62 protein-coding genes, 1 pseudogene and 1 riboswitch (2 of these 64 cut by a window edge) are annotated in these 57,671 nt (G+C 39.4%); of the genes and pseudogenes, 52 read left to right on the top strand and 11 right to left on the bottom strand.

The genetic code is table 11. The features are described from left to right. Positions 1–420: the 5' portion of a Crp/Fnr family transcriptional regulator gene (locus tag BN2425_RS09950; RefSeq protein WP_052352818.1), read on the bottom strand. The gene continues 276 nt to the left of window position 1, outside the view; 420 of the gene's 696 nt are visible here — the first part of the coding sequence; the start codon lies at positions 418–420; its stop codon lies beyond the left edge, outside the window. Positions 421–688: 268 nt separating this feature from the next. On the opposite strand from BN2425_RS09950, the gene BN2425_RS09945 reads away from it, so the two are divergent. The 17 genes from BN2425_RS09945 (at position 689) to BN2425_RS09865 (ending at position 17,055) form a co-directional block, all read left to right on the top strand. After that, positions 689–1,906 (top strand): MFS transporter, encoded by a 1,218-nt coding sequence (locus tag BN2425_RS09945; RefSeq protein ID WP_042458412.1) that lies wholly within the window; start codon positions 689–691, stop codon positions 1,904–1,906. Between the two features lie 222 nt (positions 1,907–2,128). Beyond that, entirely contained in the window at positions 2,129–4,258 is a 2,130-nt protein-coding gene (locus BN2425_RS09940) for a peptidoglycan D,D-transpeptidase FtsI family protein (protein WP_195891920.1), read from the top strand. A 233-nt stretch (positions 4,259–4,491) separates the two neighbouring features. Beyond that, a complete protein-coding gene (locus BN2425_RS09935; RefSeq protein WP_042458409.1) occupies positions 4,492–5,412 on the top strand; it encodes a phosphate ABC transporter substrate-binding protein in 921 nt (306 codons plus the stop codon). 86 nt (positions 5,413–5,498) lie between these two features. Continuing rightward, complete coding sequence (gene pstC / locus BN2425_RS09930) at positions 5,499–6,422, top strand: phosphate ABC transporter permease subunit PstC (protein WP_042458406.1); 924 nt, start codon at positions 5,499–5,501, stop codon at positions 6,420–6,422. Continuing rightward, positions 6,419–7,306: a phosphate ABC transporter permease PstA gene (pstA, locus tag BN2425_RS09925; protein ID WP_042458403.1), complete on the top strand. Its 888-nt coding sequence runs from the start codon at positions 6,419–6,421 to the stop codon at positions 7,304–7,306. Before pstC ends, pstA begins: the two co-directional genes overlap by 4 nt. 51 nt (positions 7,307–7,357) lie before the next feature. Then, complete coding sequence (gene pstB, locus BN2425_RS09920) at positions 7,358–8,143, top strand: phosphate ABC transporter ATP-binding protein PstB (protein WP_042458448.1); 786 nt, start codon at positions 7,358–7,360, stop codon at positions 8,141–8,143. 13 nt (positions 8,144–8,156) lie between these two features. Further along, positions 8,157–8,930, top strand: coding sequence for a phosphate ABC transporter ATP-binding protein PstB (pstB, locus tag BN2425_RS09915; protein ID WP_042458401.1), 774 nt, complete (start codon positions 8,157–8,159; stop codon positions 8,928–8,930). A gap of 5 nt (positions 8,931–8,935) precedes the next feature. Further along, positions 8,936–9,595, top strand: coding sequence for a phosphate signaling complex protein PhoU (phoU, locus tag BN2425_RS09910; protein WP_042458445.1), 660 nt, complete (start codon positions 8,936–8,938; stop codon positions 9,593–9,595). A gap of 326 nt (positions 9,596–9,921) precedes the next feature. Beyond that, positions 9,922–10,470 (top strand): DUF4912 domain-containing protein, encoded by a 549-nt coding sequence (locus tag BN2425_RS09905; RefSeq protein ID WP_235714600.1) that lies wholly within the window; start codon positions 9,922–9,924, stop codon positions 10,468–10,470. Next, positions 10,463–11,665, top strand: a complete 1,203-nt coding sequence (locus BN2425_RS09900) for a glycosyltransferase family 4 protein (RefSeq protein WP_235714598.1) — start codon at positions 10,463–10,465, stop codon at positions 11,663–11,665. The genes BN2425_RS09905 and BN2425_RS09900 overlap by 8 nt, the downstream gene beginning before the upstream one ends. A 26-nt stretch (positions 11,666–11,691) precedes the next feature. Continuing rightward, positions 11,692–12,324 (top strand): hypothetical protein, encoded by a 633-nt coding sequence (locus tag BN2425_RS09895; RefSeq protein ID WP_042458397.1) that lies wholly within the window; start codon positions 11,692–11,694, stop codon positions 12,322–12,324. A 58-nt stretch (positions 12,325–12,382) separates the two neighbouring features. Further along, entirely contained in the window at positions 12,383–12,532 is a 150-nt protein-coding gene (gene rpmG, locus BN2425_RS09890) for a 50S ribosomal protein L33 (protein WP_042355049.1), read from the top strand. Between the two features lie 47 nt (positions 12,533–12,579). Next, a complete protein-coding gene (locus BN2425_RS09885; protein ID WP_042458395.1) occupies positions 12,580–13,146 on the top strand; it encodes a 5-formyltetrahydrofolate cyclo-ligase in 567 nt (188 codons plus the stop codon). Then, a complete protein-coding gene (locus tag BN2425_RS09880; RefSeq protein ID WP_042458392.1) occupies positions 13,143–13,922 on the top strand; it encodes a DUF92 domain-containing protein in 780 nt (259 codons plus the stop codon). Before BN2425_RS09885 ends, BN2425_RS09880 begins: the two co-directional genes overlap by 4 nt. An 83-nt stretch (positions 13,923–14,005) precedes the next feature. Then, positions 14,006–14,947, top strand: a complete 942-nt coding sequence (locus tag BN2425_RS09875) for an L-lactate dehydrogenase (RefSeq protein ID WP_042458390.1) — start codon at positions 14,006–14,008, stop codon at positions 14,945–14,947. A 120-nt stretch (positions 14,948–15,067) separates the two neighbouring features. Next, a complete protein-coding gene (locus tag BN2425_RS09870) occupies positions 15,068–15,262 on the top strand; it encodes a hypothetical protein (RefSeq protein ID WP_042458387.1) in 195 nt (64 codons plus the stop codon). A gap of 230 nt (positions 15,263–15,492) precedes the next feature. After that, entirely contained in the window at positions 15,493–17,055 is a 1,563-nt protein-coding gene (locus tag BN2425_RS09865) for a rhomboid family intramembrane serine protease (protein WP_042458384.1), read from the top strand. Here BN2425_RS09865 and BN2425_RS09860 read toward each other — a convergent pair. Beyond that, positions 17,018–17,878 carry a hypothetical protein gene (locus BN2425_RS09860; RefSeq protein WP_042458440.1) on the bottom strand — a complete coding sequence of 287 codons (861 nt, stop codon included), beginning with the start codon at positions 17,876–17,878 and terminating at the stop codon, positions 17,018–17,020. The two genes, BN2425_RS09865 and BN2425_RS09860, sit on opposite strands and share 38 nt — an antisense overlap. Positions 17,879–18,083: 205 nt before the next feature. Here BN2425_RS09860 and BN2425_RS09855 point away from each other — a divergent pair, with 205 nt between their 5' ends. The 4 genes from BN2425_RS09855 to BN2425_RS09840 all read left to right on the top strand — a co-directional run bounded on the left by BN2425_RS09855 (position 18,084) and on the right by BN2425_RS09840 (position 21,005). After that, positions 18,084–18,296 (top strand): YqgQ family protein, encoded by a 213-nt coding sequence (locus BN2425_RS09855; protein ID WP_042458437.1) that lies wholly within the window; start codon positions 18,084–18,086, stop codon positions 18,294–18,296. A gap of 10 nt (positions 18,297–18,306) precedes the next feature. Then, positions 18,307–19,287 (top strand): ROK family glucokinase, encoded by a 981-nt coding sequence (locus BN2425_RS09850; protein ID WP_042458382.1) that lies wholly within the window; start codon positions 18,307–18,309, stop codon positions 19,285–19,287. Between the two features lie 176 nt (positions 19,288–19,463). Continuing rightward, positions 19,464–20,606 carry a YqgU-like beta propeller domain-containing protein gene (locus BN2425_RS09845; RefSeq protein ID WP_042458379.1) on the top strand — a complete coding sequence of 381 codons (1,143 nt, stop codon included), beginning with the start codon at positions 19,464–19,466 and terminating at the stop codon, positions 20,604–20,606. Between the two features lie 81 nt (positions 20,607–20,687). Further along, the gene (locus tag BN2425_RS09840) at positions 20,688–21,005 is read left to right on the top strand and encodes an MTH1187 family thiamine-binding protein (RefSeq protein WP_042458376.1); all 318 of its coding nucleotides are present in this window, start codon (positions 20,688–20,690) and stop codon (positions 21,003–21,005) included. 38 nt (positions 21,006–21,043) lie between these two features. Here the strand turns inward: BN2425_RS09840 and BN2425_RS09835 are convergent, their stop codons facing one another. Further along, entirely contained in the window at positions 21,044–21,220 is a 177-nt protein-coding gene (locus BN2425_RS09835) for a DUF2759 domain-containing protein (protein WP_042458374.1), read from the bottom strand. 233 nt (positions 21,221–21,453) lie between these two features. On the opposite strand from BN2425_RS09835, the gene BN2425_RS09830 reads away from it, so the two are divergent. Together BN2425_RS09830 and BN2425_RS09825 are read left to right on the top strand one after the other, a co-directional pair. After that, the gene (locus tag BN2425_RS09830) at positions 21,454–22,089 is read left to right on the top strand and encodes an MBL fold metallo-hydrolase (protein ID WP_042458372.1); all 636 of its coding nucleotides are present in this window, start codon (positions 21,454–21,456) and stop codon (positions 22,087–22,089) included. A 146-nt stretch (positions 22,090–22,235) separates the two neighbouring features. Continuing rightward, a complete protein-coding gene (locus BN2425_RS09825; protein ID WP_042458370.1) occupies positions 22,236–23,327 on the top strand; it encodes a class I SAM-dependent methyltransferase in 1,092 nt (363 codons plus the stop codon). 58 nt (positions 23,328–23,385) lie between these two features. Here BN2425_RS09825 and BN2425_RS09820 read toward each other — a convergent pair whose 3' ends face one another. Continuing rightward, positions 23,386–23,628, bottom strand: coding sequence for a DUF2626 domain-containing protein (locus BN2425_RS09820; protein ID WP_042458366.1), 243 nt, complete (start codon positions 23,626–23,628; stop codon positions 23,386–23,388). A gap of 85 nt (positions 23,629–23,713) precedes the next feature. Beyond that, a complete protein-coding gene (locus tag BN2425_RS09815) occupies positions 23,714–24,409 on the bottom strand; it encodes a helix-turn-helix transcriptional regulator (protein WP_042458363.1) in 696 nt (231 codons plus the stop codon). Between the two features lie 220 nt (positions 24,410–24,629). Here BN2425_RS09815 and comGA point away from each other — a divergent pair, with 220 nt between their 5' ends. From comGA to BN2425_RS09775, 8 genes are read left to right on the top strand one after another with little or no spacing between them, the layout of a single operon-like run. Beyond that, positions 24,630–25,715: a competence type IV pilus ATPase ComGA gene (gene comGA, locus BN2425_RS09810; protein ID WP_042458360.1), complete on the top strand. Its 1,086-nt coding sequence runs from the start codon at positions 24,630–24,632 to the stop codon at positions 25,713–25,715. Continuing rightward, on the top strand, positions 25,702–26,733 hold the full coding sequence (comGB, locus tag BN2425_RS09805; RefSeq protein WP_042458358.1) for a competence type IV pilus assembly protein ComGB: 1,032 nt from the start codon (positions 25,702–25,704) through the stop codon (positions 26,731–26,733). Before comGA ends, comGB begins: the two co-directional genes overlap by 14 nt. An 18-nt stretch (positions 26,734–26,751) precedes the next feature. Continuing rightward, complete coding sequence (comGC, locus tag BN2425_RS09800; protein WP_042458355.1) at positions 26,752–27,111, top strand: competence type IV pilus major pilin ComGC; 360 nt, start codon at positions 26,752–26,754, stop codon at positions 27,109–27,111. Then, positions 27,108–27,548: a competence type IV pilus minor pilin ComGD gene (gene comGD, locus BN2425_RS09795; protein ID WP_042458352.1), complete on the top strand. Its 441-nt coding sequence runs from the start codon at positions 27,108–27,110 to the stop codon at positions 27,546–27,548. The genes comGC and comGD overlap by 4 nt, the downstream gene beginning before the upstream one ends. After that, entirely contained in the window at positions 27,532–27,870 is a 339-nt protein-coding gene (locus BN2425_RS09790) for a hypothetical protein (RefSeq protein ID WP_042458349.1), read from the top strand. Before comGD ends, BN2425_RS09790 begins: the two co-directional genes overlap by 17 nt. Continuing rightward, positions 27,818–28,294 (top strand): competence type IV pilus minor pilin ComGF, encoded by a 477-nt coding sequence (comGF, locus tag BN2425_RS09785; RefSeq protein ID WP_235714597.1) that lies wholly within the window; start codon positions 27,818–27,820, stop codon positions 28,292–28,294. Before BN2425_RS09790 ends, comGF begins: the two co-directional genes overlap by 53 nt. Beyond that, positions 28,291–28,671 (top strand): competence type IV pilus minor pilin ComGG, encoded by a 381-nt coding sequence (gene comGG, locus BN2425_RS09780; RefSeq protein WP_042458345.1) that lies wholly within the window; start codon positions 28,291–28,293, stop codon positions 28,669–28,671. Before comGF ends, comGG begins: the two co-directional genes overlap by 4 nt. Positions 28,672–28,730: 59 nt before the next feature. Next, entirely contained in the window at positions 28,731–28,919 is a 189-nt protein-coding gene (locus tag BN2425_RS09775) for a YqzE family protein (RefSeq protein WP_042458343.1), read from the top strand. Positions 28,920–28,967: 48 nt separating this feature from the next. On the opposite strand, the gene BN2425_RS09770 is transcribed toward BN2425_RS09775, so the two are convergent. After that, positions 28,968–29,759, bottom strand: coding sequence for a YqhG family protein (locus BN2425_RS09770; RefSeq protein ID WP_042458340.1), 792 nt, complete (start codon positions 29,757–29,759; stop codon positions 28,968–28,970). Then, entirely contained in the window at positions 29,737–31,428 is a 1,692-nt protein-coding gene (locus BN2425_RS09765; RefSeq protein ID WP_042458338.1) for a DEAD/DEAH box helicase, read from the bottom strand. The genes BN2425_RS09770 and BN2425_RS09765 overlap by 23 nt, the downstream gene beginning before the upstream one ends. A gap of 148 nt (positions 31,429–31,576) precedes the next feature. Beyond that, positions 31,577–31,667, top strand: a riboswitch (glycine riboswitch). A gap of 206 nt (positions 31,668–31,873) precedes the next feature. Between BN2425_RS09765 and gcvT the strand changes: the two genes are divergently transcribed. The 3 genes from gcvT to gcvPB are packed head-to-tail and all read left to right on the top strand — an operon-like array spanning position 31,874 to position 35,800. Beyond that, positions 31,874–32,980 carry a glycine cleavage system aminomethyltransferase GcvT gene (gene gcvT, locus BN2425_RS09760; RefSeq protein WP_042458335.1) on the top strand — a complete coding sequence of 369 codons (1,107 nt, stop codon included), beginning with the start codon at positions 31,874–31,876 and terminating at the stop codon, positions 32,978–32,980. Between the two features lie 17 nt (positions 32,981–32,997). After that, positions 32,998–34,344: an aminomethyl-transferring glycine dehydrogenase subunit GcvPA gene (gene gcvPA / locus BN2425_RS09755; protein WP_042458332.1), complete on the top strand. Its 1,347-nt coding sequence runs from the start codon at positions 32,998–33,000 to the stop codon at positions 34,342–34,344. Further along, entirely contained in the window at positions 34,337–35,800 is a 1,464-nt protein-coding gene (gcvPB, locus tag BN2425_RS09750) for an aminomethyl-transferring glycine dehydrogenase subunit GcvPB (protein WP_042458330.1), read from the top strand. Before gcvPA ends, gcvPB begins: the two co-directional genes overlap by 8 nt. A gap of 80 nt (positions 35,801–35,880) precedes the next feature. On the opposite strand, the gene BN2425_RS09745 is transcribed toward gcvPB, so the two are convergent. After that, positions 35,881–36,225: a rhodanese-like domain-containing protein gene (locus BN2425_RS09745; RefSeq protein ID WP_406603189.1), complete on the bottom strand. Its 345-nt coding sequence runs from the start codon at positions 36,223–36,225 to the stop codon at positions 35,881–35,883. Positions 36,226–36,444: 219 nt separating this feature from the next. Here BN2425_RS09745 and BN2425_RS09740 point away from each other — a divergent pair, with 219 nt between their 5' ends. The 4 genes from BN2425_RS09740 (at position 36,445) to BN2425_RS09725 (ending at position 42,286) form a co-directional block, all read left to right on the top strand. Then, complete coding sequence (locus tag BN2425_RS09740; protein ID WP_042458327.1) at positions 36,445–37,281, top strand: lipoate--protein ligase family protein; 837 nt, start codon at positions 36,445–36,447, stop codon at positions 37,279–37,281. A gap of 326 nt (positions 37,282–37,607) precedes the next feature. After that, entirely contained in the window at positions 37,608–40,166 is a 2,559-nt protein-coding gene (locus BN2425_RS09735; protein ID WP_042458325.1) for a vitamin B12-dependent ribonucleotide reductase, read from the top strand. Positions 40,167–40,301: 135 nt separating this feature from the next. Further along, positions 40,302–41,327 (top strand): spore photoproduct lyase, encoded by a 1,026-nt coding sequence (splB, locus tag BN2425_RS09730; RefSeq protein WP_042458323.1) that lies wholly within the window; start codon positions 40,302–40,304, stop codon positions 41,325–41,327. A gap of 224 nt (positions 41,328–41,551) precedes the next feature. Beyond that, complete coding sequence (locus tag BN2425_RS09725) at positions 41,552–42,286, top strand: urease accessory protein UreH domain-containing protein (protein ID WP_042458321.1); 735 nt, start codon at positions 41,552–41,554, stop codon at positions 42,284–42,286. Between the two features lie 125 nt (positions 42,287–42,411). Here the strand turns inward: BN2425_RS09725 and BN2425_RS09720 are convergent, their stop codons facing one another. Then, positions 42,412–42,654: a hypothetical protein gene (locus BN2425_RS09720; RefSeq protein ID WP_042458319.1), complete on the bottom strand. Its 243-nt coding sequence runs from the start codon at positions 42,652–42,654 to the stop codon at positions 42,412–42,414. A 222-nt stretch (positions 42,655–42,876) separates the two neighbouring features. Between BN2425_RS09720 and copZ the strand changes: the two genes are divergently transcribed. The 4 genes from copZ (at position 42,877) to BN2425_RS09700 (ending at position 47,757) form a co-directional block, all read left to right on the top strand. Then, positions 42,877–43,083 carry a copper chaperone CopZ gene (copZ, locus tag BN2425_RS09715; RefSeq protein ID WP_042458316.1) on the top strand — a complete coding sequence of 69 codons (207 nt, stop codon included), beginning with the start codon at positions 42,877–42,879 and terminating at the stop codon, positions 43,081–43,083. Between the two features lie 81 nt (positions 43,084–43,164). After that, positions 43,165–45,573, top strand: a complete 2,409-nt coding sequence (locus BN2425_RS09710) for a heavy metal translocating P-type ATPase (protein WP_042458314.1) — start codon at positions 43,165–43,167, stop codon at positions 45,571–45,573. Positions 45,574–45,693: 120 nt separating this feature from the next. Continuing rightward, positions 45,694–46,380 carry a response regulator transcription factor gene (locus BN2425_RS09705; protein WP_042458312.1) on the top strand — a complete coding sequence of 229 codons (687 nt, stop codon included), beginning with the start codon at positions 45,694–45,696 and terminating at the stop codon, positions 46,378–46,380. Next, a complete protein-coding gene (locus BN2425_RS09700) occupies positions 46,381–47,757 on the top strand; it encodes a sensor histidine kinase (protein WP_042458309.1) in 1,377 nt (458 codons plus the stop codon). A gap of 142 nt (positions 47,758–47,899) precedes the next feature. On the opposite strand, the gene BN2425_RS09695 is transcribed toward BN2425_RS09700, so the two are convergent. Beyond that, a complete protein-coding gene (locus BN2425_RS09695; protein WP_042458307.1) occupies positions 47,900–49,687 on the bottom strand; it encodes an urease accessory protein UreH domain-containing protein in 1,788 nt (595 codons plus the stop codon). 221 nt (positions 49,688–49,908) lie between these two features. On the opposite strand from BN2425_RS09695, the gene BN2425_RS09690 reads away from it, so the two are divergent. Continuing rightward, on the top strand, positions 49,909–50,793 hold the full coding sequence (locus BN2425_RS09690; RefSeq protein WP_042458304.1) for a patatin-like phospholipase family protein: 885 nt from the start codon (positions 49,909–49,911) through the stop codon (positions 50,791–50,793). A 32-nt stretch (positions 50,794–50,825) separates the two neighbouring features. On the opposite strand, the gene BN2425_RS09685 is transcribed toward BN2425_RS09690, so the two are convergent. Continuing rightward, entirely contained in the window at positions 50,826–51,206 is a 381-nt protein-coding gene (locus BN2425_RS09685) for an SA1362 family protein (RefSeq protein WP_052352815.1), read from the bottom strand. Between the two features lie 383 nt (positions 51,207–51,589). Here BN2425_RS09685 and BN2425_RS09680 point away from each other — a divergent pair, with 383 nt between their 5' ends. The 9 genes and pseudogenes from BN2425_RS09680 to BN2425_RS09635 all read left to right on the top strand — a co-directional run. After that, positions 51,590–52,099 carry a YqhR family membrane protein gene (locus BN2425_RS09680; protein WP_042458302.1) on the top strand — a complete coding sequence of 170 codons (510 nt, stop codon included), beginning with the start codon at positions 51,590–51,592 and terminating at the stop codon, positions 52,097–52,099. A gap of 63 nt (positions 52,100–52,162) precedes the next feature. Further along, a complete protein-coding gene (locus BN2425_RS09675) occupies positions 52,163–53,224 on the top strand; it encodes a M24 family metallopeptidase (protein ID WP_042458299.1) in 1,062 nt (353 codons plus the stop codon). A gap of 23 nt (positions 53,225–53,247) precedes the next feature. Further along, positions 53,248–53,805, top strand: coding sequence for an elongation factor P (gene efp, locus BN2425_RS09670; protein ID WP_042458297.1), 558 nt, complete (start codon positions 53,248–53,250; stop codon positions 53,803–53,805). 276 nt (positions 53,806–54,081) lie between these two features. Next, positions 54,082–54,578: pseudogene (locus BN2425_RS23515) on the top strand (DUF6803 family protein). A gap of 187 nt (positions 54,579–54,765) precedes the next feature. Beyond that, positions 54,766–55,212, top strand: a complete 447-nt coding sequence (locus BN2425_RS23425) for a PCYCGC motif-containing (lipo)protein (protein ID WP_319922071.1) — start codon at positions 54,766–54,768, stop codon at positions 55,210–55,212. Positions 55,213–55,222: 10 nt separating this feature from the next. Further along, a complete protein-coding gene (locus BN2425_RS09650; RefSeq protein WP_042458292.1) occupies positions 55,223–55,897 on the top strand; it encodes a c-type cytochrome in 675 nt (224 codons plus the stop codon). A gap of 220 nt (positions 55,898–56,117) precedes the next feature. Next, positions 56,118–57,173 (top strand): hypothetical protein, encoded by a 1,056-nt coding sequence (locus BN2425_RS09645; RefSeq protein WP_042458289.1) that lies wholly within the window; start codon positions 56,118–56,120, stop codon positions 57,171–57,173. A 15-nt stretch (positions 57,174–57,188) separates the two neighbouring features. Continuing rightward, positions 57,189–57,641, top strand: coding sequence for a cytochrome c maturation protein CcmE (locus BN2425_RS09640; protein WP_042458286.1), 453 nt, complete (start codon positions 57,189–57,191; stop codon positions 57,639–57,641). A gap of 25 nt (positions 57,642–57,666) precedes the next feature. Continuing rightward, positions 57,667–57,671 carry the beginning of a heme lyase CcmF/NrfE family subunit gene (locus tag BN2425_RS09635; RefSeq protein WP_042458284.1) on the top strand. It continues 1,978 nt past the right edge of the window, so only the first 5 of its 1,983 coding nucleotides appear in the window; its start codon is at positions 57,667–57,669; the stop codon falls past the right edge of the window.

The following is a 57,671-nucleotide window of genomic DNA, read 5'->3' as shown; positions in this document are numbered from 1 at the left end:
TCCATTCATAATCAGGTCCTGACACTTCATTTGAGCTTTTAAATACGTTGTTGACTGCCAGAAGACAAATGCGCTCATGGCTCCATTGTCTATTTCAATAAACCTCTCGAAGTCTTCCCGTCTAATAGCGATTAGTTCACAATCGGTCAGCGCTTTTGCGAAAAACTGATAGTGCGGATTAGCTTTGAATATTTGATATTCCACGATTAATTCATTGTTGGTTAAGATTTTTAATATAAATTCCTTGCCCCTTAAATGGACTCTACCAAGGGCAATGCTTCCGTTGAGCAAAAGATAGATGTATTTCGCTTGGTCTTTTTCTTGAAAAAGAGTTGTCCCCGCTTTAATGCTTTGTATAGGTTCAGTTTTTTGAAAAAATTCATGTAATATATGATAGATAGAAATGCTGCCAATCTGCATGTTTGACACTTCCTTTTTACTCTTCTAGCTTGATTTAATGGAAAAATAACTGTCCTGTCAATATGGTGTTTACATAAACTGGAATCCGTTACGGCGATATATGACAAAAATCGTTGACAGGAATAGGATTTTCATGTTCGTGACAATTTTTCGAAACTTTCAACTTGGAATCTTGGGTACTGACAACAGTCGCTTTTTTACGTAACAAAAGATGAATAAGAACCTGCCTCCTGTAAAAGACTACTCATTAAGACAAAGGGGAGTTTTTATGGGAATGAAATTAAAGATTCTAGGTGACGTTGAATTAACAAAGGATTTGACACTATTACTGGTTATTGGTGGGTTATACTCGTTAAGTGCTGCCTTATCAAATACGTTTGTTAACATTTATTTGTGGAAACAAACAGGCGAGTACTCTGATATCGCTCTTTATAATTTGGCTATTGTCGTTCTTCAACCTTTGACCTTTATTTTAGCTGGACGCTGGGCTAAGAAAATCGACCGGGTCATCGTTCTTCGTATTGGGGTGATTTTTTTAACCCTCTTCTACGTTGCTGTATTAATGGTAGGAACCAGTGCTTCTAAATATTTACTGCTCTTAGGAAGTTTACTTGGAGTAGGCTATGGTTTTTATTGGCTCGCATATAATGTGTTAACTTTTGAAATTACGGAACCGGAAACAAGGGATTTTTTTAACGGGTTTTTAGGAATTTTATCGTCCTTAGGTGGGATGATTGGTCCAATTGCTGCCGGCTTTATTATTACGAGATTTACCAAGTTTACCGGCTATACGATTGTGTTCGGTCTATCTCTTGCTTTATTTGCATTGGCGGTATTTTTAAGTTTTTCCTTAAAGCCACGTCCGGCAAAGGGACAATATTGTTTTAAGCGGATTGTGGAAGAGCGTAAACATAATGAAAATTGGCGTCTCGTAACGAATGCCCACTTTTTCCAGGGCCTAAGGGAGGGGACGTTTTTATTTGTCATATCTGTTTTTGTTTATATTTCAACAGGGAGTGAAATGGCACTAGGAACATACGGTCTGTTGAATTCAGGTATTTCGTTTGTGGCTTACTACTTTGCCTCACGACTGATTAAAAAAAGCTACCGAAAAAAAGCCATCCTGATCGGAGGAATCCTTCTCTACGTGGCAGTATTATTCATCGTTTGGGATGTAAACTATGCCAAGTTGTTAATATATGCTGGCTTAATAGCCGTTGCATATCCTTTACTTTTGGTCCCATATATTTCAACAACCTATGATGTGATCGGAACAGGTTGGAAAGCTGCGGAAATGCGAATTGAGTATATTGTCGTACGAGAAATTTTCTTAAATATAGGAAGGATTGTTTCTATACTTGCCTTTATAGCATCCATTACATTGTTTAGTGCAGAAAGGAGCCTGCCGATTTTGCTGCTCTTCTTAGGTGCAGGCCATACGATCATTTACATGTATATGAAAAAAGTACAGCTGCCCGCGACATAAGACGATGAGCTTCTTAGGAGCTCATCGTTTTTTTTGTGTTGGCTTGCTATACAGTACCCAGGTCTTTTACGCATTTCAAAAAATGGTAAGTGTTCCTCGTAGAAAAATACAGCTTATTCATATACAATAAATACTGTTATTTACTCGCCCTGAAAGTGGAGGTGGACTTAGAACTTGAATAAAAAGAGTAAAAAGAAATCTAAGGTTCCGTTTCGTTTAAATATGTTGTTTTTTGCTGTATTCATGTTATTTTCTATCCTTGTTCTCCGACTTGGAGAATTACAAATTGTATTTGGTGATGATTTTAAACGGGAGATTGAACGAACCGAGGACGTTACGGTCAGCAATCCAGTACCAAGAGGAAAAATGCTCGATCGAAGTGGTAAAGTCATTGTTGATAATACTCCGTTAAATGCCATAACTTATACGAAGCAATCTGACACAACCACAAAGGATATGCTGGAGACAGCTGAAAAATTGGCAAAATTAATTGATTTAGATTCTTCAAAAGTCCCTGAACGGGATAAAAAGGATTTTTGGATATTAATTCATCCGGAAAAAGCAAAGGATAAAATTACGGCAAAAGAATGGAACTTGCTTGACCAAAAAAAGTTGGATAATGAGAAAATTTATAAACTTCAGCTTGATAGAATAACAAATGAGGATTTAAATAGTCTTACTCCACAAGAATTAGAGACTTGTGCCATCTGGCGTGAAATGAATAGTGGGTATTCCCTGACGCCGCAAATTGTTAAAAATAAAGATGTTACTCCTGAAGAATTTGCGGCAGTCAGCGAAAATCTAGAAAATCTGCCGGGCGTTGATACCACTACGGATTGGGACAGGAATTATGTATTCGGTGATACGCTGAAGTCAATCTTAGGTGAGGTTTCTTCATCTGAATCGGGTTTGCCTAAGGAGCAACTGGAAACTTATTTGGCAAAAGGCTACAGCCGAAATGACCGTGTTGGGAAAAGTTATCTCGAATTAAAGTACGAAGATGTCTTACGGGGTGAAAAGGCAAAAGTTAAAAATGTCACTGACAAAACCGGAAAAGTGTTATCAACAGATGTTATTTCAGAAGGTCAACGTGGGAAAGACTTAGTTTTAACGATTGATATGGACCTTCAGGCCCAAGTGGACAAGATTATTGAAGAAGAAATGTGGAAGGCCAAACAAAATCCGAATACAGGCCTAATGGACCGTGCTTTTGTTGTTCTAATGAATCCAAAAACCGGTGAAATATTAGCGATGTCCGGAAAACAGCTTGTGAAAAATAAAGAAACTGGCAAAATGGAAATGCGAGATTATGCACAGGGAAATATTACGTCCTCTTACAACGTTGGTTCCGCTGTTAAAGGTGCAACGATCTTAACCGGGTATAAAACGGGGGCCATTAAACCGGGGGATACCCAACTGGATGAACCATTGGTTATTAAGAATACACAGACCAAAAAGTCTTGGAAAACCTTTGGCCGTATTAATGATTTAAGAGCTCTTCAAGTTTCATCCAACGTGTATATGTGGAAAACTGTAATTGCCATGGCACATGGCCAGTACGTGCCAAATCGGCCGCTGGTGTTAGATTCGGATTATGGATTTGATACCATGAGAAAAAGCTTTAGTCAATTTGGCCTTGGTTCGCGGACAGGAATTGATTTACCAAATGAAACAACTGGTTTTCCTGGTCCTGAGAAAAAGCCTGGTTTACTTCTTGACTTTGCCATTGGTCAGTATGATACGTATACACCGATTCAGCTTGCACAATATATAGCAACGATTGCCAATGGTGGTTATCGAATTGAGCCGCATCTTGTTAAAGAAATTCGGGATCCAAGTGAAAATACGAATGAGTTAGGGCCGATCGTTCAAGAAATCCAGCCAAAAGTTTTAAATCGGCTTGATATGAAGGACGACTGGATTAAACGGGTTCAAGAAGGATTTCGGATGGTCTTTCAAGTTGGCGATGGTACAGGAGTCGGCTATTGGAAAAGCGCCGCCTATAATCCTGCAGGAAAGACTGGAACCGCAGAGGCTTTCTATGACGGTTCTGATAAGACGAAACGAGGTACACCAGTATGGAACTTAAGTTTAGTCAGCTTTGCTCCATACGATAATCCAGAGGTCTCCATGGCTGTTGTGGTTCCATGGGCCTATCAGGGAAGCGGACCAAGCATTAACCACACTATTGGACGCAGAGTGATGGATGCCTATTTTGACTTAAAGAAAGCACGCGCAGCTGCTGAACCCACTGCGGAGCAAAATGCAGGAGGAAATTTGTTAGATACCACATCTACAAGTACCCCTGTAGAAACCACTCCTACAGCTGAAACTACAGAGCAGACCGAGTAATAATAGACACTTGTCTCTTAATGAGACAGGTGTTTTTTTTATATTTTAATCCTTAGGTTATACTGTTTTATTTGAAAATTGAACATAACCAAATATCTCTTATTTACAAATTCTAAATATAACTTTACAAACCCTTTACAATTCATTAAAACTCGATTAACAGTAGTGCTTTATTCTTAATCTTGTAAGAAAGATAACGATAACCTATTAAACTAGCAGGGGGAATTTAAATTATGAAGAGTTTGAAAAAGTTAGGGTTATTATCCATAATAACAGCGTTCATGTTATTTGCAGCTGCTTGTGGAAGCAATAGTACAAAGGAAGACGCCAATGGTTCTAATGCCGATGAAGGCACAAAATCAGAAGAACTGTCAGGGTCTTTGGTTATATCAGGATCTTCTGCTATGCAGCCATTAGTTGCGGCAGCAGCTGAAGAATTTATGGCAGAAAATCCGAAGGTGGATGTCCAGGTAAATGCCGGCGGTTCTGGGACAGGCTTATCACAGGTTTCTGAAGGTTCCGTGCAAATTGGTAACTCTGACGTTTTTGCTGAAGAAAAAGAAGGCATTCCAGCAAATGAACTTGTTGATCATAAAGTAGCAGTAGTCGGTATGACTGCAGCCGTAAACCCCAAAGTCGGAATTGATGATATTAGTAAAGAAGATTTAATTAAAGTATTTACTGGAAAAATCACAAACTGGAAAGAACTTGGCGGAAAGGATCAAAAAATCGTACTTGTGAACCGTCCTGATTCTTCTGGAACTCGTGCTGTATTTAATAAATTCGCACTAGATGGTGCAACACCTGCTGAAGGCATTACGGAGGATTCTTCTAACACTGTTAAAAAGATTATCAATGAAACAGAAGGTGCAATTGGCTACCTAGCATTCTCCTACTTCACTGATGATTCTGTAACACCACTAGCAATTGATGGGGTAAAACCGACTGAAGAAAATGTACAATCAGGCAAGTTCCCAATCTGGGCCTATCAGCACTCATATACGAAAGGTGAAGCAGAAGGATTGGCAAAAGCATTCTTAGATTATTTAATGTCAGATGATATCCAAAATAACCTATTAAAAGAACAAGGTTACCTGCCTGTCACAAAAATGAAAGTGGAACGTGACGCTGAAGGAAATCAAAAAGAACTCTAATAAAACATCTTAGTGACAACAAAAAAGGGGGTAAATGCTGTGCGCGTTTACCCTATTACGACGTATTCAGAGGAGTTTAATTGATTATGGAAAAAATTCTTCCTGCAAAAGATAGACTGTTAAAATCAAAGACCAGCAGATTAGATGGGGAATCCCGAGGGAAATTGATTGTTATACTGTGTGCGGTCATTATGATTTCTGCAACCATTGCAATCACTATTTTTCTCGGAACAAAGGGTCTGCAGTCTTTTACCAAAAATGGAGTCAGTATACTCGAATTTTTAACCAGCACCAAATGGAATCCGACAGATAAGGCAAACCCAGGATATGGTGTTCTCCCGTTTATTTTTGGATCGTTTGCGGTAACATTTTTATCTGCCCTTGTGGCAGCGCCTTTAGGGATAGGCGGTGCCATCTTTATGACAGAAATTGCTCCTTCTTGGGGTAGAAAAGTATTGCAGCCAGTGGTAGAACTTTTAGTTGGTATCCCATCAGTTGTTTATGGATTTATTGGATTGTCTGTTTTAGTTCCGTTTATTAGAGAAAATGTCGGTGGTTTAGGCTTTAGTTTGCTCACTGGAACCATTGTCCTTGCTATCATGATATTGCCAACTATTACGACTATTGCGACGGATGCGATTAGTTCTCTTCCTAGCCATTTACGTGAAGGGTCCTATGCCTTGGGTGCAACTAGGTGGCAGACGATAAGAAAGGTATTAATCCCGGCAGCAATGCCATCGTTACTAACTGCAATTATACTTGGGATGGCACGGGCATTTGGTGAGGCGTTAGCGGTTCAAATGGTCATTGGTAACGTAAGGAATTTACCAACAAGTATATTAGATGCATCGGCAACACTAACAACTATTATTACACTAAATATGGGCCATACCACGTATGGCAGCGTGGAAAATAATACTCTTTGGTCAATGGGACTCATTTTATTAATCATGTCCTTCGCGTTCATTCTCCTCATTCGTTATCTATCATCAAGGAGGAAATTACGATGAATAGTAAAACAGCAGATCGTCTCGCGACAGGAGTCTTTATCCTAATAGCCACTATTATAGTCGCGATTCTTGCCGGATTATTTTTCTACATTTTTATAAATGGATTTAAAAATATATCTTTAGAGTTTTTGACGTCACCGTCTAGTAACGTACGGGCAGGCGGTGGTATCCGTGACCAATTATTTAATTCTGTTTATATTTTGTTTATTACCATGTTGATTACTGTTCCACTAGGAATAGGCGGTGGAATTTATATGGCTGAATATGCAAGGCCTGGTAAAGTGACAGACCTGATCAGGACTTGCATTGAGGTGTTGTCATCTCTTCCTTCCATTGTGATTGGTATGTTTGGCTTATTGGTATTTGTAAATACAACCGGTTGGGGCTATACAATTTTCGGAGGAGCTTTGGCCTTAACGATCTTTAACCTGCCAACAATGGTGCGGACTACAGAGGACGCAATACGTGCAGTACCACGTGACTTGAAAGAGGCTAGTCTTGCCTTAGGTATTACCCATTGGCATACCATTAAAACCGTTATTCTGCCTTCTGCGTTCCCATCCATCTTAACAGGAGCCATTCTTGCCGCTGGGCGCGTATTTGGTGAAGCCGCAGCACTCTTATTTACAGCAGGTCTATCAACACCAAGACTGGATTATACAAATTGGAATCCTTTTTCAGAACAATCACCTTTGAATATTTTCCGCCCTGCAGAGACGCTGGCGGTTCATATATGGTCTGTGAATACCCAGGGATTGATTCCTGATGTTGAAGAAGTGTCAAGTGGCGCTGCTGCCGTTCTTGTTATTTCAGTCTTGATTTTTAATTTAGCAGCCCGTTGGATTGGAAGTATGATTCACAAGCGGGTAACTGCATCTAAATAAAAAGGTGGGAGTAAAATGGTAACAGCCTTAAAGGAGAGAAAGACTGTGGACATGACAGTTCCATTAAACCGGCAAATTCAGTCGGAAAATATTTTAACTGTAAAGAACTTAGAGATTTTTTATGGAGAAAAGCGGGCTGTAAATGGAATTTCCATGGATATTGAAAAAAATTCCGTAACAGCATTAATTGGTCCGTCAGGCTGCGGGAAGTCCACCTTTTTACGAAGCATTAATCGGATGAATGACTTAATCCCTGGTGCAAGGGCAGAAGGAGAAATCCTTTATGAAGAACTAAATATTTTGTCTGAAGATATTAATGTGGTTGCGTTAAGAAAAGAAATAGGGATGGTGTTCCAAAAGCCCAATCCGTTCCCTAAATCCATATATGGGAATATTGCTCCCGCACTAAAATTTGCAGGCATAAATAAAAAGAGCAAACTCGATGATATTGTTGAAGAAAGTTTACGAAAAGCGGCACTATGGGATGAAGTGAAGGACAGACTTCATAAATCAGCGCTTTCCCTTTCAGGAGGACAGCAGCAACGGCTTTGCATTGCCAGAACGATTGCTATGAAACCAACCGTCATTCTTCTAGATGAGCCATCCTCAGCTCTTGATCCAATTTCAAATGCAAAGGTTGAGGACTTAATTGTAGATTTAAAAAAGGATTATTCGATTATTATTGTTACCCATAACATGCAGCAAGCATCACGGATTTCTGATAAAACAGCTTTCTTTTTGAGCGGTGATTTGATTGAATATGACAAAACTGAAAAAATCTTCACCAATCCGTCTGTTCAAAAGACAGAGGAATATATCTCGGGCCGGTTCGGATAAGGGGGAAAAACACATGGCGATTCAAACACTAACAAGAGATATCTTCGATGTAAAAGACCTTAATCTATGGTATGGTGACCACCATGCCTTAAAAGACATCCATTTTCCAATACAAAAGAAAGAAGTAACGGCCATGATTGGACCGTCCGGATGTGGAAAGTCAACATTTTTAAAGACCTTAAACCTGATGAATAAAATGATTCCAAATGTAAAAATAACTGGTGAAGTAAATTTTGACGGGCAAAACATTTTAAACCCCAAAACCGATTTGGTGGAATTGCGCAAACATGTCGGCATGGTCTTCCAAAAGGGAAATCCATTTCCACAGTCGATTTACGATAATGTAGCCTACGGACCAAGAATTCATGGCATCAAGAAGAAAAAACATCTCGACGAAATTGTCACAAAATCCTTAATGGATGTAGCACTATGGGATGAAGTAAAGGATCGGCTAAACGCCCCTGCACTTGGGCTGTCGGGCGGACAACAGCAGCGCCTTTGCATAGCAAGAGCCCTTGCAACGAAACCGGATGTGCTGCTAATGGATGAACCCACCTCTGCACTGGATCCGATTTCAACGTTAAAAATTGAGGAGCTAATCTTCGAGTTAAAAGAAAAATATACGATTGTGATTGTGACTCACAATATGCAACAAGCAGCAAGGGTCTCTGATAAAACAGCTTTCTTCTTAATGGGGGAAATGATTGAATTCGATGAAACAACAAAAATTTTCTCTATGCCCAAGGACTCAAGGACGGAAGACTATATTACAGGAAGATTCGGGTGATGTTCATGAATATGAGATCGAATTTTGACCAAAATTTAAAAGAATTAAAGTCACTGCAGCTGAAAATGGCGGACGAAGCGCAAGTCTCTATTAAAAATGCCATGCTGGCACTGTTAAACCAAGATATTCAACTAGCTGAAAAAGTGATTAATGGTGATAATGTAATCGATGACCTTGAATATGAAATTCATGACAAAGCCTTAATGCTAATTGCTCGGCAGTCTCCAGTTGCCAAAGATTTACGCAGGCTCCATGTCGCGTTAAGGGTATCTTCCGAGGTTGAACGGTTAGGGGATATTGCCGTTAACATTGCAAAATCTGCCCTTCATATTGGAAATGAGAAACATGTGAAAGAGCTGATTGATATCCCGCATATGATGGAAATGGCATTAGAGATGGTAAGTGAGGCCATTACTTCGTTTTATTCAGAAGATATTGAGCTCGCTGAGAAATGCGCTGAAAAGGATGACAAGGTGGACCAGATGTTCGGAAGCCTCGTTAAGGAACTTCTGACCTACATTCCACAGAATCCGGATTTCACCAATCAAATTATTCAGTTAGCCTTTGTATGCCGTTTTATTGAAAGAATAGCCGACCATTCCACCAATATTGCTGAGAATGTCATTTATCTTGAAACCGGAAAACGTTACAATCTTAATGCATAGACTACCTAAAACGTCTTAGAACTGGACCATTGTTAAGACTTCAGAATAAACTCCTATAACATAAAGTTAGGATGAGCCACAAAAGTGCTCATCTTTTTTGTCGAAAATCATACCCACTACCTTCAACATCTGTCGATGAAGCAAGACAATTCACTTCGATTATAAAAATTTCCTCAGTTAATCCCTATCTATACAAGGAAAAGCAAAAAGCGACAAATTGCGTTTATTGTCTGACTTCGTTTCTGGTGTTACCATTAACTTAACTACTGAGAATATTTTTTTTCTTTATTCATATATTGATTGGTTAGGATTGAAGAAAAGTGAAGATGAAAGAAAGCGAAGAATTAACACAACGTAACAAGGAAAAGGAGTCCACTGATTATTTGCCGTCAACAGTCTCTCATCCTCCTCAAAACAAAGTGAAAATAAAGCCTATTTCGCCTCGGAAAATTGGAGTTTTTTGGGACACATCTGATTTGCCCCAAAAAATAATCCAGTTGTATTTTGGCTTACAGTTTGATGAATTGGTTTCTGTTATCAGAATATATGATGTTACCGATATTGTGTTTAGTGGGAAAAATGCCCATAGTTTTTACGAATTGTCCATTCCTTATCAAAAGGGTTACTGGTTTGTTAAGGGGCTTAATGGGGGCCGCAACTATCTAGCAGAAATAGGTGTGTACTTAAATGAGACGGAGTTTTTTCCGTTTTATCGCTCTGAATGTATTCACGTTTCTGTTGATGAATGCCCATTTGCCGACCATACCACTGATGAATGGCGAAACGTCAAACAGGCTCAACACATAGCCCCAAATTGGCATGATTATGTCAGCACCTATAGTTTTTATAGCAGCAGGGAGGACACTCATGACTAAATCAGGGTTAAAAATACTTATGCTCAGCTGGGAATATCCACCATGTGTTGTGGGTGGCTTATCCAGACATGTTTACAGTTTATCAGTTCATCTTGCAAAAGCAGGTCATGAAGTTCATGTGGTCACTGCAGGGAATGAGGGGTTACCTACTTTTGAAGTCATAAACGGTGTGCATGTACACCGAGTTATACCTGTCAATGAACAAGATGAAAGTTTTCTTGCATGGATTGCAGGTCTTAACTTAGCAATGGCCTTTGAGGGAGAACAACTAGCCAAGATGGTCGAATTTGACCTGATTCATGCCCATGATTGGTTAGTCGGTGCATCAGCCCTATTGTTAAAAGAGTTATTAAGCATTCCACTTCTGTCCACCATACATGCCACTGAACATGGCAGAAATAATGGCATACACACGGAAATCCAGAGATTTATTCATGAAAGAGAAAGGCAACTAATTCTTGAATCTGACCATGTAATTGTCTGCAGTGATTATATGAGAGAATCGTTAAGCTCCATCTTTTTTGTGGAGCAGAACAAGATTTCAGTACTCCCTAATGGCATTGATTCAGCTTCTGTGCAGGTTAAAGTGGGGGAGATTTTTCCAAAATTAAAGCAACGTAAATATATTTTTTCAATTGGCAGAATGGTGAGAGAAAAAGGGTTTGATACAATTATTGAGGCAGCTAGTATCGCTAAACAAAGGAACCTGAATTATTATTTCATCGTTGCAGGTAAAGGACCGATGCTTGCCAATTATCAGAAGCAGATCGAGAAGATGGGATTAACTGAATATGTAAACTTCATAGGATTTGTTACCGACGAACAAAGAAGTGTCCTCATCTCGGGCTGTGAAATGGCTGTTTTTCCTAGTCTTTATGAGCCTTTTGGTATTGTTGCCCTTGAAACAATGGTTTTCGGAAAGCCGACGATCGTCTCGAATACTGGCGGTTTGCAAGGTATAGTGCAGCATTTGCAAACAGGATTGCTAATGAATCTTGGTAGTGCCCAAAGCCTGCTAGATCAAGTAACTTATTTGAAAGAGAATCCCAAGAAGTCCAAAGAAATTGGAACGAAAGGGAAAAATATAGCGTTGAGCTTGTATGGCTGGAAGCGAATTGCTTCTGAATCAGCTAATCTAATGATGGATCTTGTCTTAGATAGACAAATACACGAGAATGAGGGAATTTTACGATAAAATTTAAATAAATTGGGGTAGTGAAAATGAAACTAATGAAACCGCAACAACTGACTGAAACTTCCAAACGCCCATATTCTGCGGAACGCCTTCAATTTGTCCCCGGAGTATGGGTGAATGGAAAATACTATTGGCTATACAACAGTACAGAAAAAATTATTTATGACGAAGGGCTCATCATCAAAGTTAATCAAGAACATATTCACTCAAAAATTCGTTTTTCAAAAATAATGGTTAGTAACCATAGCAATCGAGAAAAAGAGATTAAAATCATGGCTATGCATTATTTACCAAATATTGACCCAGACCATTTAGTTTTTGTATCGCCTACTGATCATCATATTTTTCATCATAATGGTGAAGATGTATTTTTAGTTAACGGAAAAACGGTAGAAATGGGTATAAGCCAATATACGAACATGCCTATTTGGAATGCTTTTACAGATCAAATTTGGAACTCACTTGAAACTGGAACGCTAAAGTATCAGCCGATGGCTAAAGGACCCGCAGTCAGTATTTTCGCGATGAATCTCAAATTAGATAAGCATGCTACCAGTAAAGTCACCACTTGGGCGATTTCTGGTACAAGCAGAAATGAAGTAGTTTCAATGGAACAGGCTCTTTTAAAAAACAGACTAGCATTTCCCGGTGAAAAATGATATTATAGAAAAGTCGTATGGACTTTACTAGCTTAATCGTTTGGAGGGAAAAATTAACATGCGTGTAAATATTACGTTAGCTTGCACTGAGTGCGGAGACCGTAACTATATTTCTACAAAAAACAAGCGAAACAACCCAGATCGTCTTGAGCTAAAAAAATATTGCCCAAGAGAAAAACGTACAACTGTACACCGTGAAACAAAATAAGCAGCAGGGCTTCCTGCTGTTTTTTTTGTTTATATAGGAGGGGAATTATGGCTAATAAAAACTCCATTCGGGCTGAAATGAAACAAACTCTCACTAAGCTCAGTAAACCAATGTACGAGGATTATTCATATAAGATTGCCTGCCGGCTATTTCAAGAACAGATTTGGAAAGAAGCGCAAGTTATTGGCATTACGATATCGAAACCTCCTGAAGTCGATACCTTTCAGATTATCCGTAAAGCATGGGAATTAGGTAAACAAGTGGCGGTGCCAAAATGCCATCCGAAAACCAAGCAATTAATTTTTCGGAATTTAACGGCGTTTTCTCAGCTGGAATCGGTATTTTTCGAATTACTTGAGCCTATCGAGGCAATAACTAAAGAGGTTCCTGCAAATCGTATGGATTTAGTATTGGTTCCCGGCTTAGCTTATTCAATCGATGGATACCGAATAGGTTTTGGGGGCGGGTATTATGATCGTTTTTTAAGCAGCTATTCAGGCTGTACCGTATCATTGGCGTTTACTGAACAAATCATGGCTGCTATTCCCACCGAAGAACATGATATTCCAGTCGAGCGCATTATTACACCGGAAAAGGTTTTGAAAGTAAGATGAGCCAATTATCGTTTCTAATCACTGTTATTATCGCAGGAGGGTTGGCTGGTTATTATCTAAGGTTTTTAGATAAGTCAGGTGCCTTTGCTTCTATCGTCGTTGGAATTTGTATTTTGTTGGGATTGGGGCTAAACGGCTTGTTATTGCTGGGAATCTTTTTTGTTACCTCTAGTTATTGGTCAGGATATAAAAAAGCAGCCAAACTTAATATGGAGGAAAAGCTGGCAAAGGGGTCAACCAGGGATTGGCGTCAGGTAGCAGTGAACGGAGGTGCTGCCAGTCTCTTTAGTCTTATTTACTATTTTCATCCTAACAGTATTTGGGTGGTCGGTTTTGCGACAAGTCTTGCTAGTGCCAATTCTGATACATGGGCATCGGAAATCGGCAGTTTGAGCAATAAAGACCCCATTTTTATAAGAACGATGAAACCCGTTGAAAAAGGGACATCTGGTGCTGTTAGTTCATTAGGAAGTCTTTCTGCGCTTGCGGGCTCTTTATTAATTGCTTTCATGAGCTATTGGTTATTTAAATTAGACATTTTGGTCAGTCTTACTATTTTTGTATTTGGATACATAGGGAACGTCATTGATACATTGATTGGTGCATTTTTTCAACAAACCTATCATTGTCAAGTATGCGGTATAACGACCGAGAAAAAGGTGCACTGCACTCATCCAACGGCTAAAATAAAAGGCATAACATTTATTGACAACGATATGGTTAATTTTTTATCGGGATTGCTGGCTTCAATTGCTGCAATGGGAATCTTTTTATAATAATGGAACTTAGTTTGTTCCAACCTAACAAAGGGACGATACATTATTCTATTTCTTATTAGAACTCTAGGGGAGGATGTCAAATGTTAAATCGGGTAAATCGGGTAGCGCTTATCGGAACAGGATTTGTTGGCTCTAGCTATGCTTTTGCTATGCTGAATCAAGGGATTTCAGAAGAACTCGTCTTGATTGACGTTAATAAGGAAAAAGCGGAAGGAGATGCCATGGATTTAAATCATGGACTTCCTTTCGCTCCTTCCCACACTAAAATCTTTTATGGCAGTTATCAAGATTGTGGAAGTGCGGATATTGTGGTTATTACGGCGGGGGCCAATCAAAAACCTGGGGAAACCCGATTAGATCTTGTGGAGAAAAACACTAAAATCTTCAAGAATATTATCGATGAAATCTTAGCGAGTGGATTTGATGGGATCTTCCTGGTTGCAACAAACCCAGTAGATATCTTAACATATGCCGTTCGAAAATTTTCAGGTTTCCCGAAAGAGCGAGTCATTGGCTCAGGCACCATTTTAGATACTGCCCGATTCCGCTTTTTGCTAGGGGATTATTTTAATGTGGATACAAGGAATGTTCATGCCTATATTATTGGAGAACATGGCGATACGGAGCTCCCAGTATGGAGTCATGCCGATATTGCAGGTATGGCAATTGAAAAATGGAAGAAAACTCACGAGACCAGCCAGGAAGATTTAGACCAAATTTTTGAGAATGTCCGTGATGCGGCTTATCATATCATCGAACGCAAGGGTGCTACCTATTATGGAATTGCTATGGGTCTGGTAAGACTAACAAAAGCCATTTTGCAAAATGAAAACTCCGTACTGACCGTTTCAGCCTATTTGGATGGAGAATATGGGCAGAATGATATATATATCGGCGTACCAGCGATTGTCAACCGCAATGGCGTAAGAGAAATTGTTGAACTGGAGTTAAATGAAGCTGAAAAACAAAAATTTGAGCATTCTGTCAACGTATTAAAGAAAACGATGGAATCTGTTTTTTAATAATCCATCTAATAAGCGGCTGTCTCTTATAGGACTGTATAATCCTTGTTTTGAGATAGCTGTTATTTTTTTGGATAAATCGAATAAGAAATTCAAAGTATATAGGTAGGAGGGATTAACATGTCACGTATACTTTCAACGATATTGATGACCGCTTCTATTGTGTTTATTGTGTATAGGTATCGATATCGAATAATCAATGTTTTGCTTGGCTTAAGCTGGATTCGCAGGGTGGCTGTTGGTTCGATGATGCGTCTGCCTGGAGTCAAACAAAAATTAATGGGTTCAGTATTTGGAGGACCATCTGAATGGTAAAACACCACAGATGGTTTTTTTTTGTGCTATTATTTTCCTTGAAATGCGTCTTCTGGGTAGTTAAACATTTTATCCAAAATTGTTTCATTCATAGTTTTTGTTTATTTTCGTTTATAATGGAAGAATACAGTTAATCATTGAACAGTCAATTGCAGTAGGTTCAATAGATACTGGCTAATTGATTCAAAGAATAGAATTATAACAAGCTGTCTTTAGAAAGTAGGGGAGAAATGAAGAATAAAGAGAGTTATGTCTTCTGGGAAATGGCTCATAAACTCATTTCTGAACATGGTTACCGAATCATTCAATTATTTGAAAACCAAAAGGAACTTTGGCTAGAAAAACTCGAAAACAAGAACGCTCCAGTAGTAAGAATGTTACTCGAGAACATAGACTGGGGAAATGTGATGCAGCGAGATATAGAGTTTACCGCAGCCAATGGGGAAAGTGTCCGCAAGCAGCTTGGCCGTCATAAACTTGATGTTGTCAATATTTATATCAGTGAGTTTCCTCCAGTTGATGATTATGAGTTTCGTTTGAAGTATCCGTTTGTTTTTGCGGATAAAAATAAAACAACGGTCCATTCCTATTTAATCGCCGCGGGTGTAATCGAAACCAATTTGGAGAAATTGTCAAATCAGCTAGGAAAAGACATTTCAATATCTATTCAAGATGAATATACAGAACAAGATGTTTATTTAGAGAAAAAGGCGGCTTTGGATTATGCTATAAATCGTGTAAAACGGGAGCGTGGCCTTTTACAGAACAGTAAGCCGTTGTTTACTTATTTGTTCATCTTTCTCCAAGTGGCCATGTTTTTATGGCTGCAATGGAATGGTGGCAGTACCAACTCTTCGACACTGATTAAATATGGTGCAAAAGTGAATCAGTTAATTTATGAAGGAGACTATTGGCGGTTTATTACACCTGTTTTTCTTCATATTGGTCTGTTGCATTTAGTAATGAATACCCTTGCGCTGTATTACCTAGGAACAGTGGTTGAACGAATTTATGGCCGGGTCAGATTTTTGTTCATTTATTTGTTTGCTGGATTTACAGGAGTCATTTCTAGTTTTATTTTTAGTCCTAACCTTTCAGCAGGAGCCAGCGGTGCCATATTTGGCTGCTTCGGTGCGTTGCTGTATTTTGGTGCCACTAATCGAAAGTTGTTTTTCAAAACCATGGGATTAAATGTGATTATCGTTCTTATTATTAATTTGGTGTTTGGATTCACAGCATCCGGGATTGACAACGCCGGCCATTTAGGTGGTTTAGCCGGTGGTTTCTTAGCAGCAGGTATTGTCCATTTACCCAAAAAACGAAATGGACTACGTCAGGTTGCCTGTCTAATTCTTACTGCAATAGTTGTTTGGGGATCCTTATCGTATGGGTTTAGTGCAACAGCGCAAACTCAGGATGAGGATACGGTTATTGTCCTGGCTCAAGACTATATTAAACAAGACCAATACCAAAAAGCTCATGATGTTCTTAGAAAATATGAAAGCACGGCAGAAGATAGTTCGGAGCGAACTTATTTTCTTTTATCGTACGTTGAAATAAAACAAGGCAATCTTGCTAGTGCGAAATCACACCTTAAAAGAGCAATTGAACTTGATCCTAATTTCCATGAAGCATATTTTAATCTTGCACTGATTAACCTCGAACAAAAAGAACTGGGTCAGGCCAAAATCAATGCACAAAAAGCGGCTGACTTAAAGCCAAAACAACAGGAGTATTCTGATTTAGTCAATGAAATCAATGAGCAGCTCCAATCATCTGGCGCAGGAGAATAGGGCTTCCATCCTTAGTCTCTGTTAGAACTAATAAGTGTGTATGATTTTTGGCTAAAAGAATTAGCGGGATGGTGCTGCCTTCAGGAGGGACGGTTGTACTGTCCTGTTTTTTGATGCCAAGTAAATAGTTCTTATAAATTCCTTCCCATAATTGTCCTGTTATTTTGTCTGAGGCTGCTTTGGATAATCCGGGAAGAACTTTCTTTGCCCGAGTATCAAAAAGGGGAAGCGGGTAGGCTTGGTATTCACTTATAGGGATAGAGAAATGCCGTATCCCCCTATTCCAGCTGTAATAAAGCATCCGCTCTGTCTGTTCATCCAATCTTTGTTTCCAGATCCGTTCTTGGTCTGTTCTCGGTGAACTAAAGGATAAAACAGTACCTGGTGGCTGAGCAATGACATATAATTCTGCTTCCGACATCGCCTGTGAGCTGAATATTTCGTTTCCCTGATGGAGTTCCGCATGATGGAAGGTAACCGCTTGAAGCCAGCCAGTCTGACTTGGAAGTAGTTTTTCTTGCGAAAGAGAGGCTGTATTTTGCCGCCACTCCCCCAGTTTGCCAATTAGTCTGCCATTCAAAAACAGCAACCCGGCATCTTGGCGTAAGTAGGCTTTACGATCCAAAGTAGAGTTGATTTTCCAAGATATTGACTTTTTATTCGCAAGTGAAAGAGTCGTATTAGTCGACTTAAAGGTGACACTTGGCTCAATTGGAAAGTACGTTATACTCTCCTGGACTTTAGGATTACTAATCATATTTACTAGGATTAAGGCCACTGTGAGAATAGCGCTGAGACCGAAAATATTAAACCATTTTTTCAAGTAAACATTCATCCCTTCTGCAAGTTTTCCGAAAAGCAAGATTGTCCTATTATTGTTATATGGGATTAAAAGGCGTGAAATGCCAAAAAAACAATGAATCACAAAATACATTCATTAAGTGAGATAAGATAATCTTGAGGACTAGTTTACCTTAGGGTATACTTTGGTGTAGATTATGCTCCCATTAAAAGGTCAAGGTGAAACAATGAAAACGATTTATGAAATTCAACAATTTTTAAAAAGTTATGGATCAATTATCTATATTGGTGATAGAGTGGCGGATCTTCAATTAATGGAAGCTGAATTGAAGGATATGTATCAATCACAGCTTATTGAAACGAAGGATTATGAAACAGCTTTGTTAATTTTGCGGCATGAAATCCAATTAGAGAAAGAAAAAAAGTCTAAACAAAGTTAGGTGAAAGAGTATGATGAATCAATGGATTGCAGCAGTCGACTTGGGGGGGACCACCTCTAAAATTGCTTTTATCTCTAAAGAGGGATCAATTGTCCATAAATGGGAAATACCAACAGACAATTCGGATGAAGGTGCAAATATCACTGCTAATATTGCAGCATCAATTGATGAAAAGCTTAAACAGCTTGGGGTTTCCAAAGAAGTATTACTTGGAATTGGTATGGGGGCCCCTGGTCCTGTGGATTATGAAACAGGGGTTATTTTAAATGCCGTAAATTTAGGGTGGAAGGATAACTTTCCGTTAAAAGATAGTTTGGAGGCAGCCACATCACTTCCAGCTGCAGTCGAAAATGATGCCAATTGTGCTGCTCTAGGTGAAATGTGGATGGGTGCAGGAAAGGGTGCCAAGGACCTTGTTTGTGTCACGCTTGGAACTGGTGTCGGAGGTGGAGTAATCGTGAATGGCCGTATTGTCCAAGGTGTGAACGGAGCTGCAGGAGAAATAGGTCACAGTACAGCTGTTCCGTTTGGAGGAGCTCCATGCAATTGCGGGAAAACTGGATGTCTTGAAACGGTTGCATCTGCGACAGGAATAGTTCGATTGGCCATCGAGGAAATAAAAAAGGACGAACTTCAAGGGGAATTAGCAAAACTTTTTTCTGTGCAGCAAAAAATTACTGCAAAAGATGTCTTTGATTATGCAAAGACTGGGGATCCGATTGGACAAAAGGTTTTGAATGAAGTATCTTTTCATTTAGGATTAATTTTAGCTAATCTGGCTAACACACTTAATCCGGAAATAATTGTTCTTGGCGGGGGAGTATCAAAAGCAGGCAGCATTTTATTAGACTCTGTTAACAGTTACTTTGCGAAGTTTGCTTTCCCAGCCGTGAAAAACTCTACTAAATTAGCCTTGGCAACTTTGGGAAATGATGCCGGAGTTCTTGGGGCTGGCTGGTTGATCAAAAGTAAATTACCACTTAATGATTAATGCCTGCTTAAAATGCAGGTTTTTTTTTGCAAAATCGAATTATAATGGGTGGAAACTCGATTTAATCTACTTACTGTTAAGAGCTTTACACATGAAATGGTAGATAATAATATTAAAAATAGTTGAAACATTATAAAGAAGGAAACGTACTAACATATGATAGAGGAGGGGGTAAGATGCATCAAAAACAAATACTGTATTGCTCAATAAAGCATTCCGTGGTTTTACTTGCCCTGTTGTTAACCCTTCTCTTAGGGGCTTGTATAAATCAGGATTTATCCCATTCTGACAGTACAATAAAAGAAAAAACGGCTCATACATCATCTGTTTTGCCAGCAGAACAATGGAAGTTGCCCATATCCATTCCAGAAGGTGAGTTTTATAAAATAATTGGTTGGGCCAGCGACAATGAAGTCATTTATATAACCAATCAGGAACAAACTTCCGCTCTTTATCGATACAATCTTTTATCTGGGACAAGTGAATTACTATATAACAGTAATTCACCTATTATTACCGGTCTATTCAGCCCTGCAAAGCAGTACATATTAATCCACTCCTCCCCGTCTTCCTACGAAGGAATCGTAACCATTATTGACATAAATGGAAACCAAAAGATGAGCCAATCCATTCCATCTCATGAGTTGAATTTCGAGTGGAACCCTTTCAATGAAGCTGAGATTCTTGTTTCTAAATTTAATGAGGATTGGACATTTCAAACATTTATATTGAATATAAAAGATAAGGTTATTACTGAACTATCTCTGCCTCAGCCATTTATCAAATGGCACGACGAGGGAACAGTGATGTATCTCAATTGGGATAATGAAGAGCCAGGGTTATTTGCACCGTTAATGAACAGAAGCCTTAAAGACGGGTCGGAAACAATGTTGATTGAATCGGTTATTCATTACAACTTATTTAAAAACCAACTCATGACAATCACCGTAGACAGCAAAGAACCGGCAAAATCCGAGTACTCCTTTTATAATCAACAGCTGCAGAAAACCTTGACATTTTCCATACCACAGCTTGCTATGTACTCTGATTGGCTGATTCCGTATTATGATTACAATGAAAGAAAGAAACAGTTCATAACCATGCAACCAGTATCAAGTGGTGATGCGGATTCCTATACGGAGGGGTTCAATTTAGTCAGTTACAATGTTAATAACGGAAATCAAGTTCTCATTTTCAAAGGATTAGAAAATGCCCCCGTTCTATTTTCTCCTTCTGGAGAAAAGCTCCTATACGGCCATCATTTTGAAAAGGTGGTTGATGTGAAGACGAAAAAAATTTATAGTTTATTTGAAGAATGACTTTCAGTGGTCATTCTTTTTCTTTTGTCCATGACTATGTTAAAATCACACTGGAGTTTAAGTAAAGATGAGGTGTAACCAATGGCGATTGTAGATGTAACTGTGATTCCAATTGGAACGGAGTCTCCTAGCGTAAGCAAATATGTAGCAAGTGTCCAAATGGTTTTACAAAATTATGAAAAAGATGGGAAAATTCGTTTTCAGTTAACTCCGATGAATACGGTAATTGAAGGAGAGCTTCCCGTTCTGTTTGAAGTGATTCAAGCGATGCATGAAGTTCCATTTTCTGAAGGTATTCAACGAGTATCCACAACGATACGAATTGACGACCGCAGAGACGTAAATCGAACAATGGAATACAAGGTAGAGAAGGTTCAGAGCCTCTTAAAAGAAAAGTAAAAGTAACAAAATAAAAAAGACTGTCAGCTGACAGTCTTTTAATGTGTTCCAGTAGGATATCCTGAATTGATAAGGGTCATGACCGTAAACCAGCCGAATACAGCAAACGATGCAACACCCCAAAATGCACCTAAGAAATTTTTACTTTTCAGTGACTTTAATGCCCCAAGTGCAGCAAGTATTGTTACTAAAGCGAAAATAATGACTAATCCCATGATAATCCCCCTTTTTCCGTTTAAAACAAGCCATGCTTGACTTTTAATAGTATGTACCAATAATTTTTACATTCGTTCTTATTTTATATTTTTTTCCTTAATTTGTCGAGGCAAAATAAAAAATCTCTCACAAACTTATCAATTCGATTATATTTTATTGCCGCCAATTCTTTCTTAGAGGGGTTATTTAGTGTAATATTATTTTAGCGAATTCCGGAATGGAGGTATACATGATGAAATGGCAGCAAATCCCCTTGGGGAGTATCCAAACAAACTGTTATATTGTTGAAAATACGGAGCGGGCCTGCCTCATTTTCGACCCAGGCGGTGAAGCAAAAAAGCTGATCAATCATATAAATAGCAGAGGGTTAAAGCCGCTGGCGATTTTATTAACCCACGCCCATTTTGACCATATTGGCGCAGTGGATGATGTAAGAAAGAAATACAATATCCCTGTTTATGTGCATAAGCAAGAGGAAAAATGGCTGGGAGACCCAAAAATGAATGGTTCCCAATTTTTCTCTCTGATCGAACCAGTCAGGGCCAATCCTGCAGATGAAATCATCAAACAAGAGGGCACCATGAAAATTCATGATTTTGTGTTTCAGGTGTACCATACTCCAGGTCATTCTCCAGGAAGTATTTCCTATTATTTTGAGGAAGAAGGATTTGTCATTTCTGGGGATGCTTTATTTCAAGGAAGTATCGGACGAACAGATTTGCCTGGTGGAAATCAAACACAGCTAATAAAAAGTATTCATGATAAACTCTTGACGCTGCCAGAAGACACCTATGTTTTATCTGGGCATGGACCAGTAACCACCATTGTGGACGAAATGGACAGCAATCCTTTCTTAAATGGATTTTGACAAATAGAAAGACCCTTCTCAATATGAGAAGGGTCTTTCTGGGGGATGTTCTATTCATATAATGGGAGGGATATTGTTAAGCTACTATTTTTACAATATTATAAAGTTTTCACTATGTCAATAGTGTTAATGAAAAAGGAGTTCCAATGATTACCTATTTGCAAAAATTAATTTCGGATTCCCCTAATAAGATGATTTCATATGCAGATTTTATCTCTGAAGTTCTTTATCATCCTTTTTATGGTTATTACATGAAGGAAAACCAGAAAATTGGCCGCCAAGGGGATTTTATCACTACCAGCAATGTCTCCGATTTATACGGACAAATAATGGCCAAATGGCTGTGGTCCGTTTTCCATAAATTAGATATGATGCCTGCGATCTGTGAAATTGGTGCTGGAAATGGACGGTTTGCCCATGCTTTTCTTCAGGAATGGTCCCAATTGTCTAACGCTCCAATACGTTATTTAATTGTCGAAACAAGTCCTTATCATCGGAAACTACAAAGACAATTGTTAGAGGGGTTCCCATCGATAACCCAAATAGACAGCCTAATCGAGGTAGAGCGCTTTGAAGGGATTATCTTTAGTAATGAGCTTTTTGATGCGCTGCCTGTTCATGTAATTGAGAAGGAGAACGGCAAATTAGTTGAAATAATGGTCGGCTATGAAAAGGATCGACTTATAGAGTATAAGGTCCCGCTCACAAATGCTGCTATCTATACATTTTTACAGCAAACTAAGCTGGAATTATCAGAACACCAAAGGATTGAAATACCCTTAGCTATGGATACTATTCTCCAACAGATTTCCGCTATATTGACCAAGGGATTGGTGATTTCGGCTGATTATGGCTATACCAATGAAGAGTGGATGGATCCAAGAAGGAAGAAGGGCAGTCTACGTGGTTATAGCCAGCACAAGATGGTTGACAACGTATTAGAACATCCAGGGGATATCGACATTACTACACATGTTCATTTCGATTACTTGATTGAAAAAGGAAATCAATTGAATTTAAGGTACGTCTCCAAGCTGCGACAGGATGAATTTTTGATAAAAGCTGGCATTTTAAAGGAATTGGAAGAATCTTACGATCCCAATCCGTTTTCTACGGCAGCTAAGCGTAACCGGTCAATTCGCAGTCTTATTCTACCCGGAGGGATTAGTTCTTACTTTCATATGATTATCCAGCAAAAAGGTATTCAATTTGATGAGGCTGCATTATTTAGGGACTAACCTGTAAGGGTAAAAAAGGAAAAAAAAACGCCGGATGAAATTCCGGCGTTTTTCCGTACTACTTGTTGACACCAAGCTGCATCATGAACGTAGTCCAATATGTAAAGCCTGCGAAAAAAATGGTTAAATATGCTCCGAATACATACATATACATGCGTTCAGATAGCTTTAAGTAGCTTAGAAGTACAAAGAAACCAGTTTGGGCTAGAAATAGCATCGCGGTTTTGTTCATATCACCTAAATAAAACATAACCGTAAAAATACCTGTCCAAAAACCCAATACCCTGAACATCCGATCCATATGTATCCCTCCTTTACCCCTCGATAAATACCATCAATATATTATTATAAGGAAAGGAGGCAAGAATGTAAACATTCGTTTCAACTTAATTCGCTACTACTACCTGGTAGGAGCAAGTATCACAGCCAGAAATCATATTTTCCTGCTCAATAAGTTGAACTGTATCAAATAAGGTTTCAAACATCCCTTTTAGGAATTCATGATGCATACTGCACACAGCTTCCGTTTCTTCCGCCACTTCTTTAAATGGGCAGTTGAAAATCTGAAAATAGATTTTTGTCCTGTCGCTGCTTACTTCTAGTTCTGGGTAGAAGCCTGCAAGTGTAGCTGCACTTTTTAGGATGGATAACTTTTCCTCAAAGGTTAATTCTTCGCCAAGCGGTTTTTTGGCGATTTCCTGTTCCATTACTTCTGTACCAAACTGTTTCCCTGTCATAAAGAGTGCCTTTTTACCTAATTCTCCTAATGAAATCATGGTTTTAATCGCTACTTTTGATAAAAGCATATAATCGCGGTATGGGAAATGAAGTTGGATTAAATCGTCAGATAAGCGGTACAGTCTGCTAGGTCTACCGCCTTTCCCAGTTTTTTTTGTTTCAGATATCAGCATGTTAACATCTTCGAGTTTTGACAAATGCAATCTGGCTACATTTGGGTGAATATTAAAATTTTCGGCTACTTCTTGTACAGTTACTTCTTTGTGACGTTTCGTGATGTATTGGTAGATGTAGTAACGCGTTGGATCAGACAAAACGTTTGTTATCTTTAGTGTTTGTTCCATCTCGGTTCACCTCGGACCCCCATAATTTACTCCATTATAATACAGGGATAATCTTGTGGGAACGGAGTTAACAAGGTAAACACTATATGTTTAGAAAATGTTCACAATTCTAGACGATTTATTGTAACAATTAAAGAAAATGTCTGTAAAAAAAATTTTTTTAAAAATTATGCAGGAGGGAGATGGAATATGTCGAATTATAGAGAAAGAATCATAAAAGGTGGTGTTTCCCATTGTTAGTGACATTGAAATTTTAGCAGACAGGATTATTTCTGATGCTGCCCGTAATCAAGCAACCGATATCCACATTATTCCCCGTAAAAATGATACGCTCATTCAATTCCGTTTAACCAACAAACTGATTCCCCGATTAACTTTACCGAAAGAAGAATGCGACCGGCTCATATCCCATTTTAAATTTAAGGCAAATATGGATATTGGAGAAAGAAGACGCCCACAAAGCGGTGCCGTATTTTGTGAAGTCAATGGAGAGTTCATGGGTCTTCGGCTGTCCACGCTTCCTTCAAACAACAGAGAAAGCCTTGTACTTCGGCTTCTGCCCCAACAAAATCAAATTCCTTTCCACCAGCTCTCATTATTTCCATCTATGACTAGAAAATTATTGGCACTCCTTAAGCACGCTCACGGATTAATTATCTTTACTGGTCCGACGGGCAGCGGTAAAACAACCACGCTTTATTCCCTAATCAATGAAACAGCCCACCTATTTCAGCGCAATGTCATTACTCTTGAGGATCCGATTGAGAAGAACTACGACTCGGTGCTGCAAGTCCAAGTGAATGAAAAAGCAGGTGTCACTTACGCGGCAGGACTAAAAGCAATCTTGCGACACGACCCTGACATTATTATGGTGGGGGAAATAAGGGACGCAGAGACAGCGAAAATCGCTGTAAGAGCTGCGTTAACGGGGCATTTAGTGCTGAGTACCATGCATACTAGAGATGCAAAAGGGGCAGTATTCCGTCTCCATGAGTTTGGTGTTAACTGGTTAGAAGTCGAGCAAACGATAATTGCTGTAACCGCACAAAGATTGGTGGAATTAACCTGTCCGTTTTGTGAGGGTGATTGTTCACCTTATTGCTATTCCTATGGAAGATGGAAACGAGCCAGTGTTTTTGAATTATTATCGGGGAAGAATTTATCTGCTGTCATGAGAGCAGCAAAAGGCGAGAGAATGGAAACAAGATATCGTACTCTTAAGGATGTGATTAAAAAGGGGATCGCTCTCGGGTATGTTCAGGAATCCGAATACAATCGTCTGGTGTATGATGATGACCAAACATAAGTGGACAGTTGATGAGCAAGCAAATTTTCTAAGACGAGTTGGTGAATTACTTGCACGTGGATACCCGATTGCAGAAGCAATCGAATCCATATCTTTACATTTGCCGAAACACCGAAAGGAGGTGTTAAATAATTGTTTAAATGAATTGAAAAAGGGGGTTCCTTTTCATGATGTATTAGACCACCTTGGATTTCACAATGATTTAATTGGGTATGTGTATTATGCCGAGCAGCATGGCAGCTTTGCCGAAGCACTGCTTGAGGGCAGCAGTTTAGTGCAGTTAAAGGATAGAGACGTAAAAAAACTGTTGAAAATGTTGCAATACCCTGTCTTTCTCCTTGCATTGACAGGCCTATTATTTGGTTTTGTAGAGAAAACCCTGCTGCCACGTTTCACCAGTTTGTTTGCTTCACTTGGTTTAGAAGATAATTTTTTTACAAAGGTCGTGTATGCAATTGATCTCTATTTCCCCATTGTCATAAAGCTATTTATTGGGAGCATGTTAATAGCTTTCTGTTATTACTATTTCATTTTTCGGAAGTACTCCATTTTAAAGCAGAGATCCCTCCTTGTCAGCCTTCCTATTGTTGGAAGAATCCTCAAATTACTGTTTACCCACTACTTTGCTATCCAGTTAAGTTTTCTTTTGCAAGGGGGAATTTCTGTATCGGAAGCGCTATCCTTGTTTGAACAAAACCGAAAACAGGCCTTTTTTAGCCAGCTTGGAAGTACCATTATAACAAAACTGGTGACAGGAGAAACCTTGGCAACGATATTGAGTTCCTTCTCTTTCTTTGAAAAGGAATTTCCTGTCATTGTCAAGCATGGGCAAGAAAATGGAAAGCTGGAACAAGAATTATTATTTTTTAGCAAACACTGTATGACGGAAATGGAGGAAAGTGTTGATAAAATCTTAAAGATTGTCCAGCCGATTCTATACCTTTTTATTGGCTTTTTGGTTATATCTATGTATTTGGCAATTTTATTACCAATGTTTCATCTACTTGATAGCATTTAAATATAGGAGGTTTGTGAAATGTTCATACAAAAACTGAAAAGTGAGCAAGGTTTTACCCTTATTGAAATGATGATTGTTATGTTGGTTATATCTGTTATTTTAATTATCACCATTCCAAACGTTGCCCAGCACAATGCGAATATTAATAATAAAGGCTGTCAGGCATATGTGAAAATGGTCCAAGCACAAGTACAAGCGTATCAAATGGATAAAAATAAAATTCCCACGTTAGATGAATTAAAAAGTGCTGGTTATTTAAATGGTGATGCTACCAGCTGCGGGAACACCAAGACCATAAAAATTGATAGTTCAACAGGCAATGTCACCATTGCTGATTCTACTACAACCACAACCACTACCAATACCACTTCTCAATGACCTCTACGCAAAAAGGATTTACACTGGCGGAGTCCTTAATCGTACTGTCCATTTTCATGATCCTTTCACTATTTACAATTTTCTCCTTGCAACCGCAGCATTCGGCTGTTGAGGACCAAGCGTTTATCACACAATTAAAAGCGGACCTGTTATATGCACAAACCTATGCAATGTCTCATCAGCATGAGGTTTCAGTGGTGTTTATGCCGGATAACTATCTCTATTTTATCCATACGCAAAATGGCCAGCCCCCAATTGTCTTTAGAGAGTATTCTAATGATATCTATCTTACAGAAGGTTCCATCACCTTATATATTAAATATTCCTCAGATGGAAATGTGAATCGGTTTGGTACCTTCTTTATTCGCACGTCAACGAGGACATATAAGGTAACCATTTTGATTGGACGGGGAAGATTTTATGTTACACAACAATAAAGGTTATTTCCTGTTTGATTTGCTGCTGTCCCTCTCAGCAATTTTGCTAATAGGGGTAAATTTAGTTCCATTGCTAGTCGATTTAAGAAAACTGGAAATACAGCTGGAAATTCACAACCAGGCTAGGCAAATCGTATTTGAGGAATTGCATGCTAAATTAACAGACTCAACTTTAACGAATTACCTTACAACCCGGAACGGTATTGTGTTTCAAATTATTTGGATAACTGATGTCCAAACGTCGGGTCTGAAGGAGGTGTGCGTAAGGGTTGATAAAAGTAATTGGTATGAAGGAACAAAGGTCTGTGGCACACTTGAATGAGGCAGCTTTTACGCTGATTGAGGTACTGCTTGCTCTTTCTATACTATCGGTCGTGATCTGTTTGGTAACTCCAGCATTTGAGATTATGCTGAATAAACAGGATACCAATGCAAGCTTGCAGATCATGGAATGGGAGGTATTTTGCAGCCAATTTAAAAAGGAAATTCGGATGTCCAATAAAGCTGAAGTCGTTTCCAACCGGCTCATACTGACAAAGGCCACAGAAACTGTCATCTATGAGAAATATGAATCAAACTTAAGAAGGCGAGTTAATTCTACGGGACATGAAATTGTTTTACAGAATGTTTCTTCATATACATTTACCCTTCTTAAAAATGCAGTGAAATTGACTGCTAAAGACGACCATGGCAAGGAATATACAGTTATCGCCTATTTCTTTGGAAATGGGGGGAATGGGACATGAGACGGCGTGATGCTGGGTTCACTTATCCTCTGACCTTATGCCTTTTGATAATCTTTATCCTCTTTTTCTCGATGCAGATTGAGCAATTTATGGCAAATAGAAAATTGTCTCATGAAACTGGTACTATACTACTTGAAGAATATTATCTTCATGCATCTGTAATAAAAGTGGAAGGTCTGCTTCAAAAAGAAGGGACCATCCCTGCAAGAGGCACGTATGATTTTCAAAAGGGGGGAATTGTCTTCATTCCAGAGACGATTAACGGAAATGTCCAATCTGTAAATTTTACATTAACACTGCAATCAGGAGAAATAGTGATCGGAAGAGGATATTTTGATATGAATTTGAAAAAGTTTATCCGTTGGGTCGAATTATAAATCGTTTGCAAAGTTCTAATATTGGGTATACTTGTGAGTGGAAAAGGCAGGTGTATGCAATGAAAACAAATGATTATGTGAAATATATGACCCAAACATTTGTAAAATATGTAGACCAGCCAAAAGATGAGCGCAAAAGGCTGCGGTTAGAAAGGAAGCAATCAAAAGCCTCCTTCTGGTATCGCTGGTTTGGAATTGTCCCTTATGTCCTTTACTCCGAATTTAAAAGAATCCGAAAAGTGAAATAGACACAGGAACCCCCAAAGTGATTGAAAGAACTTTGGGGGTATTTTTTGTCATATAGCATTTTCAGTTAAATAAAACAATCCTCCATTAACAAAAGTAATATTGATTTTTGGTTCGTACTGTTCCTGAAGTGCTTGTTTTTCAATCAAATAGCTTTCATTCTCATCTTCTACATCTTCATAGAAGTGGTCCAAAAGCTGTAAATCTTTTTCCCACCTGTTTCTTGCCTCCTCTGCCCAAGTATGCTCCTCAGCTTCAATCCCCATCTTTAGGAAGTTTTCAATTCGTTTCATACCGCTCACAGGTTTCACTAAAGGTGATAAGGTAAAAGAATAATCTGGTATTTTTGGCGTTAATCGGATTTGCTGTAGTTGGTCATGGAAATTTTCTACCATTCTGCCGTTAATTAGCTGCAACCCGATGGATTTATAAATATCACGTTTGCGGTCACATTGATAGGAAATTTTTACATTCATGCAAAGCCAAGGATACAAAGGCGTCTGCCTGCTACCGTTTGGATGATGTTCATAAAGGCGTATATATTTTGATAAATTTTTAGTTGATTCAAAAATTTGGTGCAGGCGGGGGGAGCCAAAATGAATGTTTTCACCCCGAAGCTTTTCTGGTGCCTTGTTTTTGTCGGTAATCAGGGTAAGCTTCATAGGATTCGGGATTCCGCCTGTTTTTTCTAAATAGTGCCAATAAAAAGGACGGTTCATTAATTCTTTATCGAGTTCAATAGTTAGCTGTACGGTAAGGTGGCCAGGTTGATTTTCAACGATGGGACATTCATTTGCTTGAAAATACTTTAACAGAAAGTCATGAATTTCCTGCTGCTGCACGGGACTTTCCCTCCTCCTTCATCGTCTGGGCAAACTCAATCATGGAAGACAAATTCTCCATTTTAATTCTCATTTCGCCTTCGGAACGAGACTTTCCAAAAATATCAATTAAATGATCTTCCAAATTTCCGAATTCTAATTTTGTTAAAATATCATCCAGTTCACCAATTACTTTTTCAAACAAATTAATTTTTTCATATAAAAGCTTTAAGATATGTTCTTCGACTGTATTTTCTATGGCAAAGTTATAAATCCTTACGTCCTGCTCCTGCCCAAGACGATGGATCCGGCCAATTCTCTGCTCCAGCCGCATTGGATTCCATGGTAGGTCGAAGTTGATAATATGGTGGCAAAACTGCAGGTTAATTCCTTCTCCACCAGCCTCAGTTGCAATGAGGACCTGAATATTGTTTTGGAACAATTGCCGCATCCAATCTTTTTTGCCGCGCTTAAAGCCGCCTCGAAACGGCACAGATGAAATGCCATGCTGTTTTAAAAACCATTGCAGGTATAATTGGGTGGCGCGATATTCTGTGAAGATGATTACTTTGTCATTAATCTGTTGAATTAACTCAAGCGCTTTTTCTGCTTTCGAATTGGTTTGGACAGCTTCGACCCTTTTAATTAGTGACATAATTTGATCTTCGTAGACCTGAGAAGGGTTTTCCTGTTTTTGCAGCATGTTTTTTAGAGTATAAAAAACAGCTTCCCTGCTGCTGCAGGCTTCACGCTGTAAGGTCATCACTGAAAAACTGCTGGCCTGTACCCAGTCCCCAGCCACTTTAAGGTCGCATATCGCATCATAAAGTTCCTTTTCAGATGGTGAAAACTGGATCGGAATAGTTTCGACATGTCGTTTGGTCCATTCAATGCCAGTATCAGCCCGGCGGTTCCGAATCATGACCTTATTGACTAATTCTTTCAGATGCTTATCATCATTTAACGAGCGGGCATCACGTTTATATTTTTCATAAAACGCGGTTTGACTACCTAAATGGCCTGGCTTTAGCAGCGAGACAAGATTAAAAATTTCTTCAATTCGGTTCTGGATGGGGGTTGCTGTTAACAGTAAACAAAACTTTTTCTTCAAGTTTTGGACAAATTCATAGTTTTTTGTTTTATTATTTTTTAGCTTATGGGCTTCATCAATAATAATCAGATCATAATTTTGCTGATAAATGATGTCCCTGTGAGGGTTTCGTTTAGCTGTGTCGATGGAAGATACTACTACATCTGCCTGCTCCCATACATAGCTTTTTCTTTGGGTAACAGCCGGGATGTAAAATTTATTGTTTAGTTCCTGTGCCCATTGGGTAACCAGCGAGGCAGGAACTAAAATCAGCACTTTTTTCACCAGTCCGCGAATCATATACTCCTTCAAAATAAGACCGGCTTCAATGGTTTTTCCTAGTCCTACTTCATCAGCTAAGATGGCCTTTCCATTCATATTTTCAATTACCTGTTTTGCGGTTTCTAATTGATGGGGAAGCGGTGTTAAGTTTGGCAGATGCTTGGGTGCCTGGAGACCCTCAAATTCCGGTATGACCAACTGCTTTTCAATTTCAATGGCCAGCTTAAACAGTTCCCAATTTCCCCATGGGCCATCATTGTCGATTCTATGTAAAAAATCATCCTGCCAGGAGGAATCAAAATGAATTTCCACTGTCATGTTATCAGCTCCTTTAAAAATGATTGCTTAAACCTTTGGTTTAATGGTAGGATGATAATAGCTTAGAAAGTTTTAAATATTGCATAAAAGGATATCTTTTTCATTAGTATATTTAGTATGACCAAATTGGAAAATATTATAAATGCGGATGAGAACAAGGGGAGAGACTGTATTAGCAGCGCCGAAGGAGCAAACAGATATCCTGTGAATCTCTCAGGCAAAAGTACACTTGTTTGACGCAGCTCTGGAGAGTGCTGTATATGACAGCCACCAAAGGGGAACGCCAACTACTGGTTAAACTTTCAGGTGCAAGGACAGAGACTTCTTTTCATTGAAAGGGAGTTTTCTGTCCTTTTTTATGTCTTACTCAACCTGAAGATTGCAAACTCTTAAACAAAGAAAGTTTTTCAAGCCATCTATCGGAATATATGAAGGGGGTTATTGGATGACAGAATTAAAACGCACGCCGCTTTTTGAAATGTATCGGGAATATGGGGGGAAAACGATTGACTTTGGCGGGTGGGAGCTGCCTGTTCAGTTCTCCAGCATAAAGGAAGAGCATGAAGCAGTACGGACAAGAGCTGGGCTTTTTGATGTATCCCATATGGGTGAAATTGAAGTGAAGGGCACTGACAGCCTTAAATACTTGCAAAAAATGATGACTAATGATGTCGCTAAACTAGCAATTGGCGGTGCCCAGTATACAGCCATGTGCTATGAAAACGGCGGAACCGTGGACGATTTGCTCATTTATAAAATAGGCGATGACCACTATTTACTCGTTGTCAATGCCTCCAATATCGAAAAGGATTATACGTGGCTAAAAGACCACCTTGAAGGCAGCGTGACCATTGACGATTTATCAGAAACGACAGCCCAACTGGCGTTGCAGGGGCCATTGTCCCAAAAAGTTTTGCAAAAGCTGGCAGGCAGTACGGACTTAAGTCAAATTGGCAATTTTAAATTCCAACAACAGGCAGTCCTAAATGGCATCCATGCCCTTATTTCTAGAACAGGCTATACCGGGGAAGACGGCTTTGAAATCTACTGCCATGCTAAAGATGCTGTCTCACTATGGAAAGCGATATTAGAAGCTGGCAAGGATGATGGGGTCATTCCTTGTGGATTGGGAGCACGTGACACACTCCGTTTTGAAGCGACCCTAGCTCTATACGGCCAGGAATTATCACCGGAAATCTCCCCGCTTGAGGCAGGGATTGGGTTTGCTGTGAAATTGAAAAAGGAAGCCGAGTTTATTGGTAAACAGGCTCTGATTCAGCAAAAAGAACAAGGGCTCTCAAGGAAAATGGTTGGGATTGAGATGATCGACAGAGGAATACCAAGACACGGCTATCCAGTCTATATTGGGGAACAAAAAGTTGGAGAAGTTACGACAGGGACCCAGTCGCCAACCTTAAAGAGAAATATTGGGTTAGCCCTTATTTCATCGGAATATGGTGATCTCGGTACAGAGCTGGAAATAGAGATCCGCGGGAAACGGTTGAAAGCAGAAGTGGTTCCAACACCTTTTTATAAAAGAGAAAAGAAATAGCAGGAGGGAGTAAACATATGCAACATCGCTATTTACCTATGACTGAAAACGATAAGCAGGCCATGCTCGAGGCAATCGGTGTGTCTTCTGTAGATGAACTTTTTAGCGATATCCCTGAAAAGGTAAGGTTTAAAGGGGAATACAATATCAAACCCGCCAAATCTGAAACATCCTTGATGAAGGAGCTGGCTAAGCTGGCAGGTCGAAATGCCGATTTAAAAACGAATGCCTCATTCTTAGGTGCTGGTGTATATGACCATTATATTCCGGTCATTGTGGATCATGTTCTTTCCAGGTCGGAGTTCTACACTGCTTATACACCCTATCAGCCGGAAATATCACAAGGGGAACTCCAAGCCATTTTTGAATTCCAAACGATGATTTGTGAATTAACCGGAATGGATGTTGCAAACTCCTCCATGTATGATGGCGGGACGGCCCTTGCTGAAGCAGCCATGCTGAGTGCCGGCCATACAAAACGAAGCACCATCATCGTTTCTAATGCCGTACATCCTGAGGCTAGGGATGTTCTAAAAACATATGCAAAGGGTCAGCATCTTCGAGTGGTGGAAGCTCCGGTAAAGGATGGCATAACAGATGCGGAAGCTTTAAAAAACTTGATGAATGACGATGTAGCTGCAGTCATTATCCAATATCCGAACTTCTTTGGCAGAATTGAGCCATTAAAGGATTTTGAAGAAATGATTCATCAGTATAAAGCCCTGTTTGTCGCTTCTAGTAACCCTTTATCTTTGGGTATATTAACACCTCCTGGCAAGTTTGGTGCAGATATTGTAGTTGGAGATGCGCAGCCTTTTGGAATTCCGACTGCGTTTGGCGGCCCTCATTGCGGTTATTTTGCGGTTACAAATAAGCTAATGCGAAAGGTCCCTGGCCGTTTAGTAGGGCAAACGAAAGATGAACAAGGACGGCGCGGGTTTGTGTTAACCCTGCAAGCCCGTGAGCAGCATATACGCCGGGATAAAGCCACATCCAATATTTGTTCTAACCAAGCGCTAAACGCCCTGGCTGCGTCTGTTGCCATGACAGCTTTAGGTAAAAGTGGTGTGAGGGAGATGGCTGCTGCTAATATACAAAAAGCTCACTATTCTAAATCAGCTTTTAAACAGGCGGGGTTTGAAATTGTAAACGAGGGTCCTAGCTTTAATGAATTTATCATTAAATTGAAAAAACCTGTTAAAGAAGTGAACCGAAAGCTGCTTGAAAAGGGCATCATAGGCGGGTACGATTTAGGACGTGATTATCCAGAATTATACAACCACATGTTGATTGCAGTTACTGAGCAAAGAACGAAGGAAGAAATTGATACATTTGTAAAAGAAGTGGGGGATTTGCATGAATAATCAAGACCAAGCGCTCATCTTTGAACTAAGCACACCAGGCCGGATTGGATATAGTCTCCCAGAAATGGACGTACCTGAACTTGATTTAACTAGTCTGCTCCCGGAAGAATATTTGCGTGATGAAGAGCCGTCGCTACCTGAGGTTTCGGAACTTGATATCATGCGGCATTATACCGCCTTGTCACGGAGAAATCATGGTGTTGATTCAGGCTTTTATCCACTCGGATCTTGCACCATGAAATACAATCCAAAAATGAACGAAAATGTTGCCCGATATAATGGTTTTGTCCATATCCATCCGCTTCAGGATGAAAGTTCTGTCCAAGGTGCTCTGGAGTTACTGTATGACCTACAGCAACATTTAAAAGAAATTACAGGTATGGATGAGGTAACCCTTCAGCCAGCGGCGGGTGCACATGGAGAATGGACCGGATTAATGCTGATACGTGCTTTTCATGAAGCAAATGGTGATATAAATCGGACGAAGGTCATTGTCCCAGACTCTGCACACGGCACTAACCCAGCCTCCGCTACGATAGCCGGATTTGAAACAATTACGGTCAAATCCGATGAAAAGGGTTTAGTTGACCTAGAGGACTTGAGAAGGGTTATCGGGGAGGATACGGCAGCGTTAATGCTCACCAATCCCAATACATTGGGACTTTTTGAGGAAAACATCCTGGAAATGGCCGAAATCGTTCATAATGCTGGAGGAAAGCTTTATTATGACGGGGCTAACTTAAATGCGGTACTTTCTAAAGCCAGACCAGGAGATATGGGTTTCGACGTTGTACACTTAAATCTTCATAAAACCTTTACCGGTCCACACGGTGGAGGTGGACCAGGTTCAGGACCAGTCGGGGTAAAGGTGGATCTAATTCCATTCCTTCCAAAACCAGTAATTGAGAAGCAGGGGTCAGAGTACGTATTGGATTACAATCGTCCACAATCGATTGGCAGGGTAAAACCTTACTACGGAAACTTTGGTATAAATGTTCGTGCCTATACGTATATTCGCTCCATGGGACCTGATGGCTTAAAAGCTGTTACCGAAAATGCCGTCTTAAATGCCAATTACATGATGAGACGTCTAGCGGAGTATTACGATCTTCCATTTGATAAGCATTGTAAGCATGAATTTGTGTTAAGCGGCAGGAGACAAAAGAAACTGGGAGTGCGGACCCTCGATATTGCGAAACGCCTACTTGATTTCGGGTACCATCCGCCAACCATTTACTTCCCATTAAATGTGGAAGAATGTATCATGATTGAGCCGACAGAGACCGAATCAAAAGAGACGCTGGATGCTTTTATTGAAGCGATGATTCAAATCGCCAAAGAGGCAGAGGAAAACCCGGAAATCGTCCAAGAGGCTCCTCATACAACAGTTGTAAGCCGGCTAGACGAAACAACTGCAGCACGGAAGCCAATATTGAAATACCAAAAAGCAGAATAATGAATAGGGCTGGTTCGAAGTGGAATCAGCCCTTTCATTTGCACAAAAAGGGCACCGATGCACTCGGCGCCTCTCTATGTTTATTTTTTAGTTTTCACTTTGCCTGTCCACTTTTTAAAGCCGCCCTCAAGCTGGGTTAGGTCTTTATATCCGTTCTTGTGCAATAACTGAGCCGCACGGGCACTACGCATACCGCTTTGGCAGTATAAATAAACAGGAAGGTCTGGACGAAGCTCCTTCATTCGCATTTTTAATTGAGATATTGGAATATTGCGGGCACCTAGTATATGTCCACCTTCAAATTCATTCGGTTCACGTACATCTATCAATTGTGCCTTTCTATATCCGGCACGGAATTCTTCTTCGGATACCGTTTTTACAATCTTCTTTTGACGAAAATAATTATAAACTGTGTAAATAATCATTGCTGCGATGATAATTAATAAAACAATAATTGAACTCAACTTCTTTTGCTCCTTTCAGGCTTTTCTGCACTAGTATTTATTATAGTAGTCAATTTGCTAAAGATAAAGATGAATTAGGAAAAATTCTTTATAAAAAATTATCCCAGTATCTTCGATTTTGAATTCTAAAGCGGATTTTGATAGACTGTAAAAGATAAATTAATAAATGAGGGTTTTTACATGAGTAAGGAAACATGGCGTTTTATTGATTCAGGTGATTGTTCACCATCATTTAATATGGCACTTGATGAAGCTCTGCTTGATTGGCATAGTGAGGGGAAGTTTCCACCTGTGATACGGTTTTACGGCTGGAATCCCCCGACGCTATCCATTGGCTATTTTCAAAAGGTAGAGAAGGAAGTAGACATGGAAGCCGTTCAGACACATCGGCTAGGTTTTGTCAGGAGGCCGACGGGTGGCCGTGGTGTCTTACATGAGCACGAGTTGACCTACAGTGTAATTGTTTCGGAGGAGCATCCTAAAATGCCGAAAACAGTGACTGAGGCATATCGTGTTATTTCAGAAGGGATTTTAAAAGGTTTCCACTATTTGGGCTTGGAGGCGTATTTTGCCGTTCCGAAAACGGCAGAAGAGCGGAATGCCTTAAAAAATCCGCGGTCTGCTGTTTGTTTTGATGCTCCAAGCTGGTATGAGCTAGTTGTTGAAGGCCGTAAAGTAGCCGGTAGTGCCCAAACGAGGCAAAAAGGGGTCATACTGCAGCATGGTTCTATTTTATTAGATTTAGACGAAGACAAGCTGTTCAGCCTATTTAAATACCCTAATGAGCGGGTAAAGGAAAGAATGAAAAAGTCCTTCAAGGACAAAGCAGTGGCAATTAATGAAATCAGTCCAAGGAAGATTACGCTAGCGGAAGCTAAAGAAGCTTTTTATAAAGGTTTTGCGCAAGGCCTTGACATTGATTTAGTTCCATATGAACTCAGTGACGACGAACTTGCATATGTTGAAAGATTAGCTCAAGAACGTTATGAAAATGATGAATGGAATTTTAAACGTTAAAGAAGCGGTGAATGCCGCTTTTTTCCTTTTTTAGGAACGAGCCACATGCATCATGGCAACCTGCAAATTTTGTTAAAATTTCTTGTTTTAAAGAGAAAATTGTAGAAAATCTATTATTCTCTTATAAATCTATTTATTTTTGTGTTTGACAAAATAAATGTTCTTTGCTCAGCATACAATATATAGTAGCGTCGAAAACTTTTTGGACACTATATGTTGATTTGTAGTTACCTGCTATGATACCTTATAGTATATAAGTCATCTAGATCTAGCTTGGACAACTAGAATCTAGCATATAGAGATAAATAGTTGAAGGAGTTGTTCTCATGTCTGTAGTTTTTAGACAAAAATTGAATATTGATTTTGAAAGGCTAAATGAGGATATCCACCTATTTCCCCAAGTACACCCGGTAACCCCAGATATGAAAATAACTCACAAAGGTGTTTCACGTTTGGTCATGCTTGATCGTTACACCTTTAAGGACACTGAAAAAATCACCCTTACAAGCGGCGACTTTGTTGTACTGACGATTAAGGAAGACCCCAAGTTCCCGGCCCGAGGATTGGGTTATATCCAGGAAATTGATTGGGAAAAGAAAAAGGCTAAGGTTTTAGTGGAGGAAGAGTTTCGCGGCGTTTTGGATGACGAATTAGAATCCACCACGGGAATGATTTGGCGTTCATTAGATGTGATTGAAAAACCGCTTGAATTGTTCTATGAGCAAATCGCCAAGCGGGTGGCAACTGGTCTTGCTGAAGTGGAAACGACGGAAGAAAAGCGGATTGAGTGGACGGAGAAGTTTTATCAAGAACTTGTAAATCTGAACTTCATTCCTGCAGGACGTGTTCTTTACGGTGCTGGTACGGGTACTGAGGTTACTTATTTTAACTGTTACGTCATGCCGTTTGTGGCGGACTCTCGTGAAGGAATTTCTGACCATCGCAAGCAGGTCATGGAAATTATGAGCCGCGGCGGCGGGGTTGGAACCAATGGTTCAACGTTAAGACCTCGTAACACATTGGCAAGAGGTGTGAATGGAAAATCATCAGGTTCGGTATCTTGGCTTGATGATATAGCGAAATTGACTCACTTGGTTGAGCAAGGTGGATCCCGGAGGGGTGCCCAGATGATCATGCTTGCTGACTGGCATCCAGATATTATTGAATTTATTATTTCGAAAATGCAAAATCCAAGAATCCTACGGTTCTTAATTGAAAATACAAAAGATGAAACAATTAAAAAGCTGGCGAATGACAAACTTAAGTTTACTCCATTAACTGCACAGGAAAGAGCAATGTATCAAGGAATCGTGAACTACAAAGTGATTCCAGGCTTAGGTGGTTTCTCAGAAGAGATTATTGCCGAGGCAGAAGAAAAGCTGACAACTGGCGGACATTATACCGTCCATAATTCAGAATTCTTAACAGGTGCAAACATCTCTGTCTGCTTAACAAAAGAATTTATGGAAGCTGTTGAAAATGACAGTGAGTATGAACTACGTTTTCCTTATGTCGAGCACTATGACCAAGAGGAAATGAAAATTTACAACGAGCAGTGGCATCAAGTTGGTGATGTTCGCGAGTGGGAAAAACTTGGACACAAAGTTCGGGTTTACAAAAAGATTAAAGCCAAGGAACTTTGGAATCTTATCAATATTTGTGCCACCTACTCAGCTGAACCAGGAATTTTCTTCATTGATAATGCAAATGACATGACAAATGCGAAAGCATATGGCCAGCAAGTAGTTGCCACAAATCCTTGTGGCGAGCAACCTTTAGCTCCGTACAGTGTCTGTAACCTTGCAGCTGTAAATCTTGCTGAAATGGCAGATAAGGAAACCAAAACCGTTGACTTTGAAAAGCTTAAGAAAACAGTAGAGGTTGGCGTACGTATGCAAGACAATGTCATCAACGCCACTCCGTACTTCTTGGAGGAAAATAAAAAACAAGCACTCGGTGAGCGCCGTGTTGGTCTAGGTGTAATGGGACTGCACGACCTGCTGATCTACTGTGAAACAGAATACGGTTCACCTGAAGGCAACGAACTTGTTGATAAAGTATTCGAAACAATCGCTACAACGGCATATAGAACATCGATTAAATTGGCTAAAGAAAAAGGAAGCTTCCCATTCTTAAACGGTGAAAAGGAAGAAGATACAAACCGTCTAAGACAAGCATTTATCGAAACCGGTTATATGAAAAAAATGCCGGAAGATATCCGCCAATCGATCCTTAAAGACGGAATTAGAAATTCGCATCTATTAACTGTTGCACCTACGGGATCCACTGGTACCATGGTTGGCGTTTCTACTGGTTTGGAACCATATTTTTCCTTTTCCTACTTCCGCAGCGGTCGTCTTGGCAAATTTATTGAAGTCCATGCAGATATTGTTCAAGAGTATCTGGATCAGCACCCAGATGCAGACGAGCAGAACCTGCCAAATTGGTTTGTAACGGCAATGGACCTGGCACCAGAAGCACATGCGGATGTTCAGTGTGTTATCCAGCGCTGGATTGACAGTTCGATCAGTAAAACGGTAAATGCTCCAAAAGGTTACAGTGTGGAACAAGTTGAAAAGGTATATGAACGCTTGTACCGCGGTGGTGCAAAAGGCGGTACTGTCTATGTTGATGGTTCACGTGACTCCCAAGTATTAACGCTTAAGGCTGAAGAAAATACTGTAAAAGAAGAACCAATCTTTAAAGAAAAATCAAAACAACATGTTGTTCTAGTTGATACAATCAGCGACTTGCGATCAACAGATGTTACCATCGGTTCTGAAGTTGGCAACACTTGCCCGGTTTGCCGCCAAGGGAAAGTTGAAGAGATCGGCGGCTGTAATACCTGTTCAAACTGCGGGACCCAATTAAAATGTGGCTTATAATATTCGTTTAGGATGGAAACTAATTTCCATCCTTTTTTTTATAATAAAGGTAAAAACTACTCCACTCATTTTGCTCTTATCTTTCCCGTGACAAGCAATACTATAAAAAAAAAACACACAGGAAAGAGGAAGACCATGAAGCCATTTACACCACAGCTTGTCTACATAGAACCCAGGGCTTTGGAATATCCATTGGGACGTGAATTGAAAGAAAAGTTTGAAAATATGGGCTTGGAAATACGGGAAACTACTTCGCATAACCAAGTGAGGGGAATACCAGGAGAAAACGAATTACAAAAATACCGCAATGCCAAATCAACACTCGTCGTCGGGGTCAGGAAAACTTTGAAATTCGATACATCCAAGCCATCTGCAGAATACGCGATCCCCCTCGCAACCGGTTGTATGGGACATTGTCATTATTGTTACTTGCAGACAACTCTAGGCAGCAAACCCTATATTCGAACCTATGTAAATTTAGAGGAAATTTTTGATCAGGCTCAAAAGTATATGGATGAGCGGAAGCCAGAAATAACCCGGTTTGAAGCAGCTTGTACTTCTGATATTGTGGGTTTGGACCATTTGACCCATTCCTTGAAGAAGACAATTGAGTTTATTGGCCAGAGTGAATATGGCCGTCTGCGGTTTGTAACAAAATTTCATCATGTGGATCATTTGCTTGATGCCAATCATAATGGAAAAACCCGTTTCCGGTTCAGCGTCAATTCCCGCTATGTGATTAAAAACTTTGAGCCGGGGACATCATCTTTTGAGGAACGGCTGCAGGCAGCCAGAAAAGTAGCCGATGCCAAATATCCGCTAGGTTTCATTGTAGCGCCCATCTACCTTCATGAAGACTGGAAGGATGGCTATCTGGAATTATTTAAACGACTGAGTGAGGAATTAAAAGGGGTCGAAATACCTGATTTGACGTTTGAACTCATCCAGCACCGCTTTACTAAGCCGGCCAAAAATGTCATTGCCAAGCGTTATCCAAAAACAAAGCTGGAAATGAACGAAGAAAAGCGCAAATACAAATGGGGGCGCTATGGAATCGGCAAGTACGTTTACCCGGATGAAGCCCAAAAGGATATTCAAACTACCATCCGAGGATACATTGAGACCTATTTTCCAAACGCTAAAGTTGAATATTTCACATAAACGATGAGGGCTGTTTCAAAGGTCAGGACAAAGGACTTTGAAGCAGCTTTCTTATTTTCTTCACAAAATCTTGATAATAATGAATTTAATAGAAACCAAAAGATCACTCAGTAAGAGTATTAGGGGTCATAAATGGCTAAATTTTGAACAAATACTTTTCTTTTAAATATCTTCATCAAAATATGCTATTCTTTCCTTACTAAAATTCTTTTAGGGTGATTTTTATGTATAATTTATTAAGTCAAATAAGCCATTTTTTAAGTAACCCTTTAGTTAATATCGTCAATAGCTTAGAAACATGGCCGGTATTATTCGCTTTTATATTAGGGCTTGTAGGGGCACTTGCCCCATGCCAACTGACAGGCAATATCAGCGCCATTACGCTTTACGGGAACCATGCCATACAAAAGAAAATTGACTGGAAGGATGTATTTAGCTTCACAATAGGTAAAATAGCAGCCTTCTCTCTTCTTGGACTCTTGGTGTGGCTGGTTGGCAAAGAAATTGAACAAAATTTAATTCTCTATTTTCCATGGCTGCGAAAAGTCATGGGCCCAGTTTTAATTTTGGTAGGCATATATATGACTGGCTTAATAAAATTAAAGGGGACGTTAACCTTATTTAAGCAGTCTGTCGATCACAGAGAAAAACATCGTTTTGGTTCATTTATGCTAGGATTTAGTTTTTCCCTAGCTTTTTGCCCAACCATGTTTATTCTGTTTTTTGTAACTCTAATGCCAGTTACTTTATCAACCACCTATGGATTTGTCCTCCCGTCTGTATTTGCGCTTGGAACTGCACTTCCGCTGCTGATCATCATCCTATTAATTTGGTATCTTGGGGGAAGTGGTGTTTTGCTGAAAAAAGGCCGGAGATTTGGCAGCCATATCCAAAGAATAGCAGGGGCATTTATGCTGATTTTAGGAATATTCGACACTTTAACCTATTGGACTCTTTAATATAAAGAGTTTTCTTATATCAAGGAATCTGGTATATAAAAAGCCCTACCTTTCAAAATGATTACTCGAAAGGGCCAGGGCTCGGCTTATGTCTATTAATTATCGGTCCGGATAAAATGGGAAAGTTAAAAACGGTTCATCATATTTAGACTTTTTGTGCTTCCCATCGTGCCTCCACTTTCTTGACAGGCTTTGTACATATTCTCCAAATCTTGTTGAGAAGAATCAGGATGCATTTTCTGCATAAAAGGCAGCATTTCTTCAAAGCTGAACCCTGAACTAGAATCATTATTTCCAGCCGCAAAAACAGCTGTTCCTGCGCCAAGAAGGAAAGCAGCGCTAAAAACTCCTATTACTAATTTTTTCATTTGGTTACAACTCCTTTCTTTTATACTATTAATTCTAATTAAAAATTTTGTAGAATTAATGAAGATTCACTTATACACATGTGAACTTTTGGTGAATTAGACAAAGAAAACTGTAAAAAAATTATAAAGGACTCTTAACATAGGATGGGGGGGTATGGTAAGATAAATGTGTAAAGTTTGACAACTACTCATCAACTTATAAACGAAAGGGAGTTTTGGAATATGGAAAAGGTAACACTAAACGTTCAAGGTATGTCTTGTAATCATTGTGTCAAAGCAGTCGAAGGCAGTGTCGGAAAACTTGCTGGTGTTGAATCTGTAAAAGTAAACCTGGATGCAGCTGCAGTTGATGTGGAATTTAATCCGAATAAGGTTTCATTGGAGCAAATTAAAGAGACTATTGATGACCAAGGTTATGAAGTAAAATAATTTAAAATTGCGTGCTAATCATTTAGCACGTTCTTTTTACATGTATATATACCAGAGTGGGGTATAAGGAGCTGACTTAATATGAGTCAAAATTTAAAAGAAACAAGTCTTCAAATCTCTGGGATGACCTGTGCCGCTTGTGCTGCAAGAATTGAAAAAGGTTTAAACAAACTAGCAGGAGTAGAGACAGCCACTGTTAACCTTGCTTTAGAAAAATCAGCGATAAAATACAATCCTTCACAATTAAATATCGATGATATCCAAAACAAAATCAGAGATTTAGGGTATGACGTCGTAACAGAGAAGGCTGAGTTTGATATTACCGGTATGACCTGTGCTGCATGTTCCGCCAGAATTGAAAAGGGCCTAAACAAGCTAGATGGGGTTATGAAGGCCAACGTAAACTTAGCCCTTGAAAAAGCAACTGTCGAGTACAATGGCACTGGGTTAACTGCTGCTGATATTATCAAAAAAGTAGAAGACCTGGGATATGGGGCCCGTTTAAAGGAAGATGCGAAAGAAACTAGCGATTACCGCCAAAAGGAAATTGAAAAGCAATCTAAAAAATTTTTCTTTTCAGCGATTCTCGCGTTTCCACTGCTTTGGGCCATGGCAGGGCATTTTTCGTTTACTCAATTTATTTGGGTGCCGGACCTGTTCATGAATCCTTGGTTTCAGCTGGCGTTGGCGACCCCGGTTCAATTTATTGTAGGAGGACAATTTTATATTGGTGCTTTTAAAGCACTCAAAAATAAAAGTGCCAACATGGATGTACTCGTAGCGTTAGGAACATCAGCAGCTTATTTTTATAGTTTATATTTATCCATTATGTCCCTGATAGGAAAAGGGGCCGCGATGGAGCTCTACTATGAAACAAGTGCTGTTTTAATTACATTAATTATTCTTGGAAAGCTTTTTGAAGCGAAAGCGAAAGGACGTTCCTCAGAAGCCATAAAAAAATTAATGGGTCTTCAAGCAAAAACAGCTGTTATTGAACGGAACGGACAAGAAATCGTCATCCCGATCGAGGAAGTGGCGGTCGGAGATATTCTCCATATTAAACCAGGCGAAAAGATTCCTGTGGACGGAATCATTAAAGAAGGACAATCTGCCATTGATGAGTCTATGTTGACGGGGGAAAGTGTTCCCGTGGATAAAACGTGCGGGGATGAAGTGATCGGCGCAACCATCAACAAAAATGGTTTTCTAAAAGTGGAAGCAACGAAAATTGGAAGAGATACCGCTTTGGCACAGATTATTAAAGTCGTGGAGGAAGCGCAAGGCTCAAAGGCTCCGATTCAGCGGCTAGCTGACCAAATATCGGGCGTGTTTGTGCCGATTGTTGTAGCTATTGCAGTTGTCACTTTTATTATTTGGTATGCGTGGGCAAGCCCAGGAAACTTTGCCGAAGCTTTAGAAAAAATGATTGCAGTGCTTGTCATTGCCTGCCCGTGTGCGCTAGGATTGGCGACCCCGACATCGATCATGGCCGGTTCAGGCCGTTCCGCTGAATATGGCATCCTATTTAAAGGCGGCGAGCATTTGGAAATGACGCACAGGATTACCTCAGTAGTTCTGGATAAAACGGGAACCGTCACGAACGGTACACCGGTTTTAACAGACATTTTAACAGATTTGACTGGGGAGGAATTCTTGTCATTGGTCGGTTCTGCCGAGAAACAATCGGAACATCCACTGGCACAAGCGATTGTCCAAGGGATCAAAGAGAAAGGAATTACATTGATGGATGTTAGCGATTTTGAGGCGATCCCTGGACATGGTATTCGCGCCATCGTTGATGATAAGGAGTTAATAGTTGGTACAAGGAAATTAATGAATAAGTATGATGTGGAAGTTTCAAATGTTCTTGGAAAAATGGAGGAACTAGAAGCAGCGGGAAAAACGGCTATGGTCGCTGCGATTAATGGTCAATATGCCGGCATAGTGGCCGTAGCCGATACAATTAAGGAAACTTCCAAAACTGCGATCACCCGGTTAAAGAAAATGGGCCTTGATGTCATTATGATAACCGGGGATAATCAGCAAACAGCCAAGTCGATTGCCGCACAAGCCGGGATTGAACATGTCATTGCTGAGGTTCTTCCGGAAGGGAAGGCCGACGAAATTAAAAAACTACAAGCAGCCAACAAAAAAGTAGCTATGGTTGGTGACGGCATTAATGATGCACCCGCTCTTGCGGTAGCAGATATTGGTATGGCGATTGGTACCGGGACGGATGTGGCAATGGAGGCCGCTGACATTACCCTGATTCGCGGCGATTTAAACAGTATCGCTGACGCCATTTTTATGAGTAAAAAAACAATTACAAACATTAAGCAAAATCTTTTCTGGGCACTTGCCTACAATTCAATTGGCATTCCCGTCGCTGCACTCGGTTTCCTAGCTCCTTGGCTTGCTGGTGCGGCAATGGCATTCAGTTCCGTTTCTGTGGTCCTTAATTCTTTACGGTTACAAAAAGTTAAACTGTAGGATAATTGAATAGTAAAATAGAAAAGGCTGACACATAATTGTCAGCCTTTATTCATTTTTACACTATCTGTAACTAGTATACTGAAACTAGATAATGCTGATAAAAATTGGGTGATAGAAATGAATTCTATTTTGTTAATTGAGGATGAACAAAGTGTAGCAGAGGTAATTAAAGCTTACCTAATAAAAGAAGGGTATCAGGTTTACTGTGCTTATTCCGGGTTAAAAGGATTGGACATTTTTAAAACCAGCCAAATAGATTTGGTCATACTGGATTTAATGCTGCCTGATACCAGCGGTGAAGAAATTTGCAAGATCATTCGTCAAACCTCTGATGTACATATATTCATGCTGACTGCCAAAGGTTCGTTAACTGACCGGATTGAAGGGCTGACAGTAGGTGCTGATGAATACTTAATTAAGCCGCTTAGTCCAAGAGAACTGACTGCTAGGGTAAATGCTTTGTTCCGGAGGCTTAATGGCCGGTTCCATTCAGCAGGAATATTGTTTAATGATGGAAATCTCATTATAGATGGTGAAAAAAGAGCTATAAAAGTCCGCGGAAACACCATTTCCTTTACTCCAAATGAATATGACATATTAACCGCTCTCATCATAAACAAAGGAAACATCTTATCGAGAGAACAGTTAATTGAAAAAATTTTTGGTGAAGATTATAACGGCTTTGATCGGACCATCGATGTCCATATTAAAAATATCCGCAAGAAGATTGAAGAGGATACAAAGAATCCGAAGTATGTTCTCACTGTCACAAAGGCGGGCTACAAATTTGGCGGTGACTGGTAAATGCATTCTATTAATAGAAGATTAAGTATCTTATTTATTATTTGTAGCATTGCCGCGATCCTTTTAGTAACATTATTTGTCAATGTGACGGTAACAAACAAGTTTAACCAATATATGATTGATATCCAAAATAAACGATATACAAAAATCATATCTTATCTTGAAGAGTCTTATGAAAGCGAGGGCAATTGGAAAGAAAATACCGGGACAGAGCTTATGCACGATGCCTATATGGGCAATTATTGCATCACGGTTCTGGATAAAAATAAGCAACCGGTTTGGGGGATGGACCCAAATGAGATTAAAAAGCAGTTAAACAACAATTCCATGCCGATGAAGGATAGCGGAGTCTACACGACTAAACTGTTTAGAATAATAGTAGATGGAAAGGTTGTTGGTTATGCCAATATTGGGCAATATTCCTCCGTATTGATGACAGAAGAGGATGTTGAATTCAAATCCTCCATCAACAAAAGTATTATGGTCAGCGGAGTCATTACTTTAATGATTGTCAGTTTATTAAGCCTCTATATCTCAAGGCAATTTTCCATCCCTATAAGGGAAGCAGTGAAAATGTCTGTCAGCCTATCAAAAGGAGACTTTAATATAAATTCTTCAAAGAAAAGCCAAATGAAGGAATTAGAGGAGCTTAGAAAAAGTGTGAACGCTTTGGCCAGTAAATTGAAGTATCAGGATATGCTGCGAAAAAAACTTGTTTCCGATATATCCCATGAAATAAGAACACCGCTAAATGTTCTTCAGAACAATATTGAAGCCATGGTTGATGGGATCTTTCCGGTTACAAGCGAAAAGCTACAATCATTAAATGAGGAGGTCATTCGGTTTGGAAAATTGATTAATAACTTAAATATTTTAAAAGAGTTTGAATCAGAAGGAACCAAGTTGAATTTTGAAATTATCTTTTTAGATGACTTCATCACCGACCTTTGTGAAGATTTTTATCTGGCCGCAGAAAAAAAGAATATAAAATTAAATGTTACAATCCAGCCAAATAATAAGTATCGCTTCATGGGTGATAAAGACCAATTAAAGCAAGTATTTATTAACCTAATTTCCAACAGTCTTAAATTTACCCCGACAAGTGGGCACGTTTCCATTAACCTCTTTGAAAACCACGAAAATATCGTGGTGGAAGTGTGTGATGATGGAATTGGTATTAACCAGGAGGATATGCCATATATCTTTGAACGGTTATATCGAGGTGACAAAAGCAGACATCTTATTGAAGGAAATGGAATTGGTCTTACTATTGTTAAGAATATCCTGCAACTACATAACGCTTCGATTGATGTGGTAAGTAAAGAGGGAAAGGGTGCTAAATTCACCCTTTATTTTTCAGCCGATAGGAAAGTATAAACGATCCAATCAGGCATAAGTGCGGCTCCGCCTCTCTTCTACGCCTTTACGGGTTAGCCAATCGGGTAGTTTTCTTTAAAAGAGGTTCATCAGTAAACAAATAGATAGGGCTTTGGCGAAAAGAAATCCAAAGCCCGTTTCTTTATTCCAGATATTTGCTTCTAATTTGCTCTAAGTCCGCTGCGTTTACATCATTTACTACTTCAATAATCCCAATTACATCCTCTTCATTTACATAAATTCCGTAGGAACCCGTTTTTTCAATAATGAATTCAATGTCTATGACACCCTTTATTCCGGTGAAATCAGCAATAATTTGTTTGGTATTGTTATTCATAATTAAAAAGTCTTGCTCGGGGTTGTTATATGAAGATAAGTCCATGGACAATTTGGTTTTCATATTTGGAGCGGTCACCATGACAAGCGGTTCTAACTCATAGCCCATTTCTTTTACGAAAATGGTCTGTTCATTGTCTGCGTTCACCGCTTTTTTTATCAAACGGTCGGTAGCTACTTTACTGATATCATTGCCATAAATACTATCTGCTGTTTGCGAGGATGCGGATGCTGTTGACTTAGTTGCAGCATCTACTCCTTTGGCGGTACTGCTTTTGGCTGATACTTTATCAAGATTATCCACCACTTTAATGACACCACGCTTCATGCCCATCCAGCAGCTAAAAGCAATATCCTCTTCACCAGGTGTAAATTCAATAATATTTTGCCCTTCCTGAAGTTTCTGCTGAACATTCATATCTGGAACGACAATGGTATTGTTGCATCCCGTCAATTGCTTGGCATTGACAACCCATTTGACAGGGGTGTTCTTTTTTACATAAAAAGTTTGCGGGGTATACCCGTATACATCTGCCTTCATACTCAAAACTTGAACTCCGTCTTTTAATACCGCTTTAACTGCATTAGATGAATTGCCACCAGATCCGTTCAGATTTGCCATCATGGAATTTGGGCTGATATTCATCCCGGCCAGCGCTAACCCCCGATTGCTCATCATAATTCCTAAGACCACAATTAAGATGCCGCTGAATTTTAGAACATTCTTCGTGTACCCTTTGCTTAAAAGGCTTGAGAGAGCTCCAAATGTCAACATTAATGGTACGGTTCCAATTGCAAACATAAACATTGAAAGACCACCGCTTAGTGCACTGCCCGTTCCCAATGCATACAACTGCATGGTTTGCAGTGGACCGCATGGCATAAAGCCATTAATAACTCCTACAAAAAATGGTGTCTTTGGCTTGGGTTTACTTAGTAATTTCAATACGGATGTAGGAATTTTTAATTGAAACCTTCTAAAGGCTTTCATCCCTGTCATGTTGAAGCCCATCATGATCATGAAAGCCCCGGCGAAGATTTGTAGTGCTGCTTTTGCTGTTAAGGAAAGAGCAAACACCGATCCTATTGCACCAATGACACTACCGATGATGGTATAGGAAACTACTCGTCCAAGATTGTAAAGTAAGGCCGGTCTCATTGCTTGGAACTTTGTGGTGCTGTCCTTTCCAATCGTTTGGGATAGCATGATGCCGCCGCACATTCCAACACAGTGCAGGGATGAAATGACCCCGACTACAAATAAAACCGCATAGGAAGCATTATGTAATTTGTCATCCATATTAAAGCTGCCTGTATTGAGCCCCAGCAAAATAATTGCGGCTACTACTATTAATATTCCAATCAGTTGGAATCCTTTTTTATTTTCTGTGCTGTAGCCAACGTGACGAATGGCTGATTTAATTTGGTCTAGGTCACATATTTCATCATTGTATTCAATATCCGCAAATTGACCGGTAAAATCAGCCTTTATATGGGTAACCCCATCCAAATTTTTGACTGCTTTTTCAATGCGCCTTTCACATGATGTACAAGTCATATCAAAAACTTTAATTCTTTCTTTTTTCAAACCCATAGAAACCCCCTGCCTTTTCTCATTCGCTATATGATGGCTAAGGTAATTGTATGAATGGAATATGTTGATCATATGAAGAAAATGAGGGGACTAGTGAAGATTTTGTAGACAAAATATTAATAAATAATGATAGGCAAAAATTTTTATCATGTCCTCTGTACTAATTTGTAGGTATGCTGCTTAAAGATGTAAAAGGAAATCCATCTTTAGGAGTGGCTGCCATGAATATAGACGGGGTTTTTTCTGGAGGGGGTATAAAAGGCTTTGCTTTGATTGGAGCATATGAAGAAATTGAAAGCAAAGGTTTGAAGTTTGTAAGGCTGGCTGGGACAAGTGCCGGTTCAATTATAGCGGCATTAATAGCGGCAGGATATACAAGTAAAGAGATGTACCAATTAGTTGATGAAATGGATCTAAGTCAAATGCTCGATGCCCGGAAGACCCTCATCCCATCCAAAATAGCAAAGTGGCTGTTGCTTTATTGGAAGCTGGGCCTTTATAAAGGAAACGAGTTGGAAAAATGGTTGAAGGATAAGCTAGAGAAAAAAGGACTTAGGACATTTTCTGATTTGCCTCCCCAAACACTAAGGGTGGTGGTTTCTGACCTTTCAAATGGGCAAATGGTGGTATTACCGGACGATTTAGAAAGGTACGGAATTTCTCCTGGGACATTTTCGATAGCAAAAGCGATTAGAATGAGCTGTAGTGTTCCCTATTTTTTTGAACCAGTTAAAATGCGCTCTCATGATGGGATGAATATATTAGTGGACGGCGGTGTATTGAGCAATTTTCCAATGTGGCTATTTGATAAAGAAAATATCAAAAAAGTAAGACCTGTTCTTGGAATTAAATTAAGTTCGAGCGTGTATGAACACGAAAAGCATAAAATTAATAACGGAATTGAAATGTTTGGAGCTTTATTTGAAACCATGAAGGATGCTCATGATGCAAGATATATTTCCAGAAAACATGCCCAAAACATTATTTTTATTCCTGCTAAAGAAATTTTATCAATGGAATTCCATTTAACTGAGGAAAAAAAGCAACAGCTGTTTGAATTGGGGAGAAATCAAGCAAAACTGTTCTTAGGCCGGTGGAGTTATTAATCATTTATTTAGAGGCAAAAAAAATCGAACGTCTAGAATGACGCTCGATTTTTCTTTTTGCTTTTTTTTCCTTCAATAACCGTAAGATGAGCAGGGGGGTTCTTTCTGGATTTACTTTTCTTTAATGTGGTCAACGTTCCGAGTGAAGAGCCTTTTGAGGCTGCCTCACTGCCCTTTTGCTGAAGTCGTTTTTTAGACTTTTTGGCTGCTTTTAGAAATGCCCGCTGCTCTTTTTTTTGAGGGCTCGAAATGGAAAACCGACGAACAAGGAAGTAAACCAGTAAACCAATTAATGCAAAGATAGCAATTTTTTGAATAAAACCAGCTGGATTTGCTGTAAAAGACCCAAAAAGTCCAATTAATGCAAGAATAATCAGTCCTCCAATAACCATAGCAGATGTCCGATTCTTCAAGTAAAGCCACCTCCCTAAGAGCATCTTAAGCATTTTTTTATCCTTTTAAACACTTTAGAGGAAAAATTTAGACAATTTATTTCGTTTTTCCCTGTCTATGTGCATCATCAAATAAGGGACTTAAATTTAGTGAATGCTAAACGTATTAGAGCCATTTCAATAGAGATTGAAACTCTCTGTACTTAAATGTATTCTACTTGAAAAAACAAAAAACCTCTATAAGTTGACACAATATTTCCATTTAAAACGAAAAAAATTTTTTTATGCAAAACAGCGAACTCCAAGGGGTATATTATTCCTATTAAGCATTTTTTCAAGGAAACTCAATTTTTCATCCATGGTTATTATCCAATTCAAATTGTGCATAATTGGAGGTCTTTCAAATGACAGATTTGAGTAAATCACATTCTTATAAGAAACCTATGACATTTTCAGCTATGGTGTTTTGGACAGGTTTGTTTGGTGGGGTGTTTTGGAGTACTATCGGGTACCTATGTTATTTCTTTCATTTAACAGAGGTACGACCTCATATCATTCTAGAAACTTGGTTTTCGGGTGATTGGAGATACGGCTGGGGCGGGTCTCTGCTTTCTATTTTGTTACTAGGAATCCTCTCAGCCGGTGTTTCGTTTATCTACTATGGATTGTTAAAAAAGTTTAATGGAAAATGGGTGGGAATGGCTTATGGTCTCGTTTTGTTTTTTATCGTATTTTTTGTGTTAAATCCCTTGTTCCCTGGCATAAAGCCAATAGTTGACCTAAGCCGAAATACCTTGATGACATCAATTTGTTTGTTCGTCCTATATGGACTCTTTATCGGTTACTCAATCCATTATGAATACGAAAACAAAAAACTCCTTGTTAAAGAAGAGTTGGGCTCAGAAATTAATTAGTATGATTGCTTTTGTTGTGATAAAATATTTCTATCCGTGTGGATCAAAAGGAGAGTGGAAACCATGGCAAAGTTAGAAAACCTGAGGGAACAGTTCGCCGAATTTGGAATCGATGGCATCTTGATTACCAGCCCTTATAACCGACGTTACATATCAAATTTTACCGGGACTTCTGGAGTCGTGTTAATCAGTGAGGAGAAGGCCCAGTTTATCACGGATTTCCGTTACATTGAACAAGCGTCTAAACAATGTGAAGGATTTGAAATTGTTAAGTATTCTGAATCAATACCAAAGGAAGTGGCGGAACAGTCAAAAAAATTAGGAATTCATAAGCTTGGGGTGGAAGAGGATTTTTTAACTTACTCTTCTTATAAAGTATATGAAAATGAAGTAGAAGCTGAACTTGTCCCCATTTCAGGTATTGTTGAAAAATTGCGCTTGATTAAGAGTGACGCAGAGATTAAGATATTAAAGGACGCAGCAGACATTGCAGATGCTGCATTTAAACATGTTTTAGACTTTATTCGCCCGGGTGTCACTGAACTGGAAGTATCAAATGAGTTAGAATTTTTCATGAGGAAAGCTGGGGCGACATCTTCTTCCTTCGATACGATTGTTGCATCGGGAATTAGATCTGCACTTCCACATGGTGTGGCCAGTGAAAAGGTCATTGAAAAAGGCGATATGGTTACCATGGATTACGGTGCCTATTATAAAGGGTATGTATCTGACATTACCAGAACCATTGCAGTAGGGGAACCAGCAGCAGAACTTAAGAAGATTTATCAAATTGTTCTAGAAGCTCAACTGCGCGGGATGGAAGGCATTAAACCAGGTTTGACAGGGAAGCAGGCAGATGCCTTAACCAGAGATTATATCTCCGAAAAAGGCTATGGTGAGTATTTTGGACATTCTACCGGCCATGGCATCGGACTTGAAGTTCATGAAGGTCCTGGTTTATCGATGCGGTCAGATACCGTTTTAGTGCCCGGAATGGTGGTAACTTGTGAACCTGGTATTTATATTCCAGGTCTTGGCGGTGTTCGAATTGAAGATGATTTGATTATCACAAATGAACACAACGAACCGCTTACACATTCTGCAAAAGAACTAATCATCTTGTAATTTATTTAGGAGGATTCATACACATGATTTCAGTTAACGATTTCCGCACTGGATTAACCATTGAAGTGGATGGCGGCATTTGGCGCGTCATTGATTTCCAACACGTAAAACCAGGAAAGGGAGCTGCTTTCGTCCGTTCCAAACTTCGTAATCTTCGGACTGGTGCCATTCAAGAAAAAACATTCCGTGCGGGTGAAAAAGTAGAAAAGGCACAAATTGATAACCGTAAAATGCAGTATTTATATGCTAGCGGTGACCAACACGTATTTATGGATATGGAATCTTACGAGCAGGTGGAACTGCCAGCTGCAAGCATTGAATATGAATTGAAATTCTTAAAGGAAAACATGGAAGTTCATATCATGATGTTCCAAGGTGAGACACTAGGTGTAGAATTGCCAAATACAGTGGAGTTGGAAGTAACTGACACAGAACCAGGTATTAAAGGTGATACGGCTTCTGGAGGTACAAAACCTGCTACCTTAGAAACTGGACACGTTGTTCAGGTTCCATTCTTTGTTAACCAAGGAGACCGTTTAATTATTAATACTACAGACGGAACTTATGTATCACGCGCATAATTTTCTTTACAGGAGGCTAACCAAGCCTCCTGTTTTTCTTTTATTTTTGCTCTATTAAATGATAATGTTGATTTTTTTAACTCTGTTGATTGAAGCGGAATGCGCTCGACTCCTGCGGGTTCGCTGAGCTTCTTTCGCTTCAATCAACAGCCAAATTTAACAGAGCCTTTAATTTAAAAAACAGCGTTAACAATTTATCCAAAGTTTCTGCATAGTTTCTGCATATTTTGTCCTTACATTAGGGGAGTAACCACCAATTGTAAGGGAGCAAACCAAATGAACATGACACATTATATGGGGCTGTTGGCAGATAACCAGCCTTGGAACTTAATTATTTTTATGGCCATTCCGGTTATCTGTGCAGAAACAATCGCTGTTTCAGAACTTGCCATACTTTTTACCCGCAAACTTGATAGCACATTAAAAAAAGTAAATAAAGCCGTCTCCATTTTTGGAGGTATTTATTTCACGGGGATTTTCTTCTATTTGTTGAAAACAGCCTATATTCCTTTAAGTGTTAATGGTGACTGGAAGGGATGGATTGATGTAGTCGCTGTAACCTTTTATTTGTAGGGATCGTTCCCCTGCTAGGAATGGCTTTGCTAGATTTAGGAATCATCTTTAAAAAGAAATCGGCTTTGAAAAAATTGAAAATTCATGCGATTTTTGTAGGGATGTTTTTAATTATTTCCCATATTGCCATGATCTTTGGTATGGTTGATCCAGCATTAGGGTCAAGCAGCAATGCCGGGCACAATCCGATGAATATGTAGATGATTGTATGCTGGGGATAGAATGTTTTTATCTCTGGCATTTTTTTATCTGCAAATGGATGGTATTAACTTTTATTATTTTATAAAACTTCACTAAATAGTAAGATTTATTAACTTCCTGTGGAAAGTTGATTTGCTAAAATGAAGTCGTAATCAAACAAAATTAGAGCAAAGGGGTGACTAACTGATGAAAAAACTTTCTTCTCTATTGGTACTATGTTTTGCTATTGTACTCATTGCGGCTGCCTGCAGCTCTAATAAGGCCAATGTCACACTTGATAAAAAACATGCACCACTACCGGATTATGTCTTAAATGCGCCTGAAAAAGTTCAAGAGACATATAAGATGGTATCTAATTATCCGGAAGTTGTTGCTCAAGTTCCCTGCTATTGCGGATGTGGTGTTTCGGATGGTCATAAAAGCAATTTAGACTGCTTCATCGGCCATTTTGGTGGTGACAATGCCGTTAGTGAATGGGACCCTATGGGCATATCCTGAGACGTTTGTGTAGATATCGCCCGGGAGGCGATTGACATGAATCTTAGTGGTAAAAGCCCTGCGAAAATTTATGATTTAATAACAAAAAAATATGAAGATTTTGGGGAACCCACTCCAACTCCAGAGCCAAAATAAGGAGTAACCCATGAAGAAAATTTTACTCGGAATCTACATTTTGATTATGATCGGCATTGTATTTGCAATAGGAAATAGCAGAATCTTTGATAATCAAAATTCTAAGGCAGTGGCAGCTGGAGAAAAGGTATACAACAAAAACTGCTTAATCTGCCATGGTGAAACGGGAAAAGGCGAAGGAAAAAATGCCGGAACGGCTCTAAATAACCAGCATTTTTTAAACAATGTTTCTGACCAAGACTTGTTTAACTATATTAAACATGGTCGGGAAAGCACTGCTATGCCTGCATATGGCCCAAGGCTATCTGATAATGAGATAAACAGTCTTACAGTATTTATTAGAAATTGGCAGACAGAGGACATTAACTTTGATATTCCTAAAACCATAACCGGAAGCTCGGAAGATGGTGAGAAGTTATACAACTTATACTGCCTTTCCTGCCATGGAGAGGCAGGAGCCGGCATTCTAAAAATGGGACCAGCCTTATCCAATCCTCAATATTTAAAATATACAACTGATACCCAAATATGGAGCGATACAGCATATGGCCGTGAAGAAACTAGGATGGGTCCATCCCTAAAGGGACAAGAAGGAGTCCGCCAACTTAATAAACAAGAAATCTCCGATATTGTAACCTATATTCGATCCTTAGAACAACATAGCGAACCAAAAACCTCTGAATGAAATGTTCATACAGGGGTTTTTTGCTGTTCATTATAATTTAGACTTTTGAACATTTTGTGGTTTTTTTATGACGAAAACGTAACGTTTTTGCCCTCTTAACAAAATGTTCAATAGTGATTCCGCCGTAGAGCATCCATAAATAATATATTTATTTCAAAGAGGACTATAGTGGAAAGCTTTAACATTTTGCGGTCGTTTTTTTAAATCAAGGAGGATCTTTATGCGTACAAGTAAGATACTTGCAGTATTGTTAATCGGTTTTTTTCTAATCAGCTTTATAACCCCAAAAGCGTATGCCGAAACTGAGTTTCAGGCCGAAAAGTTTCCCTTTAAATCCATGCAAGTTCAAATCATGCCGGAGTTTGACTATCCTCAGGATTGGCCATCACGGGACATCCCATCCTTATTAGTAAGCCAATATGGAACGATTACAAACAAGAGTGGACAAGATTTTAATGAGAAAATTGAAATACCGGTCCCTGCTAACGATAAAGGTTTTGAGGCGATCTTAGTAGCTGATTTTCCAGAAAAGGATAAGCCTGAAGAACAGCGTCCATACGATGTTGACAAAGAAAAGGGGAACATTTCCTGGAAACCATCTAACCCTATTAAGAATAATGAAACATATGAGTACGTCATTGAGTACTATACCCAAACAATCGAGGTAAATGACAGCAAGAACTTTACATATGAACTGAATAATAATGCTGATATTGAGCAATTAGACATTATCTATTATGCCCCTATGAACTCCAAGGATATCCAAATGGAACCAAAGGCACAGGATAATTCCAAGGATGATTATGGTGAAGATCTCTATTTTTATCAGTACAGCAATGTGAAAAAGGGTGAGCCGCTAAAATATACCTTCTCCTACAAAAAGGATGGGACAGAATCATCAATGGAAGCGATAAGCAAACTTAATCCTCCGGATGATGAGAACCATGCAGGGGTGAACGGCACAGCTACCGATCAGGTCACAAAAGGCAGCAAAAGTTCTAATTCCAACAAATCGCTCATTGGAATTGGCGGTGCATCAATAATTGGGATCGCCATTATTATTGCCGGGATATTTGTGTATTTGGGATTAAAAGTAAGTTTCAAAAGTGCTGCAAAGCCTGAAAAATCAAACAAGCCAACTCAGAAGAAACCGACAGCAATAAAAAAGGACAGCCGGCAAGACCGGGCGGAAGAAAAAAAGGAGCTCCGGAAAAAACTCCTAACAGGAAAAATTGACCAGGACACGTACGAAGAAGAGATGAAAAAGTTAATTTAATGAGAGGTGAGCAGGATGAAGAAAAACACGCTTGTAGTCATTGGTGGGCTTATTATTGCAGGGGCCATTGTTTTCCTCCTTATGGCTGCTACGCCAGGGTCAAGTGGAGTGGAGTTAACGTTGGACAAGCTTTTGGCCACTCAGGACCAGCATCAAGACGATTATGTTACAGTAGAAGGTTTACTCATTGAGGACTCGATTAAATGGAATCCGGACAAAATTGAATTGCAATTTGATGTGAAGGACAACAAAGGCAATTTGATGCATGTCATTCATCATGGCACTAAACCGGATAACTTTGTCGAAGGCGTCATAACCATCCTTGAGGGAGCTCCAACTAAAAAAGATACGTTTGTGGCAGAAACAGTGAAAACAAGATGCCCTTCAAAATATGAAGGTCAAAATATCAAAAACTATGATCCTGAAACACATAAGGACAAGCTAAACCAGCCGGCGAAAGAACAATAATAGGCAAACTTGAGAAGGTGACCAAATGTA

It is taken from the genome of Neobacillus dielmonensis (genome assembly GCF_000612665.1).
In the GTDB taxonomy this organism is placed as follows: domain Bacteria; phylum Bacillota; class Bacilli; order Bacillales; family Cytobacillaceae; genus Neobacillus; species Neobacillus dielmonensis.
The sequence above is the reverse complement of the archived record's forward strand: the minus strand, read 5'-3'. Positions and strand labels throughout refer to the sequence as shown.

Bases quoted from the DNA above. Each gene is read 5' to 3' on its own strand.
- BN2425_RS09840 (WP_042458376.1), top strand. From the start codon at position 20,688: ATGGCGATTGTAGATGTAACTGTGATTCCAATTGGAACGGAGTCTCCT.
- BN2425_RS09735 (WP_042458325.1), top strand. From the start codon at position 37,608: ATGTCTGTAGTTTTTAGACAAAAATTGAATATTGATTTTGAAAGGCTA.
- pstB (WP_042458448.1), top strand. From the start codon at position 7,358: ATGACAGTTCCATTAAACCGGCAAATTCAGTCGGAAAATATTTTAACT.
- comGD (WP_042458352.1), top strand. From the start codon at position 27,108: ATGACCTCTACGCAAAAAGGATTTACACTGGCGGAGTCCTTAATCGTA.
- BN2425_RS09885 (WP_042458395.1), top strand. From the start codon at position 12,580: ATGGCTAATAAAAACTCCATTCGGGCTGAAATGAAACAAACTCTCACT.
- BN2425_RS09835 (WP_042458374.1), bottom strand. From the start codon at position 21,220: ATGGGATTAGTCATTATTTTCGCTTTAGTAACAATACTTGCTGCACTT.
- gcvPB (WP_042458330.1), top strand. From the start codon at position 34,337: ATGAATAATCAAGACCAAGCGCTCATCTTTGAACTAAGCACACCAGGC.
- BN2425_RS09905 (WP_235714600.1), top strand. From the start codon at position 9,922: ATGAAAGAAAGCGAAGAATTAACACAACGTAACAAGGAAAAGGAGTCC.
- BN2425_RS09680 (WP_042458302.1), top strand. From the start codon at position 51,590: ATGACAGATTTGAGTAAATCACATTCTTATAAGAAACCTATGACATTT.
- BN2425_RS09710 (WP_042458314.1), top strand. From the start codon at position 43,165: ATGAGTCAAAATTTAAAAGAAACAAGTCTTCAAATCTCTGGGATGACC.
- BN2425_RS09765 (WP_042458338.1), bottom strand. From the start codon at position 31,428: ATGACAGTGGAAATTCATTTTGATTCCTCCTGGCAGGATGATTTTTTA.
- BN2425_RS09830 (WP_042458372.1), top strand. From the start codon at position 21,454: ATGAAATGGCAGCAAATCCCCTTGGGGAGTATCCAAACAAACTGTTAT.
- comGG (WP_042458345.1), top strand. From the start codon at position 28,291: ATGAGACGGCGTGATGCTGGGTTCACTTATCCTCTGACCTTATGCCTT.
- BN2425_RS09895 (WP_042458397.1), top strand. From the start codon at position 11,692: ATGAAACTAATGAAACCGCAACAACTGACTGAAACTTCCAAACGCCCA.
- BN2425_RS09855 (WP_042458437.1), top strand. From the start codon at position 18,084: ATGAAAACGATTTATGAAATTCAACAATTTTTAAAAAGTTATGGATCA.
- BN2425_RS09940 (WP_195891920.1), top strand. From the start codon at position 2,129: ATGTTGTTTTTTGCTGTATTCATGTTATTTTCTATCCTTGTTCTCCGA.
- BN2425_RS09845 (WP_042458379.1), top strand. From the start codon at position 19,464: ATGCATCAAAAACAAATACTGTATTGCTCAATAAAGCATTCCGTGGTT.
- pstB (WP_042458401.1), top strand. From the start codon at position 8,157: ATGGCGATTCAAACACTAACAAGAGATATCTTCGATGTAAAAGACCTT.
- BN2425_RS09880 (WP_042458392.1), top strand. From the start codon at position 13,143: ATGAGCCAATTATCGTTTCTAATCACTGTTATTATCGCAGGAGGGTTG.
- BN2425_RS09690 (WP_042458304.1), top strand. From the start codon at position 49,909: ATGAATATAGACGGGGTTTTTTCTGGAGGGGGTATAAAAGGCTTTGCT.
- BN2425_RS09695 (WP_042458307.1), bottom strand. From the start codon at position 49,687: ATGGGTTTGAAAAAAGAAAGAATTAAAGTTTTTGATATGACTTGTACA.
- BN2425_RS09790 (WP_042458349.1), top strand. From the start codon at position 27,532: ATGTTACACAACAATAAAGGTTATTTCCTGTTTGATTTGCTGCTGTCC.
- BN2425_RS09870 (WP_042458387.1), top strand. From the start codon at position 15,068: ATGTCACGTATACTTTCAACGATATTGATGACCGCTTCTATTGTGTTT.
- BN2425_RS09815 (WP_042458363.1), bottom strand. From the start codon at position 24,409: ATGGAACAAACACTAAAGATAACAAACGTTTTGTCTGATCCAACGCGT.
- BN2425_RS09875 (WP_042458390.1), top strand. From the start codon at position 14,006: ATGTTAAATCGGGTAAATCGGGTAGCGCTTATCGGAACAGGATTTGTT.
- BN2425_RS09740 (WP_042458327.1), top strand. From the start codon at position 36,445: ATGAGTAAGGAAACATGGCGTTTTATTGATTCAGGTGATTGTTCACCA.
- BN2425_RS09675 (WP_042458299.1), top strand. From the start codon at position 52,163: ATGGCAAAGTTAGAAAACCTGAGGGAACAGTTCGCCGAATTTGGAATC.
- phoU (WP_042458445.1), top strand. From the start codon at position 8,936: ATGAATATGAGATCGAATTTTGACCAAAATTTAAAAGAATTAAAGTCA.
- gcvPA (WP_042458332.1), top strand. From the start codon at position 32,998: ATGCAACATCGCTATTTACCTATGACTGAAAACGATAAGCAGGCCATG.
- BN2425_RS09825 (WP_042458370.1), top strand. From the start codon at position 22,236: ATGATTACCTATTTGCAAAAATTAATTTCGGATTCCCCTAATAAGATG.
- BN2425_RS09640 (WP_042458286.1), top strand. From the start codon at position 57,189: ATGAAGAAAAACACGCTTGTAGTCATTGGTGGGCTTATTATTGCAGGG.
- BN2425_RS09725 (WP_042458321.1), top strand. From the start codon at position 41,552: ATGTATAATTTATTAAGTCAAATAAGCCATTTTTTAAGTAACCCTTTA.
- BN2425_RS09945 (WP_042458412.1), top strand. From the start codon at position 689: ATGGGAATGAAATTAAAGATTCTAGGTGACGTTGAATTAACAAAGGAT.
- BN2425_RS09645 (WP_042458289.1), top strand. From the start codon at position 56,118: ATGCGTACAAGTAAGATACTTGCAGTATTGTTAATCGGTTTTTTTCTA.
- BN2425_RS09900 (WP_235714598.1), top strand. From the start codon at position 10,463: ATGACTAAATCAGGGTTAAAAATACTTATGCTCAGCTGGGAATATCCA.
- rpmG (WP_042355049.1), top strand. From the start codon at position 12,383: ATGCGTGTAAATATTACGTTAGCTTGCACTGAGTGCGGAGACCGTAAC.
- BN2425_RS09720 (WP_042458319.1), bottom strand. From the start codon at position 42,654: ATGAAAAAATTAGTAATAGGAGTTTTTAGCGCTGCTTTCCTTCTTGGC.
- gcvT (WP_042458335.1), top strand. From the start codon at position 31,874: ATGACAGAATTAAAACGCACGCCGCTTTTTGAAATGTATCGGGAATAT.
- BN2425_RS09865 (WP_042458384.1), top strand. From the start codon at position 15,493: ATGAAGAATAAAGAGAGTTATGTCTTCTGGGAAATGGCTCATAAACTC.
- BN2425_RS09775 (WP_042458343.1), top strand. From the start codon at position 28,731: ATGAAAACAAATGATTATGTGAAATATATGACCCAAACATTTGTAAAA.
- splB (WP_042458323.1), top strand. From the start codon at position 40,302: ATGAAGCCATTTACACCACAGCTTGTCTACATAGAACCCAGGGCTTTG.
- BN2425_RS09745 (WP_406603189.1), bottom strand. From the start codon at position 36,225: ATGATTATTTACACAGTTTATAATTATTTTCGTCAAAAGAAGATTGTA.
- BN2425_RS09700 (WP_042458309.1), top strand. From the start codon at position 46,381: ATGCATTCTATTAATAGAAGATTAAGTATCTTATTTATTATTTGTAGC.
- BN2425_RS09705 (WP_042458312.1), top strand. From the start codon at position 45,694: ATGAATTCTATTTTGTTAATTGAGGATGAACAAAGTGTAGCAGAGGTA.
- pstC (WP_042458406.1), top strand. From the start codon at position 5,499: ATGGAAAAAATTCTTCCTGCAAAAGATAGACTGTTAAAATCAAAGACC.
- copZ (WP_042458316.1), top strand. From the start codon at position 42,877: ATGGAAAAGGTAACACTAAACGTTCAAGGTATGTCTTGTAATCATTGT.
- comGC (WP_042458355.1), top strand. From the start codon at position 26,752: ATGTTCATACAAAAACTGAAAAGTGAGCAAGGTTTTACCCTTATTGAA.
- efp (WP_042458297.1), top strand. From the start codon at position 53,248: ATGATTTCAGTTAACGATTTCCGCACTGGATTAACCATTGAAGTGGAT.
- BN2425_RS09935 (WP_042458409.1), top strand. From the start codon at position 4,492: ATGAAGAGTTTGAAAAAGTTAGGGTTATTATCCATAATAACAGCGTTC.
- pstA (WP_042458403.1), top strand. From the start codon at position 6,419: ATGAATAGTAAAACAGCAGATCGTCTCGCGACAGGAGTCTTTATCCTA.
- comGB (WP_042458358.1), top strand. From the start codon at position 25,702: ATGACCAAACATAAGTGGACAGTTGATGAGCAAGCAAATTTTCTAAGA.
- BN2425_RS09820 (WP_042458366.1), bottom strand. From the start codon at position 23,628: ATGGATCGGATGTTCAGGGTATTGGGTTTTTGGACAGGTATTTTTACG.
- BN2425_RS09850 (WP_042458382.1), top strand. From the start codon at position 18,307: ATGATGAATCAATGGATTGCAGCAGTCGACTTGGGGGGGACCACCTCT.
- BN2425_RS09650 (WP_042458292.1), top strand. From the start codon at position 55,223: ATGAAGAAAATTTTACTCGGAATCTACATTTTGATTATGATCGGCATT.